Here is a 57671-nt window from a genome sequence, read left to right as displayed (position 1 = left end):
CTCCGCGGTCAACCAGGACGGCCGCAGCAACGGGCTCACCGCCCCGCACGGCGGCGCCCAGCAGGACGTCCTGCGCGACGCCCTGCACGACGCGGGGCTGGCGCCCGCCGACGTCGACTACGTCGAGGCGCACGGCACCGGCACCCCGCTCGGCGACCCGATCGAGGCCGCCGCGCTCGCCGCCGTCCTCGGCGAGGGCCGGCCGGCGAGCGAGCCGCTGCTGCTCGGCTCGGTGAAGACCAACATCGGTCACGCCGAGGCCGCGGCCGGCATCGCCGGGGTGCTCAAGGTCGTGCTGATGCTGCGCCACGAGCACATCCCCGCCCACCTGCACCTGCGCGAGCGCAACCCGCGGATCCCGGCCGACGCGCCGCTGAGCGTGCCGACCGCCGGGCAGCCGTGGCGGCCGCGGCGCGGCACCCTCACCGCCGGGGTCAGCTCCTTCGGCTTCGGCGGCACCAACGCCCACGTCATCGTCCAGGCCCCGCCGGCGGCACCGCCCGCCGCGAAACCCGCCCGGGCGGGCGGCAACGTCCGCTCCACCCACCTGGTCACCGTCAGCGCCAAGACACCGGCGGCGCTCGCCGCGCTCGCCGGGCGGTACGCGGCCCGGCTGGAGCAGCGGCCCGCGCCGACGCTCGCCGACCTCACCGCCGCCGTGCACACCGGCCGGTCGCACCTGCGGCACCGGGCCGCGTTCGCCGCCCGTACCCGCGAAGACGCCGTCGAACAGCTGGACCGGGTCGCCTCGGGCGCCGCGCACCGGGGACTGCACACCGGCATGCGCCCGCCCGACGGCCCCGGCGGCGTCGCGTTCCTGTTCAGCGGGCAGGGCTCGCAGTACGCCGACATGGGCCGGCAGCTGTACGTGACGAACGCCGGCTTCCGCGCCACCCTGCTGCACTGCGACGAGATCCTGCACGACCTGATCGGCCGCGGCCTGCAGACGGTGCTGTTCCCGCAGCCGGACGAGCGGCACCTGCTCGACGAGACCCGCTACACCCAGCCCGCCCTGTTCTGCCTGCAGTACGCCCTCGCCCGGCTGTGGGCCGGCTGGGGCGTGCACCCCGACCACCTGCTCGGCCACAGCGTCGGCCAGCTCGCCGCCGCCTGCGTCGCCGGGGTCTTCGACCTGGAGGACGGGCTGCGGCTCGTCGCCGCCCGCGGCCGGCTCGTGCAGGAGCACAGCGCGCCCGGCGCGATGCTGGCCGCGTTCACCGGCGAGGACACCGTCCGTGCGGCGCTCGCCGCGGTGGCCGACCCCAGCCTGGCGATCGCGGCCGTCAACGCCGACACCAACGTCACCGTCGCCGGCGCCCCGGACGCCGTCGCCGCCGTGGCCGAGCGGCTGACCGCGGACGGGGTGACCGTGCGGCCGGTGAAGTCGGGCCTGGCGTTCCACTCGCCGATGATGGAGCCGGCCCGGGCCAGGTTCGCCGACGTCGCCGCCGCCGTGACGTACCGGGCGCCGCGGGTGCCGCTGGTCAGTGACCTCGACGGCCGGCACTTCGACGCCGGGCACCGGCCGGACGCGGCGTACTGGAGCAGGCATCTCACCTCGACGATCCGTTACGCCGACGGCGTGCGCCGCCTCGCCGAGGCCGGCTGCGCCACGTACGTCGAGATCGGCCCGGGCCAGGTCCTGCTCGGCGCCGGCCGCCGGGTGGTGTCCGGCGCGCGGTGGCTGCCGTCCCTGCGCACCGGCGCCGAGGACGGCGACGTGCTGACCGACGCGCTCGCCCAGCTGTACGCCGCCGGGCACGACCTCGACTGGGCGGGGCTCCACGAGGGGTTCCGCCGCCGGCGGGTCGACCTGCCCACCTACCCGTTCCAGCGCAGACGGTTCTGGCTGCCCACGGCGCACCCGCCGAAGCCCGCACCGGCAACGATCCCCGTCCAGAGAGGGGCTGAGGAGCACGTGGCACAACCGACGTCAGCAGGAGCGGAGGACCGCGTCCTGGCGGAGCTGGGTCAGGTGGTGACGACGCTGCTGGAGTCGGACGCGCCGATCGACCCGGACATGTCGTTCCTGGAGCTCGGCGCGGACTCCATGACGCTGTTCCACACGATCCAGAGCGTCCAGCGCACCTTCGAGGTGGTCATCCCGATCGGGATGCTGTTCGAGCAGGTCAACACGCTGCGCCGGCTGGCCGGCTACATCATGCGCACCGCCCCGGCCGCCGTGCTGGCCCTGCGCGAACCGGCCCCGCAGCCCTCGCAGCCCGCGGTGAGCGCGGCGCCGGCGCCGCTGCCCGTGCCGCCGCCGGTGCCGCCGCTCGCACCCGGCGGTGGCGGCGCCGTCGACCGGTTCCTGGACGTCCACGCGCAGGTGATGGACCAGGCGTACGAGCTGCTGCGCCGCCGCCAGCCGGAAGCGCCCCGGCCTGCCGCCGCCGCACCCGCGCCCGCTCCCGCCCCGGCACTCGCACCCGCACCCGCCCCGGCGCCCGAGGTCACCGGGCCGGCGCCGCGGACGGCGATCCCGGCCGCGCCGCAGGGGACGTTCGTCGCGTTCGGCCCCCGCACCGGCGGGCGGTCCCGCACGCTCACCGACGCGCAGCGGGCCTTCGTCGCCGAGCTGTCCCGCGCCTACGTCGCCCGCACCGCCGGGTCCCGGGCCCAGGCGGCCGCCGAGCGGCTCGGCCACGCCGACGTGCGGCACGCGCCGCAGCCGTACCTCAACCTCAAGGAGACCCGCTACCCGATCGTGGTGACCCGCTCGCGGGGCGCCCGGGTGTGGGACGTCGACGGCAACGAGTACATCGACCTCACCATGGGCTTCGGGGTGAACCTGTTCGGTCACAACGAGCCGTTCATCACCGAGGCGATCAGCGCCCAGCTCGCCGACGGCATGCAGCTCGGCCCGCACTCGCCGCTGGTGCCGGAGACGACCGACCTCATCAGGCAGCTGACCGGCAAGCAGCGGGTGGTGTACTGCAACACCGGCTCCGAGGCGGTGATGGTCGCGGTGCGGCTGGCCCGGGCGGTCACCGGGCGGCACCGCATCGCGTTGTTCGCCGGCGCGTACCACGGCACCGCCGACCCGATCCTGGCCCGGCAGGACATCGAGGGCGCCTCCGGGGAGTCGGTGCCGATGGCGCCGGGCATCCCGCCGGAGGTGAGCGCCAACGCGCTGGTGCTGCCCTACGGCGACCCCGCGTCGCTGCAGGTGCTGCGGGAGCGGGCGCACGAGCTCGCCGCGGTGATCGTCGAGCCGGTGCAGAGCCGCCGCCCCGACGTCCAGCCGGTCGAGTTCCTGCGCGAGGTCCGCCGGATCACCGCGGACGCCGGCACCCCGTTCGTCTTCGACGAGGTCATCACCGGGTTCCGGATGCACCCGAACGGCGCTCAGGGCGTCTTCGGCATCACCGCCGACATCACCACCTACGGCAAGGTCGCCGGCGGGGGCATGCCGATCGGCATCGTCGCCGGCGACGCGAAGTACCTCGACGCCATCGACGGCGGCGCGTGGGAGTTCGGCGACCAGCCCTACCCGCAGACGGTGCGCACCTTCTACTCCGGCACGTTCTGCAAGCACCCGCTGTCGCTGGCCGCCGCCCGGGCCGTGCTGCGGGAACTGGTCCGCCGCGGGCCGGCGCTGCAGGAGGGGCTCAACGCCCGGACCGAGGCCCTCGGGGCGCGGCTCGACGCGATGTTCGAGGGCGCCGGCGTGCCGATCCGCGTCGCCCGGTTCGGCTCGCTGTTCCGGCTGCGGCTGGTCGAGGAGCCGGCCAACTCGGAGCGCTCCGAGATCTTCCACACCATGCTGGTCCACGACGGCCTGTACATCTGGGAGGGCCGCAACTGCTTCCTGTCGCTGGCGCACACCGACGAGGACGTGGACCGGATCGTGGCGGTCGTCGTCAAGGCGGCCGACGCGATGACCGTCAACGGCCTGTTCCCGGGCGCCCGGCCGATCCTCGCCGCCGCCAACGGCCACCCCGCCGCGGGCGAGCTGTGAACGGCGGCCACCCGCTCCACGTCGTCCCGGGCGTGCGCACGCTCGTCGACCTGCTGCGCGGGCAGGCCGCGGCCAACCCGGACCGGCCCGCCTGCACCGAGCTGGACAGCCACGGGCAGGAGGTGCTGACCCTCACGTACGCGCAGCTGGAGCAGCGGGTCCGCGACACGGCGGCGCTGCTGCAGCAGACCGCGTCGCCGGGGGACCGGGCGATGCTCATGCTGCCCAACGGCATCGACTTCGTGGTGGCGTTCTTCGCCTGCGCGTACGCGGGACTCGTCGCCGTGCCCTCACCGGCACCGGACGCGATCCACGGCGGCAGGCGGACCCTCGGCCGGCTGGACGGGATCGTCAAGGACGCCGACCCCGCCGTGGTGCTCACCACCGCCCAGCACGCCGAGTCGTCGCTGGTCGCCGACCTCGGCAGCGTCGAGCCGATCGTCGTCGCGGACGTCCCGGCGGGCCTCGCCGGGCTGTGGCGCGACCCGGGCGTGCGGCCCGAGGACCCGGCCTTCCTGCAGTACACGTCCGGCTCCACCAGCGCGCCGAAGGGTGTCGTGCTCACCCACGGCAACGTCGTGGCCAACGCCGCCGCCATCGCCGTGCTCGTCGAGGCGCCGCGGTGCGACCCGGCCGAGTTCTGCGTCGTGAGCTGGCTGCCGATCTTCCACGACATGGGCCTGGCCCAGATGATCGGCGGCCTGTACCCCGGCGGCCGGGTCGTCCTGCTGCCCCCGATGGCGCTGCTCATGCGGCCGTTCGTCTGGCTGGACGCGATCAGCCGCTTCCGCGCCTGGGTCTCCTCCGCCCCGAACTTCGCCTACGAGCTGTGCGTCGCCAAGATCACCGAGGAGCAGAAGGCGCGGCTCGACCTCAGCGGGTGGCGGGTCGCGCTCAACGGCGCCGAACCGGTGCGGCACAGCACGCTCACCGCGTTCACGGCGGCGTTCGCCGGCGCCGGGCTCAGTCCGGCGACGTTGCGGCCCTGCTACGGCCTGGCCGAGGCGGTCGTCTACGTCACCGGCGCCCGCGAGCCCGACGACGCCCGGGTCGCCGACCTCGACGCCGCGGCCCTCGCCGAGCGCGGCGAGCTCGTCGCGCCCCGCCCGGGGCACCCGTCCCGGCAGGTCGTCGCCTGCGGCCGGGTCCCGGCCAACCTGGACGTGCGGATCGTCGCCGACGGCGCACCCGCGCCCGACGGCCTGGTCGGGGAGGTCTGGGTCGCCGGCGACAGCGTCTCCGCCGGGTACTGGCGGCAGCCGGAGGCGACCGAGGCCCGCTTCGGCGGCCGGCTCGCGGACCGGCCCGGCGCCGCCTACCTGCGCACCGGTGACCTCGGGTTCCTCCGCGACGGGCAGCTGTACGTGCTCGGCCGCGTCGACGACCTGATCATCGTCGACGGGCGCAACCACTACCCGACGGACATCGAGCGCACCGTCAGCGCCGCCCACCCGGCGATCGGCACGGACTGCGTCGCGGCCGTCCCGTACGGCGACGACGGGCAGCTCGGCATCGTCGCCGAGACCGCCCGCCAGGTCCGGGTCGACCGCGCCGCCGGCGGCGCCGGCGTCCCCTACGACGAGGTGGCCGCCGCGGTCCGCCGGGCGGTCGCCGAGGAGCACCAGCTCCACGTCGGGCCGGTCACCCTGCTGCGCCCCGGCGGCCTGCCCCGCACCACCAGCGGCAAGGTCCAGCGCAGGCGGAGCCGGGAGCTGCTGGCCGACGGCGGGCCCAAGGCGTGGTGACCAGTAGCGTGCTGGTCATGCGCACGCTGTTCGACACGCCTTCCACGTACCCGATCGAGCCCGCCGCCTCGGCCCGTCCGGTGCCGCCGGTGCGGGCCGTGCTGTTCGACTTCGTCAACACGCTCTTCCACATGATCGACGCCGACCGGTGGCTGCGGCAGGTCGCCGCCGACACCGGCCGGGCCGGCGCGCTCGACGACCCGGCGCTGGCCGCGGCGGTCCTCGACGACCTCACCCTCGCCTACCAGCGGCCCGAGGTCCTCGCCGTGCAGGCCGGCCGGGACACCTCCGCCGAGCTGCACCGCGCCGCGATGCTCGCCTGGTTCGCCGCCGTGCCGTTCCTGCGCGGGCACGAGCCGGCCGCGCACGCCAGGCTGCTGCACGCCGACTCGTGGGAGCCGTACCCGGACACCGCCGCCGTGCTGCGCGGCCTGCGGGAGCGCGGCGTGCGGGTCGGCGTGGTCAGCGACATCGCCTGGGACATCCGCGCGCACGTCGCCCACCGCGGCCTCGGCGACCTGGTCGACACGTACGCGCTGTCGTTCGAGATCGGCCGGGAGAAGCCCGACCCGGAGCTGTTCCGCAAGGCGTGCGCCGACCTCGGCGCGGACCCGCGGGAGACCCTCATGGTCGGCGACAACCCGGTCCGCGACGGCGGCGCCTCGGCCGCCGGGCTGCGGTGCTTCATCCTGCCCGCGGAGCACCGCACCGGCGACCGCGGCCTGGCCCAGGTCCTCGACCTGGTGGCGGCCGTCCGGTGACCGCGGCAGGGCCGGGACCGCGCGGGCTGCACGGCCTCGACCGGGTCCTCGTGGTGACCGCGGTCGAGGCGGAACGCGCCGCCGTCCTGCGCGGCCTCGGCCTCGACGACGGCGTCGAGAGCGGTGCCGGCCGGGCCGCGGCCGGTCCGCTTCCGGTCACGGTGGTGGCCGGCGGGGTCGGGCCCGCCGGCGCCGCCGCGGCGACCGCCCGGGCGCTGACCCGCGCCGAGTGCGCCGGCCGGCCGTTCGGCGCGGTGCTCAGCGCCGGGATCGGCGGCGGGTTCGACGGCCGGGCCGGCGTCGCGGACCTGGTCCTGGGGGATTTGAGCGTGGCGGCCGACCTCGGCGCGCAGGACGGCGACGACTTCATCGACCTGGACCGCCTCGGCTTCGGTCCCGCCCGCCACCCCGCCGACCCGCTGCTGCTGGACCGCCTGCGGGCCGCCCTGCCCGCCGCGGTCGTCGGCCCGGTCGTCACCGTCAGCACCGCGACCGGGTCGGCCGCCCGGACCGGGGAGCTGCGCCGGCGGGTACCGGACGCGGCGGCGGAAGGCATGGAGGGCTTCGGCGTGGCGGCCGCCGCCCGCGCCGCGGGCATGCCGTTCGCCGAGCTGCGCGCGATCTCCAACCCCGTCGGCCCCCGTGACCGCGCGGCCTGGCGGATCCCGCAGGCCCTCGACACGCTGCGCGCCGCGTTCGCCGCCCTGGCCCGGCCGGCGGGTCAGCCCGCCGGCCGGGCACCGGTCACCCGGTCGTGGCCGGCCTCGAGTCGGTGAACCCGCGCTCCAGGTGCACGGCGTCCCACGTGGTCCCGCCGGTGTCGGTGACGCCGGAGGCGAGGATCTCGCCGGTGGCCGGGTCGACGACGAGCAGCCTGGCGGGCCTGTCGCCGGGGCTCGGCGACGGGCCGGCGTCCATCGGCGCGGTCACCGCCACGCCGGTGCGGCCGACCGGGTCGGTCAGCGTGCCCGTGCAGGTGACCCCGTTGGTCCGGGCGAGGAACCGCAGCAGGGTCGCCCGCTGCGAGGCGTCCAGGACCCGACTGCCGACCAGGTCGGCGGCGCCGGCCAGCGTTCGTGAGGGGTCGCCCTCCGCTGACTGGCGGAAGATCGCGGTCATCGCGGCGAAGACGTCGACGCGGCCCGCCTCGCCGGCGGGCACGTCCTCGACCCTGGTGCCCACCTTCATGCCCCGGTCGGGGTGGGCGCGGAAGTACGCCTCGGAGGTCTCGTCAGGGAACGTCGGCTGCGGGACCACGACCCGGCGGCGCTGCGAGCCGTCCGCGGCCGTCCAGGTGGACGTCTCGACCTCGTAGGAGGCGGTCGCGAAACGGCCGTCCTGCGTGACGAATATGCTGCCGCTCAGGGACCGCGTCCTCAGGTACTCGTAGGCACCCTTGGCCGTGTCGTACGGCGCGGGCCCCATGCCGTCGGCGATCCGGTCCAGGCAGCCGGCGGGCGCGCTCGACGCGGCGGTGCCCGGCGGAGCGAGCGGCGGCGGGGTGTCGGGGCCGGCAGGTGCCCGGTTGAGCACGACCGCGCCGGTGACCGCGACCACCACCGCGGCGGCGACGCCGATCAGGGCCCGCCGGCGGTGCCGGACCGGCATGGTCACGTCGTAGCCGGTGACGTCCCCCGACGCGCGCCGCAGCAGGGTCTCCACGTCGCCGAGGGGGACCGGCACGTCCCGGGCCGGGTCGGCGGCGGTCAGCAGGTCCAGGGTCGGGTCGTTCATCGGGCACCTCCCAGGCGGGCCGGCGTCGGGGTGTCGGCGAGCAGCTCGGCCAGGCGCCGGCGGGCGCGGTGCAGGCGCACCTTCGCCGCGGTGACGCCGCAGCCGAGCACGAGCGCGGCCTCGCCGAGGGCGAGCTGCTCCCACGCGACGAGCCGAAGGATCTCCTGGTCGTCGTCGGAGAGGCGGGCGAGCGCGGCCCGCACGTCCAGCAGCGCGGTGACCCCGTCGTGCCGGTCGGCGGCGGCCATGTCGGCCGGCTCGCCGCCGACGACGGTCAGCCGCTGCGCCCTGAAGTGGTTGGCGAGCAGGCGCCTGGCCACCCCGTACAGCCACGGCAGCGCCGGCTCCGGCACGTCCCAGCGGCGGCGCCAGGCGACCAGGAACACCTCCTGGGCCAGCTCCTCCGCGGCCGCGGTGCCGTCGAGCCGGCGCAGCCCGTAGCGTACGACGTCGGCGTAGTGCCGGGCGTACACGGCCCGGAACCAGCCGGTGTCACGATCGTCGTCCATACCCCGTTCTATGTCGCCGCGGCGGCGATGGTTACAGCGGCGGCCGGCCGCACCGCCGCACGTGTATCACTTTTTGTATCACTCGCCGGAACGTGCCCGGCGCATCGACGGTGTTAGCGTCGGGCTGCGACACCAACGCCAGCGAGTGTGCGAAGGGTTGGGCCGGCCTTGCCGCTGCGTGAACCGACGTTTCTCATCCTGACCGCGCTCGCGGCCGAGCCGCAGCACGGCTACAGCGTCCTGGAGGACGTGCGACGCATCTCGGAGGGCCGGGTGCGCCTGCAGGCCGGGACCCTCTACGGCATCCTCGAACGGCTCCGCGGCGACGGGCTCATCGAGGTCGACCGGGAGGAGGTCGTCGCGTCGCGGCTGCGCCGCTACTACCGGCTGACCACACCGGGCCTGGACCTGCTCAGCGCGGAGACCGACCGCCTGCACCGCAACGCCGCCGCGGCCGACCGGCGGCTGCGGCAGGCCCGGCTCAAGGCCGAGGCGACCCGGCCGGCCGTCACCGCCCGCTGAGACGAGCCCGCCGCACGACGACCCGCCGAACGAGAGAGCTGCCATGTTTGTCATGTCCGACCGGGTCCAGTTCGACTTCGCCGGAGAGGGGGCCGGGGTCGACGATCTGGCGTGGGGGCAGCAGGAGATCTGGTTGGCCATGACCCGCCAGCGCAGCTGGATCCCGATCGGCGGGCCGAGCCGGCTCGCTCCCGGCACCACGCTCGCCGACGTCGTCGACGACCTGCGGTACACGCTCGGGCGGTACCAGACGATGCGCACCCGGCTGCGGTTCGGCGACGACGGGCGGGTCCGGCAGGAGGTGTTCGCCGCCGGCGAGTTCACCATCGAGCTGTACGACGCGCCCGACGGCGCCGACCCCGGCGAGTTCGCCGACGCCCTGTTCGACTGGTTCCGCACCTGGGACTACGACTACGTCGAGGACTGGCCGGTGCGGGTCGGCGTCGTGCGGCACCGCGGGGCGCTCACCCATCAGGTCACCGTCGCCACCCACCTGGTCACCGACGCGCTCGGCGGCGCGATCATGATGGCCGAGGTCACCCGCCGGGAGCCGGCGCCCGTCGCCGGCACCCAGCCGCTCGAGCAGGTGCGCCGGCAACGCTCCCCGGCCGGGCAACGGCAGAACGAGGCGGCGCTGCGGTACTGGCGGCGGCTGCTGCGCACCGTGCCCGCCCGTACCGTGCCGGCGTCCACCGACCGGTGCGAGCCGCGCTACCGGGAAGGGCTGCTGCGCTCCCCGGCGCTGCACCTGGCGCTGCGCGCGATCGTCGCCCGGGAGCGGGTCGACCCGGCCACGGCGCTGCTCGCGGTGTTCGCCGTCGCCGTCGGGCGGGTCACCGGCGTCGACCCGGTGGTGATCCGGCCGATCGTCGGCAACCGCTTCTGGCCCGGTCTCGCCGACGTCGTGTGCCCCGTCAACCAGGCCGGGCTGTGCGTCGTGGAGGTGGCCGGCGCGGCGTTCCCGGAGGTGCTGGCCAGGGTGCGCCGGGCGGCGCTGGCCACGTACAAGTACGCCCACTTCGACCCGCTGCGGCTGGCCGAGGTCATCGCCGAGGTCGAACGCGAACGCGGCGGGCCGGTGGACCTGTCGGTGCTGTTCAACGACCGCCGCACCGGCGACCGGTCCGACCTGCGGATCGAAGCCGCCGGCCCGGGGGACGGCGTCGCGGCCGCCCCGACGCTGGAGCGGATGAGCGCCGCGCTCGCCCGGACCCGGCTCGACTGGCCGGTGGCCCGCGACGACCCGCACGAGCCGCTGATGGTCAACGTTGAGGACGCGGTGGACGCGGTCCTGGTCCGCATCGTCTTCGACACCCACCACGTGGCGCCGGCCACCGCCGAGGCGTTCGTGCGCGGCATGCAGGCGGTCGCGGTCGCGGCCGCGCTGGCCAGACCGGGCCCCGCCGGGGAACCCGCCGGCCGGTCAGGCGCCGGCCGGGTGCCGGCCCGCAGCGCCGCCGGAGCGCGCGGCGGCGGCTGAGGCCCCGGCGATCCAGCGGGCCACGCCGTCGTCGGTGTCGGCGCCGATCACCCGCGCGGCCGCCGCGCGGACCTCGGGCGCGGCGTTCGCGACCGCCAGCTCCCGCGGCGGCCGCCGGTCGGCGATCAGGGACACGGAGAACGCCGAGGCCGCGTCGAGCTCCGCCCGGGTGGACAGGCGGCGACACCCCGCCGCGGCGGGGTATGGGTAGCACTACCGCAGGACTCGCTCCAGTGTCCTGGCCGGTGCCCGCCGCGGTCGCCTACGTTGACCGCATGACGTCGACGATCGCGCTGCTGAGCGCGGTGACGCGGCGCCGGTTCCTGGTCTCGGCGTGGCCGTGGCGGGGGCTGGCGTACACCGCGGGCACCGCCGTGGCGTCGGCCGTGCTGTGGCTGCTGCTGTGCGTCCCGGCCGCGCCGGTCGCGGCGGCCGTCTGGCTGCTCGGCCGGCTGGACGGCGGTTCGGTCCGCTCGGCCGGCACGACCCTGTGCGCCGCCGCCGCGCTCGCACTGACCGGGGTGGGGCTGCTCGCCGCGGCCGGGCCGAAGCTGGCCCTGGCGGTCGCCCGGATCGAGCGGTGGCGGCTGCGGCTGGCCGGTGACGGCCCGGCACCGTCGCGGCCCGGCGGCAGCCTGTACGGCGACCCTGCGACGTGGCGGGCGGTCGCGTACCTGCCGCTGCTGGCCGTCGTCGCGCCGGTGTGGGCCGGGGCGCTCGGCCTCGTCGCGCTGATCGTGGTGTCCACGCCGCTGTCGGTGCACTACCACCTGTCCGGCATGCACTCCCCGGCGACCGCGGCCGGGCGGGCCGCGCTCGGCGCCGTCCTCGTCCCCGTGCTGCTGTACCTGGCGGCCGCGTGCGGCGGTGCCCACGCCGCGCTGGCCCGGCTGCTGCTGTGCGCCGAACCCGACCCGGCCGCCGCCGAACTGGTCGAGGTCGCCAGGTCCCGGGCGCGCCTGGCCGACGCGTTCGACGCCGAACGCCGCCGCATCGAGCGGGACCTGCACGACGTCGCGCAGCAGCGGCTGGTCAGCCTCACCATGCAGCTCGGCCTCGCCCGGCTCGACCTGCCCGCCGACTCGCCGGCGGCCGCCGCGGTCGCCGCGGCGCACGAGCAGGCCAAGACCCTCATGGTCGAGCTGCGGGACCTGGTGCGCGGGATCAGCCCCCGCACGCTGCGGGAGCTGGGCCTGCGCGCCGCGGTCGAGGAGCTCGCCGCGGCCGGCCCGCTCCCGGTCCGTGTCGAGGCCGACCCGGGCCGGTTCGCCCCGGCCGTGGAGACCGTCGCCTACGCGGCGGTGTCGGAGGCGCTGGCGAACGCGGTGAAGCACGCCGCCGCCACCGAGGCCGTCGTCACCGCCCGCCGCCACGGCGACGCGCTCACCGTCGAGGTCCGCGACGACGGGCGCGGCGGCGCCGACCCGGCCCGCGGCTCCGGGATCACCGGGCTCGCCGACCGGGCCGCGGCGGCCGGCGGCCGGCTGCTCATGTCCAGCCCCGCCGGAGGGCCGACGATCCTGCGGGTGGAGCTGCCGTGCGGGTCGTGATCGCGGAGGACTCCGTGCTGCTGCGGGAAGGGCTCGTCGGGCTGCTGGCCCGGTTCGGCTTCGACGTCGTCGCGGCGGTCGGCGACGCCGGCGAGCTGGTCGCCGCGGTGCGCCGGACCCGGCCGGACCTGGTCGTCACCGACGTGCGGATGCCGCCCGGCCGCACCGACGAGGGGCTGCGCGCCGCGGTGGCGCTGCGGGCCGCCGACCCCGGGCTCGCCGTCGTCGCGCTCAGCCAGTACGTCCAGCACAGCTACGCCGGTGAGCTGCTCGGCTCCGGCGACGGCCGGGGCATCGGGTACCTGCTCAAGGACCGCGTCGCCGACGTCGCGGAGTTCGTCGGGAAGCTGCGCCAGGTCGCCGCCGGCGGCACCGTCGTGGACGCCGAGGTCGTCCGGCAGCTGATGCAGCGCGGCCGGGACCCGCTCGGGCACCTGTCGCCCCGCGAGCGCGAGGTCCTCGCCCTGATCGCCGAGGGCCACTCCAACGCCGCGATCGCCCGCATCCTCACCCTGACCGAGGCCGGCGTCGGCAAGCACATCGGCAGCGTGCTCACCAAGCTCGACCTGCCGGTCAGCGACGACACGAACCGCCGGGTCCTGGCCGTGCTCACGTACCTGCGCGGCCGCCCGCGGTAACCCACCCCGTCCAGCGCCGGCCCGTCCGCGGACCGGCGGCCCCACCCTGCCCACCGAGAGGTCCACCGTGCACACCACGCCACCGCGGGGCCGCGTCCTCGCCGCCCTGACCGCGCTCGCGGTCGTGTCCCTGGCCGCCTTCGTCCTCGCCCCGCCGCTGCTGGTCGGCGGCTCCACCGGTGCGTTCCGGGCCGCGTTCGTCGAGTACTGGGCGACCGGCGAACGGGACCTCACCCCGCGGCTGCACGCGGTGGTCGACTCCTGGGCCCGGTACCACCTGGTCAAGGCCGTCACCGCGGCGCTGCTGCTGGCGTCGCTGACCGCGCTCGGCGCCGCGCTGTGGCGGGCGTACCGGCACACCACCGGCCGCCGGGCCGGCATCGCCGCCGCGGGCGGCGCCGTCACCGTGCTCGGCCTGGCCGCCGTCGCGCTGGTCATGGCGAACGTGCAGGGCGCCGCGTCGCCGTTCGCCTCGCTGCTGCCGATGCTGCTGGACGGACCGGCCGCCGACGCGCCCCTCGCGGCCACCCTCGACCAGGTGCGGCAGCGGCTCACCGGGGACACCGCCGCGCCGGCCGCCGGCGTCATGGTCGACGCGTTCGCCCACTACCACGCGGTGATGGCGGTCGTCGCCGGTACGGTCGCCGCCGCGCTGCTCGCCGTGAGCGTCGCGGCCGGCCGGCGGTTCCTGCGCACCCCGGCGGGGGACCGGGGGATCAGGCGGGCCGTGGCGTCGTTCGCGGCGCTGATGCTGCTGTCGGCCCTGGCGGTGGCCGCCGTCGCGGTGGCCAACACGACCGTCGCCGCCGACCCGGCCCCGGCGCTGGCCGCGTTCTTCGCCGGCGGCTGGTGAGCGGCCGGCGGCTGGTGAGCGGCCGCCGCCCGGCGACCGTCCGGCGACTCGTCGCGGGCCGGAAACCGGCCGGCGCGCTGGTCACGCCGCCGGCCGCACGGCGCTGGCCGGGGGTTGCGGCGACGTGATGTAGTCGACCCTGGATGTACGGAGGCGCATGACGGTCGAGACCCAACAGCCGCGGCGGCGGTGGCCGTTCGTGGCCCGCGACGCGGAGCGGGCCGCGGTGCTGCGCGCCCTGGGCGGCGCGGAGGCCGGCGGCGCCCTCATCATCGGCCCCGCCGGGATCGGCAAGAGCCGCCTCGCCGACGAGGCCGTCACCGCCCGCTCCGGGCACCGGGTGCTGCGCGTGCACGCCTCCGAGGCCGGCCGGGACGTGCCGCTGGGCGCCTTCGCCCGGTGGCTGCCGGCCCGCACCCGGGCCGGCGACGACGCGGGCGGCGCCGTCGCCGCCGTCGTGCGGGCCGTCAGCGCCGCACCGGCGGGCGAGGGCCGGGCGGTCCTGCTCGTCGACGACGTCGACCTGCTCGACCCGCTGTCCGCCCTCGTCATCCACCAGATCGTCGCCGGTGGGCTGCTCGACGTCGTCGCGACGCTGCGCTCCGGCACGCCCGTGCCGGACTTCGTCACCGCGCTGCTGCGCACCGGCCGGCTGACCCGGGTCGACCTGGAGCCGCTCGGCCCGCCGGCGATCGGCGCGTTGCTCGCCGCGGTCCTGGACGGGCCGGTCTCCAGCATCACCGTCGCCTTCATCCAGCGCGTCTCCGCCGGCAACCCGCTCTACGTGCGGGAGCTGCTCGGCGACGCCCTGGACACCGGCGCGCTGACCGTCGTGGACGGGCTGTGGCACCTGCGGCCGGCGCGGACCGCGTCGCAGCGGCTCACCGACCTGCTCGACACCCGGCTGCGCAGCACCACCCCGGAGGAGCGGCGGGCGCTGGAGCTGCTGGCCCTCGCCGGTCAGGTGGGGCTGAGCCGGCTGCACGAGCTGTGCGACCCGGAGGCGGTCGAGTCGCTGGAGCGCCGCGGCCTGATCGTGGTCCGCCGCGACGGGCGTCGCCTGCCGGCCGGGCTGGCCCACCCGCTGTACGGGGAGATCCTGCGGGCCACCCTGCCCGCCTCGGCCCGGCTGCGGCACACCCGGACGCTCGCCGACCTGTACGAGCGCGCCGGCGCCCGGCGCGCCGGCGACCTGCTGCGCTGGGCGGTGTGGCGGCTCACCGGCGGCGGCGGCTTCGACCCGGCGTGGATGACCGAGGCGGCCCGCCGCGCCACGGTCCTGCGCGCCGGCGCCGGGCTGCGCGAGCGGCTCGCCCGGCACGCCTGGGCCGCCACCGGCGACGTCGAGGCGGGCCTGCTGGTGTGCGCCGCCCAGTTCGACGACGGCCGGTTCGCCGACGGGTACCGCACCCTCGACCGGCTCGCCGCCACCGTCGACTCCGACGAGGGGCGCGCCGGGGTCGCCCTGGCCCGCGCCTTCTACCGCGGCTGGGGCGCCGGCCGCCTCGACGAGGCCCTCGACGTCCTCGAGGTCGCCGAGGCCGCCGTCGCCGACCCCGTGTGGCGGGCCGAGCTGGCCATCCAGCGCAGCATGCTGCTGGCCGCGTCCGGCACCCCCGCCGAGGCGCTGCGGCTGCTGGAGCCGCTCGTGGACGGCCGCGACGGCGCCGAGCCGTCGCTGCGCGCCGCCGCGGCCGGCGGCATGGCGTGCATGATGGCGGGCCGGTTCCCCGCGGCGATGCGGCTGTCGCGCCGGGCGTACCGGCTGATCGCCGAGGCCGACCGGGAGCACCGCGACATCGGCGTCCTCACCGGCCTCGCAGGGCTGTGCGTGCGGGTCATCACCGACGCCGGGCACGCCGCGGAGGCCCGCGCGTTCGGTGGCGCGGCGCTGCGGGCCGCCGCCGACACCGGTGACGCGCACGGACTGGCCTGGATCACCGCCGGGCTCGCCTCGCTGGAGCTGCCCGCCGGCGACCTGGAGCGGGCCCGCCGGCACGCGGTCGAGGCCGCCGCGTACTTCCGACGGGTCAACTCGCCGATCGGGCTCGGCTGGGTCCTCGCCATCGGGCTGCTCGTCGCCGTGCACCAGGGCGACGCCGCCCGGGCCGACGTGCTGCGCGCCGAACTGGCCTCGACCCGCCCCGAGCTGCGCCAGATCCGCATGTACCACTACGAGATCGACCGTGCCGTCGCCTGGCACACCGCGTACACCGGCGATCCTGACCACGCGTGCGTGACCCTGGCCGGGCAGGCCCGCCACTGGGCGGCGCGCGGCGCGGTCATGCCCGCGGTCGTGCTCGCCGGCGACCTGGCCCGGCTGGGCCGCGCGGACCTCGCCGCCGCGGTCCTGGCGGAGGTCACGCTGCGGGCCCCGCTGCCGGAGGGGTGGCCGTTGGGCGCGGCGATCGCGGCGTTCGTCACCGGCGCGGCCCAGGGCGACCCGGTGGCGCTGGAGTCGGCGGCGGACACCTTCGGCCGGCTCGGGTTCACCGTGTACGCCGTGGACGCGCTGTCGGCCGCCGCCGTCGCCGCGGGCGGCGCGTCCCGCGAACCGGCCCGGGTCGCCGCGGCCGCCGCCGCGCTCGCCGCGCAGTGCCCGGGGCTGCGCACCCCGCTGCTGTCCCGGGCCGGCACCGGCGACCGGCTCACCCGCCGGGAGCGGGAGGTCGCGCTGCTCGCCGCGCAGGGGCTGAGCAACCGGGACATCGCCGAGCGGCTCACCGTCTCCGGCCGTACCGTGGAGAACCACCTGGCCCGCGTGTACCTCAAGCTCGGCGTGCACGGCCGGGAAGGGCTGGAGACGGGGCTGAGTACCCCACCGGCGGAAAACTGAGCACCCGCCACTCATGACGCGGGCGGGACGACCGGGCACCTTGGAAGCGTTTCCGGCGTGTTACCGGGCGTAGCGCGCCCGGTGACGCGTCGCATGGTCCGTCTCGTAGGTGATGAGGAGGTGGTCGGTGGCCGCGGTCGCCACGTTCGGACAGGTCATCAAGCACCGGCGGCGCGCGCTCGACATGACGCAGCGGGACCTGGCCAACCAGGTCGGCTACTCGGTGGTCACGATCCGCAAGGTCGAGACCGACGAGCGCCGCCCGTCCCGCGAGCTCGCCGAACGCCTCGCCCACTGCCTGCGCATCGACCCGGAGCAGCAGGGCGCGTTCGTCGGCCTGGGCCGCCTCGAGCCGGTCCCCGCGACCCGGTCGAACCTGCCCGCGCCGCTGACCCGCCTGATCGGCCGGCAGGCCGAGGTCGACCTGGTGCGCGACACCGTCATGCGGCGCGGCGTACGGATCGTCACGCTCGTCGGCCCGCCCGGCATCGGCAAGAGCCGGCTCAGCGTGGAGGTCGCCGGCGAGCTGCGCACCGTGTTCCCCGACGGGGTGTGCTTCGTCGCGTTCGCCCCCGTCGGCGACGAGGCCCTGGTCGTGCCGACCCTGGCCACCGCGCTCGGCGTGCGCGAGGTCGCCGGCACGCCACTGGCGGACGTGCTGGTCGAGCACCTACGCGACCGCCGGCTCCTGCTGCTGCTCGACGACTGCGAGCACCTGCTCGGCGCGGCGAGATGCTTCGCGGAGCTGCTCACCGCCTGCCCGGAGCTGCGCATCCTCGCCACCAGCCGGGCGCCGCTGCACATCCGCGGGGAGCGGCTGGTGCCCGTGCCGCCGCTCGCGCTGCCCAGCACCCGGCACGACCCGACCGCCGAGACCGTCCTGCGCTCGGCCGCCGTCGAGCTGTTCGTCGAGCGCGCCGCCGCCGTCGACCCCGCGTTCCGGCTCACCGACGCCAACGCCGGTGACGTCGCCGCCATCTGCGCCGGCGTCGACGGCCTGCCCCTCGCGATCGAGCTGGTCGCCGCCCGGGTCGCGCTGTTGTCCACCGCCGCGATCCTGGCCCGGCTCAACCACCGGCTCACCCTGCTCACCGACGGGCCGCGGGACCTGCCGGAGCGGCAGCAGACGCTGCGGCGCACCATCGACTGGAGCTACGACCTGCTCGAACCCGGCGAGCAGCTGCTCTTCGCCCGCCTGGCCGTGTTCACCGGCGGGTTCTGCCTCAGCGCCGCCGAGGCCGTCATGGACCTCGACGCCGCCACCGTCCTGGACGGCGTCACCGGGCTCGTCGACAAGAACCTGCTGCGGCAGGAGGTCCGCGCCGACGGCGAACGGTACGCCGACTTCTTCGAGATGATCCGCGAGTACGCCCTGGAGCGGCTCGTCGCCTCCGGCGAGCAGGACCGGATCCGGGACCGGCACGCCCGCTACTACCTGGCGCTCGCCGAGCAGGAGACCGACCTGGACCGGCTCGGCGTCGAGCACAACAACCTGCGCGGCGCCCTGGAGTGGCACATCCAGCGCGACGACGCCGACGCCGGGCTGCGGCTGGTGGCCGCGCTGTGGAAGTTCTGGCACATCCGCTCCCACCACACCGAGGCGAGCCGCTGGGTCACCCTCGTCATGCACCTGTCCGGCGAGCACGACCCGGCGGTGCGCGCCCACGTGCTGTGCGGCGCCGGCTGGATCGCCGTGGACCGCAGCGACCACGTGCGGGCCAAGGCGTACTTCGACGAGAGCCTGGCGCTGTTCCGCGAGCTGGGCGACCCGCGCGGCGTCGCCGAGGCGCTGCACGGCGTCGGCACCATGCTGCAGGCGTCCGGCGGCAGCGCCGAAGCCCTCGCCCTGTTCGAGGAGAGCCTGGTGCTGTACCGCGACCTCGACGACACCGAGGGCATCGCCTGGACCCTGGACCACCTCGGCCAGAGCCGCCTCGGGCTGCCCGACGCGGCCGGCGCCGAGGCGCTGTTCGAGGCGAGCCGCGCGCTGTTCCAGCGGCTCGGGCACGCCTGGGGCCGCGCCATCACCCTGGACCACCTGGGCCTGGCCGACCTCGCGCAGGGCAACCACGCCCGGGCCGCGGAACGCTTCGGCGAGGCGCTCGGCCTGTTCGACGAGCTGGCCAACACGTGGGGGATCGCGACCTCGTTCGAGCACCTCGGCCACGCCGCCCTCGCCGCCGGCGACGCCGCCCGGTCCCGGGACTGCTTCCGGCGCAGCCTGCAGCTCACCCAGGCCGAGGCGGACCGGGCCGGCATCGTGCGGTCCCTCGCCGGCCTGGCCAGCCTCGCCGTCGTGCAGCGGCAGTCGCAGCGGGCCGCGCAGCTGTTCGGCGCCCTCGCCCTGCTGGCGGAGGGCGGCGGCACGCTGATGAACCCGGTCGAGCGGGCCATCAGCGACCACCTCGCCGTCGTGCACCGCGACCTCGACCACGAGGCGATGGCCAGGGCCTGGGCGCGGGGCGCCCGGATGACCCTGGCCGAGGCGGTCGCCTACGCCACCGACGGGGCGTGAAGGGGCGGGTGCCGGCCTCCCATACGCCGGCACCCGCCAGTCTTCAGCGGTCTCGCGACCGTGGCCCTACGGGCCCGTGCAGAACCCGACGTCGTTCGTCGTCTGGCCCGGCTGCAGGATCCTGTTCCACGGGTTGGCCGGGTCGGCGTGCACGTTGACCGCGCTCGCGCCCTGCTGGGTCAGCACCATGTTCCAGGTCTGGCTGATGTGCTGCCCGGCCGGGATCGCGAAGGACGTGAACCATTCCTTCGCCGTGCCGGTGTTGTTCGTGACGTACACGTCGGCGCAGTAGCCGCCCTGGCTGATCGGCCGCACCCCGGGCGCCCGCACCACCACGGTCGTCGGCAGCGCCGGCGTCTCACCGCAGAACAGCACCAGGTCCAGGTTCGTCACCGGCGGCAGGTTCACCGCCACCTCCTTGGCCACCGAGTCCACGTACGTCTGCGAGCTGCCGGGCTGGGTGCAGCCGGCCTTCGACACGCGGACCTTGTACCAGCCGGGCGAGACGTCCCAGCGGTAGAAGCCGTACCCGTTGGTGATCGACGGGTTCGCCCGGTTGCGCGGCGACATGACGGTCGTGCTGCCGTTGGGCACCACCGTGTACGTGCCGTTCTGCGTCGCCGAGCGGTACAGCGTCACCGTCGCCCCGCTGACCGGCGCCCCGGCCGTGTTGAACACCCGGCCGCTCGGGTCGATGAAGAGGTTGCCGGTGCTGGTGAACGTCTGCCCGTTGCACGTGATCGCGATGATCACCTGCGCCTCGTCGTGCAGGACGTACCCGGCGTTCGGATTTCGCAGCGGCCCGACGCCGGTCGCGGTGTACGTGCCCGCCCCGGTGTCGGTGAGCGTGCCGCTGAGCGTGAAGCCCTCCGTCGGCGGGGTCGTCGCGTAGTTGCGCCCGACGATCTTCCAGGTGGCGCTGGTCGACGGGGTGCACCCGGTGGCGTTGATGGTGAACACGTCGTCCCAGTGCACCAGCGGCGTGCCGTCCGCGGTCGCCCGGCCGCCGGTGTTGATGCCGCCGCTGACCGCGACCGGGTTGACGCTGAACTTCGTCGTGGCGATCGTCGAGGTCTGCGGCAGGTTCCAGATCTCGAACCCGGCCTGCACCGACGTCAGCCACCACTTCATCTCCAGGCAGGTGGTCTGCTCGAAGGTGATCGGCGAGTTGGGGTCGGTGCCGCAGTAGATGCCCATGTCGTCGAGGCTCGCGGCGTACTTGGTGAAGATGTGGCTGTCGAAGCCGCCGTTGGCCGCCATCGACTGCGGCACCGCGGGGTCACCGACGAGGCCGGTGCCCTTGGTGCGGGCGACGAACGAGATGACGTTCCACCGCACACCGTTGTCGAAGCTGCGCACCCGGCCGCCCCACACGTCGAACGTGGTCGCCGTCGACACGCCGTTGACCATGGTGCGGATGCCCGGGATCGCGACGTTCACCAGCAGCGGGATGCCGGCCGGCTGGATCTTGCCGGCGTGCGCGGCGTAGCTGGTGGGGTTCTGCGCGTCCGCGGCGTTGGCGTTGTTGTACCCCTGGTTGTTGACCCAGATCATGATCTCGGCGCCGTCGTTCTGGCCCGGGTTGTTCAGCAGCGTCGGGTTCGTCGGCAGCGTGCTGCCCTGGGTGGTGCAGTTGGACGGCTGCGGCCGGCAGTTCGAGTCGAGCCAGATGTCGTAGGACGCGTCCCACGCCTCGTTCGACCCGGTCGTGGCCGGGGTGCTGATGTTCCACACCGAGTCCATCCGGGCGACCCCGGCGGCCTGCTTCGGGAACGGCGCACCCTGCGGCGTCGTGGTCGTCGGCGCGCACGCGCCCCAGTGGCAGCCGGCGATGATGCTCGGGTACGCCGCCGGCGCGTGGATCTGGTGGCTGAACTCGTTCGCCGTGCCCGTGGTGTGGTTCACGCCGTCGGCCGGCGGCTGCTGCAGCACGAACGGCGCCGTGCCGCCCGTGGTCGCGTACTGGTCCCGGGCGCCGGTGTTCGGGTTGATCCACGGGTCGCCGACGCCGGCCCAGTCGCAGTTCGGGTCGAAGCTGTCCGCGCCGTTGGTGCACGCCGGGCCGGTGTTGGCGTCGGTGCCGAAGTAGGAGTTGGCGGTGTAGTTCGTCACCGAGAACCCGGACTGCGCCGTGTCGTAGTTCATGGTGAACCCGCCGCTGACCGCCGGGTTCCACAGGTTCGTCGCGACCCGGTAGGTGCCCTCGGGTGAGGTGACGGTGGCGCCGGTGTACCGCGTGCCGCCGCCGTTGTACGTCGCCGTCGGGGTGAACGGCGTGGCGGGTGCGGCGTGCGCGGTCGCGGGCGGCAGGACGGCGGCCACCAGGGCGAGCAGCCCGGTGCCCGCCAGCAGTGCCCGCCGTCGGAGTCTTGCCACGTGCATTCGATGCCTCCTGATTTAGGGGTGCATCGATTAGGTCACCGCGACGACCTGCGCAGATAGGTGACCGCGCGGTACCAACGGCGGTACAGGCGGCGATACAGGCACTGACCGGTCCACGACCCTCGCGGGCCGCGGACCGGCCCGCCGACTACTCCTCGTCCTCCGCCTCGTCGTGCCGCGGCGCCGCGGTCAGCTCGCCCGGCACCGCCTCGGCCTCCTCGAACTCGGCCTCGACCTGCGGCTGGCTCACCCACAGCGCGCGCATCTGCTGCTGCATGAACGCGGTCAGGCGGGAGCGGTACTCGTGGTCGAAGCGCTCCAGCGACTCGATCTGCTGCTGCAGCGCCTGCCGCTTGGCGGTCAGGCCGCCCACGACGTCCTCGTAGATCTGCTCGGCGCGCTGCTTGATGTCGTGCGCGTTGGACCGGGCCTGCTGCACGATCTTCTCGGAGCGGTCCTGCGCCTCGGCGAGTACCTCGCTCGCGGAGCGCTCCGTCTCCGCGGCGAACGCCTCCGCCCCCTGGGCGATGCGGTCCGCCTCCGCCCGCGCCTCGGCGATGATCTTCTCGGCCTCGTCGTGCAGCGCGTCGGCGTGCGCCTGCGCCTTCGACACGATCTGCTGCGCCTCGGCGTGCGCCCCCGCCCGGATCTGCTCCGCCTCGCGCCGCGCCCCGTCGAGGTGCTCCTCGGCCGTGCGCTGCGCCATGGTGAGCACCTGCAGCGCCTGGTGCTGCGCGTTCGCAGCCTGGTGCTGGGCGTTGACGTCGTGGCGCGGGCCGCCCTGCTCCGGAGGCGGGCCGAGCGTCGCCTGACCGTTGGCGAGCCGTTCGTCGTACGGTCGCATCCCGTGTTGTGTCATGGTCCCTGCCCTCCTCAGCGGCGGCTCCGCAGACCGGGCTGAGGTCGTCTCGCAGCCGCCACGACCGGAGCTCCCGCGACACAGCCGGCGCGCAGAATGCTTCGCGGACAGTACCCGAGACGGCGGTGGAAGTCAGCATCGAGGGCTGCCATCCCGTCCAGCATGATCACGCCGTCACCGACGGTCACGGCGCTTTGCCGCCGCATCGGCCGGTTTGGGTTCGTTCGCCGTCTCCGGAGGGCTTGGAACTACGGTTGGGGTTCGACGCACTACCATCGTAGTATCGGGACATGGTCAGCCGCCGGGAAGCCCTGCTGGACGCCGCGATCACCGTGCTCGGCGAGGGGGGCATGCACGCCCTGACGCACCGCGCCGTGGACGCCGCCGCGCGGCTGCCGGCCGGCTCCACGTCCAACCACTTCCGCACCCGCGACGCGCTGCTCAACGCGGTCGTCGAGCGCTTCGCCGCCCGGGAGCGCGCCATCTGGGAGCAGCTGGCGCTGCGGCGGTACCCGACGACACCCGCCGAGCTCGCCGAGACCCTCACCGCCGCCGCCCACGAGGCCACCGGCCCGCACCGGACGCTGACCCTGGCCCGGTACGCCATCCTCGTGGAGTCCGGCATCCACCCGTCGCTGCGCGCGCAGCTGCTCACCACCGGCTCCGGCGTCAACGCCTGGTTCATGAACTGGCTGCGGGTCGCCGGCTCCACCGACCCCGACCGCGACGCCCCACTGATCATGAACCACTGGACCGGCCTCGTCCTGCACGAGCTGGCCATCCCCGACCCGGCGTTCGACCCGTCCGCCCAGATTCTCGCCCTCGTCACGACCGTCATCAGCGCCAGCTCCTCGCAGGTGCCACGATGACCCGTGCGCCGCTCGACCCCGCCACGGGCCGGCGGCCTTCCGATCTGGTCCAGCAGCTGTGGTTGTCGGTGATGGAGGAGGTGTTCCTCTGGAACATCGGCACCCTCATCACCGACTACCGCGGCGGCGCGGCGGTGTCGTACGGGCCGTGGGCGGCCGAGGACTGCCGGTTGGTGCTGCTGCGCTGGTTCGACCGCGGACTGCTCGACTGCGTCGCGACGCGCCGGGCCACCACGGTCGGGACGGGCGAGGTCGTGCACTACGAGTACGAGGCCGACTGGCGGGACCGGGCGACGGTCCACGGCCAGCACCTGATCCTGGCCCGTGACGACGCGGGCGCGCTGCTGCGTGACCCGGGCACCTGGCGCACCGACGGGGTCGGGGCAGGGGTCATGCTGTGCCGCTCCGACGACAGCGACGGGTGGTCGTTCGACGACTGGTTCGCCGCGCTCGCCGGGCTGCCGGACGAGCTGCTGTACGGAAACCCCGCGGCCGGGGAACCGGCGTAACCGTTCCAAATGCAGGAAGTTCGGCCGTCGTGGACGGACGCCGTCAAGGAGGCGGCGGAGGGCCTGCCGGTCCGGTGCCCCGGATGCGGTGCGCAGCGGCATCTCGTTGTCCCGCGCCGGCCCGGCTGAGCGGTCGTCCGCACCGGGCAGCGCAGGGGTGGCCGTCGATGGCACGATCGGCCGATGCGGGTTCTCTTCGACGGCAGGGCGCCGATCGACTACGGCCAGATCTACCTGACCAGCCGGGAGCTGCCGGACATGACCGGGGCGTTCGCCGGGCAGGTGAACGGGTTGTGCGGGGCCGGCGATCCGGGCAGGTTGTTCCTGATGGCGGGCACCCACTACGGGCACGTCGGGTTCCGGGTCGAGCTGCACGACGCCGAGCCGCCGGAGGCGGCGCCGCAGTGGCAGGACGTGGTGGAGGTGTCGTTCGTGCCGCGGGCCGGCGTGGTCAACCTCGTCCCGTGGGGCGACGGGTCCCTCGCCGCGCTGCCGCTGCTCGAAGACGGGCAGGACACCGGGCCGCTGCCCGTGTTCCGGGTGCGGTACTGCGCCGCCGGCATGGACGAAGGGCGCGACCCGTACGGCGGGCACGACCCCGACGAGCTCGAGGACGGCGACTACACGTACCTGGACCAGCGGCCCGACCGGTACCTGCTGTGCTTCTGGCCGGACGCGGGCCCGCGCGGCGACGCGATCCTGCGGCGGACCAGCGCCGCCGCCGCGTACTGGCACGACTGGGCGGCCCGGCTGCCGGCCCCGCCGACCCTGTGGGAGCGGGTCGAGGCGGAGCTGCGCGAGCGGCGGGAGCGGCAGCGGCGGCAGGAGGAGCGGCAGCGGCTGGAGGAGGCGCGGCGGTGGGGCGGGCGGCCGCCGTCGGAGCGGCTGCGCCGGGTCCGGGGCAACGTGTACGGCATCGCGCTGCTGGACCGGGACCTGGTCGACGGGATCGCCGCGCTCGACGACGCCGCGCAGCGGCGGATCGCGGTCTGGGCGGCGCGGCGGGCGTGCACCGTCGCGCGGATCGCGGACCTCGACTGGTTCGCGCCGGCGTGGCGGGCCCTCGAACGCGGCGAGCCGCTGCCCGCCGAGTTCACCGACGTGCCGGCGCTGCTGACCCGGATCCGGGGGAAGCGGACGTACACGGTCTCGGTCAGCGTGCGGCGGCTCGGGTGGGCCAGGACCGACCCGCTGCGGGACGCGCTCGACGGCCCCGTCGAGCCGGTCGCGATGGCGCTGCCGGCGCTCGTGGCGGCCGCGGCGGCGGACCCGCTGCAGGCGGCCCTCGAGGCGGTGTGGGCGGCGGTCAGCACGTACGCCGCCCGGCGCGGGGAGTTCCTCGCCGAGATCCGCCGCGCCTTCCCCACCGTCGACCGGCCGGCCGGTCAGGCGGGCGCCAGCTCGTAACCCGTCACCAGGTCGCAGTCGATGCCGATGACACAGTTCATCGGTTCGTCGACCCAGGGGTGCAGCAGCCGCTCGTACCGTGCCTGCCGGTCGGCGTCGAGGATGAGCCGGGCGGTGCCGGTGACGACCACCGTCCAGCCGGTGTGACCGTCCAGGTCGAAGGTGTCGGCCTCGTACGCGACGACGACCGCACCCGACTGGGTGGCGGTGGACGCCAGGGCGCCGCCGAGGTTGCTGCGGATGACGACGGTGTTGCCGTCGACGAGGTGGTTCACCGGCCGGATCGCCGGCAGGGCGCGCATGCTGAACACGACCCGGCCGACCGGCACGGAGGCCAGCAGCTGCAGGCAGCGGTCGCGGCCCAGGGCCCGCATCGACGTCATCGGTCCACTCGTTTCCGCCGGCGCCGCGGGCGGCCGGCTCGTCGCGCGGGTCACGCCGGGCGCAGCAGGGTGATGCCGCCGTCGTAGCGGCGGTACACGACGGCGCCGCGGGCGGTGCCCGGGTCGGTGAAGAACAGGAACGGCAGCCAGCCCTCGGCGAGGCGTGCCGCGGCCGCCTCCGGGGTGAGCTGCGGGGTCCGGCGCGAGTTCACCGTCGGCACCGGGGTGCCCGGCGTCGGGGCCGGGCGCATGCTGCGCTGCCGGGCGACGCGCAGCCCGGTCGGCCCGGCGCGGTAGACGACCGCGTCCTCGCCGGTGTCGGCGTCGGTGAACAGGCACACGTCGTAGTCCATCGCCGCCAGCATCGACGCGGCCTGGCAGGTTCGGCGGGGGCGCAGCGGGACCGCCTTGCGGCGGGTGATCACGTCCCGGCCCGGGACGGCCAGGGTGCGCCGCTGCGGGTCGGGCCACGGCCACGGCTCCCACACCGTCCGCAGGCGCTGGACCTGGTGGTCCAGCCGGACGGCGGCGGCCGCGACGGCCGCGGCCGGGCTCGGCCCGTCGACCTGGACCCGGGCGGGCGCGCCGGCGACGCGCAGGTTCACCTGCACGACCATCGGCCCGCCGGGGTGGTGGCCGCCGGTCAGGCGCACCCGGGCGCCGCCGGCACAGCCGTGGCGGGCGAGCACGTCCGCGATCGCCGCCCGCGCGCCGTCGCGGTCGTCCTGGCCGATCGGGCCGCGGCTGCGCAGCTCCACCTCGTCGGTGGGTGCGACGTCGAGATCGTGCATGGCTGGGTACACCTCCTGCATCGGTGATCGGGCCAGTGTGGGCGGCGGCGGCCGGCCCCGACAGTGCCGAAGGTCCCTACCCGGGCGGGACCGTGCCCGGGCAGGGACCCGGGCGTCAGCGGTGGCCGCTCTTGTCCCGCTCCAGCTGGCCCTGCAGGCGGTCCTGCAGCAGGTCGACGGCCTCGTACGCGGTGTCGGCGGACACCTCGGCGTGCAGCACCCGGCCGTTGACGTCGATGTCGGCGCGGGCGGTCACGGGGCGGGTCGCGGCCGGGTTGCCGGTCCGGGCCAGGCGCACCCTGGCGTACAGGACCGGCCGGCCGGTGTGCCCGAGCACCGTGGTGATCTTCTCCCGGGCGTACCCCTGCAGCTGTTGCTCCATGCCCGGCTGCAGCTGGACCTGGATGGCGACCTCGTCATGCGTGCGGGACATGATCTCGTCCTTCCCTCGTGAACCCGGGCGGTGCGCCGACCGCCTGCGCTCATTCGATCTCTCCGGCCGGACCCGCTCCAGGGCCCTTCCGTCCGCCGGAGGCGGGACCAAGGTCCCGGATGCGGGCGCCGCCGACCGCGTCGTCGTGGCATCATCGGCCGGGTGACGACGGCAGCGAGATACGTCGATTTCGCCCGGCGCGAGGCGCACAGCGAGTCGCCGGTGTACGCCCGGCTGTGCACCGCGATCGCCGCCGACGAGCAGCTCCTGGCGCTGCTGGAGTCGGTGCCGGAGCCGAGACGGCAGCCGAACCTGCTGCTCGGCGTCGTGCGGCTGCTCGGCGGCCCGGTCGACGACCCGGCCGCGTTCCACGACTTCGCGGTGGCGCACTGGCCGGCCGTCGCGGCGCAGCTGCTGGCCCGCGCCACGCAGACCAACGAGGCCGGCCGGTGCGCGCTGCTGCTGCCGGTCCTCGCCACGCTGCCGCAGCCGCTGGCGCTGCTGGAGGTCGGCGCCTCCGCCGGGCTCGGCCTGTACCCGGACCGCTACCGGTACCGCTACGGCGACCACGAGCTCGGCACCGGCGCCGGACCGGTCCTGGAGTGCGCGCTCACCGGCACCCCGCCACCGGCGCGGCTGCCGCGGGTGGTGTGGCGGGCCGGCCTGGACCTGCACCCGCTCGACGTGACCGACCCGGCCGACGTCGCCTGGCTCGACGCGCTGATCTGGCCGGAGCACCGGCACCGCCGCGACCGGCTGCGCGCCGCGGCCGCCGTCGCCGCCGCCGACCCGCCGGCCCTGCACCGCGGCGACCTCGCCGACGACCTGCCGCGGCTGGCGGCCCAGGCCCCGGCCGGCGCCACGCTGGTGGTGTTCCACGCGTCCGTGCTGTACCAGGTGCCGGCCGAGCGGCGGGCCCGCTTCACCGACCTGGTGCGGGCGCTGCCCGGGCACTGGATCGCCGTCGAGTCCCCGGACGTCATCCGGTACGAGGGGCTGCCGGCACCGCCGGACGGCACGCAGCACAACGTGCTCGCCCTCGACGGCCGGCCGCTGGCCTGGACCCGCCCGCACGGCCAGGCGATGACCTGGTTCGCCTGACACCGCCGCCGGCCGGGCCGACCGCATATCCTGCACGCGTGGCATTGCGGTTCGAGACGCGGGGGTCGGACTCGCCGTGGGTCGACACCGTGTGGACCTGCACCAGCGAGCGGGTCACGCGGATGACGTCGGTCGCGGCGGTGTGCTGGGGGTTGGTGTTCTGGGAGCTCGACGGCGTGCCGTACGCGAGCGTCAGCGGCCCCGAGACGAGGACCGGCACGGCGCCGGTGCCGGAAGGTGCGTCCTTCGTCGGCATCGAGTTCGCCGTCGGCACGTCGCTGCGGGTGGCGCCGGCCGCGGCGCTGGTCGACCGGGGCGTCGCGCTGCCCGACGCGACCCGCCGGACGTTCCGGCTGGACGGGCAGCGGTTCGCCACACCCGGCCCCGACGACGCCGAGGCGCTCGTGGAGCGGCTCGTGCGGGCCGGGACGCTGCTGCGCGACCCCCTCGTCACGCGGGTGCGCGAGGGGCACCGGCCCGACGTGTCGGCGCGCACCGTCGAGCGGCGGTTCCGGGCCGCGACCGGGTTCACCCAGGGCGCGGTCCGGCAGATCGAGCGGGCCCGCGAGGCGTCGGCGTCGCTCGCCGCCGGCGTGCCCGTCGCCGACGTCGTCACCCGGTTCGAGTACTTCGACGAGCCGCACCTGGCGCGGGCCCTGCGCCAGTACGTCGGCCGCACCGCACGCCAGCTGCGCGAGGGCACCGGCGGCCCGATCGCCCTGGACCTGCTTCAGCGGGTCACGTCGTAGACCATCTTGACGATGCCGTTCGGGTACGCCTCCGTCGCGCGCAGCCGCAGCGTCTGCCGGTCCCGGTCGGCCCGGCTGAACAGGCTCTTGCCGGCGCCGAGCAGCACCGGGAAGACCAGCAGGTGGTACCGGTCGATCAGGCCCGCGTCGGACAGGCGGCGGGCCAGCTCCGCGCTGCCGTGGATGAAGATCGCGCCGCCGTCGCCCTGCTTGAGGTCGGCGACGTCGGCGGTCGAGCGCAGGATCGTCGTGTCGCCCCAGCCGTCCACGAGCGCGTCCTCCGGCAGGGTGCCGGACACGACGTACTTCGGCAGGTCCTGGTACGCGGCGTGGTCGTCGGACTCCCGCCACACCGGCGCGAACACCTCGTAGCTGCGCCGGCCGAACATCAGCGCCGAGGTCTCCCGCAGCTCCTCACCCTTCAGGGCGAACGCCTCGGGCGAGAACTCGATGTCCTTGAACACCCAGCCGCCGCTGCGGTGCTCCTCACCCGGGCCGCCGCCCGGCGAGTCGACGACGCCGTCCAGCGAGACGAACGCGGTGTAGACCAGTTCACGCATCTGCTGTGCTCCTCAGGGACCGGGTGACCGAACCGGGCGCGACGCCCGCCGCCGATGCTAGGAAGCGGCACCGGCGGCGTCTTGTACGGAAACGACACCGCCGGTGGGATCATCGGACGATGACGGCATGGCGGGACGTGCGCGCGGCGGAGCCGGAGTTCGCCGATCGCGTGCGGCGGCTGTTCGACGCGCACCGGCACAAGACCATCGCGACCCTGCGGGCCGACGGCGCACCACGCATCAGCGGCATCGAGGTGGTCTTCGCCGACGGCGAGCTCACCTTCGGCTCGATGGCGCACGCCCGCAAGGGCGCCGACCTGCGCCGGGACCCGAGGTTCGCGCTGCACAGCGCCACCGTCGACCCGGTCGACGGCGCCGAGGCGCAGTGGCCGGGGGAGGCGAAGATCTCCGGCCGGGCGGTGCTCGCCGCACCCGGCCCCGACGACACCTCGGGCAGCGACCGCTTCCAGGCCGACATCGCCGAGGTCGTGCACACCCACCTCAACGCCGAGGCGACCCTGCTCGTCGTCGAGTGGTGGACGCCCGGGCAGGGGCTGCGCCGCGTCGAGCGGGAGTGACCGGTGGACGTCTACGACACGATCGGCGCCACGTACGCCACGACCCGCCGGCCCGACCCGCGCATCGGCGCCCGCGTCGCCGCCGCGCTCGGCGACGCCAGTTCGGTGGTCAACGTGGGTGCCGGTGCCGGCTCGTACGAGCCGCCGCAGACCGTGCTGGCCGTCGAGCCCAGCGCCGTCATGATCCGCCAGCGCCCGGCCCGCGCCGCGCCGGTCGTGCAGGCCCGCGCCGAGGCGCTGCCCCTGGCCACCGGCGCCGCCGACGCCGTCATGGCCCTGCTCACCGTGCACCACTGGGCCGACCTGGCGGCCGGCGTCGCCGAGCTGCGCCGGGTCGCCCGCCGCCGGGTCGTCGTGCTCACCTGGGACGCGCCGGTCTTCCGGTCGTTCTGGCTGGTGCGCGAGTACCTGCCGCAGGCGGTCGCGTTCGACGAGACCCGCGCCGTGCCGGTCGAGCGGCTCGCCGCCCTGCTCGGGGGTGCCCGGGTCGAGCCGGTGCCGGTGCCCCACGACTGCGTCGACGGCTTCGCCGCCGCGTACTGGCGCCGCCCGGCGGCCTACCTCGACCCGGCCGTGCGCGCCGGCATCTCGATGCTCGCCCAGACCGGCGAGGACGCGCTGCGGCCCGGCCTGCACCGCCTCGCCGAGGACCTGCGCGCCGGCCGCTGGCAGGAGGAGCACCCGGACCTGCTCGACCGGGAGGAGTTCGACGCCGGGTACCGGCTCGTCGTCGCCGACCTGTGAACGGTCAGCGCCGCCGGACCGCGTAGGTCAGGTGGGTCACCCGCCCCGTCGGCTCGGCCCGGACCTGCTCCAGGGCCACCCGGGCCGCGCATCACGAAGTCCCAGATCCCGTCGACGCGGAGCTCGAACGACCGCGTCGTGGTGGTGAACCCCGCCGGCCCCCACCAGCGTGACAGGTGCCGCACCTCGGTGAACGCCTCGAACACCAGCTCCGCGGGGCGTCGATGATCCGGGAGACCACGATCTCCCGGTCGGCTGTCGCGCTCATCAGCTACTCCTCCTGCCGTTGCTGCTGCAGCTCCTGTACGAACGCGTCCAGCCGCTCGAAGCTCTCGCTCCAGAACCGCTCGAACCCGCCGGTCCACTCGTGCACCGGTCGCAGCCCGCGGGCGTCGAGCCCGTAGAGGCGCTGCTTGCCGGCCTTGCGGTCGCGCACCAGCCCGACCTCCCGCAGCACCCGCAGGTGCTTGGACGCCCCGGGCTGGGTCATCCCGAGTGCCGCGGCCAACTCGGTCACCGGCCGCTCACCGGACCGCAGCAGCACCAGGATCTCCCGGCGCTGCGGCTCGGCGATCGCGTTGAAGACGTCCGACGTCGTCGCTGCTCGTGCCATGACCGCCATCGTATACCCATATCGGTATGCGTCAGCCGTGATTGCCGTGGTCGGCCGGCGTGCGGTATGAATCCCCTCGGCGTACACCGGGTTGAGCGTCGTTCGGTGAGGTCTGACCTGCGGGAAGGGGACGCGGTGATCGGCGCGGGAACGGTGCTGGCCGGGCGGTACGAGATCGGGCGGCACATCGCCAGCGGCGGCATGGGCGACGTGTGGCAGGGCGTCGACACGGTGCTCGGCCGCACGGTGGCGGTGAAGCTGCTGCGGGCACCCACCGACGAGCCCACGTTCGCGGACCGGTTCCGGGCCGAGGCGCGCACCATGGCCACGATCAGCCATCCCGGTGTCGTCGACGTGTACGACTTCGGCGACGACCCCACGGCCGGCATGTACCTGGTGATGAAGTACATCGACGGCGAGTCCCTCGCCCGGACCCTGGACCGCGAGGAGCGGCTGACCGCGCCGGCGACGATGCGACTGGTCGCCGAGGCGGCCGAGGCGCTGCACGCGGCGCACGAGAAGGGCGTGACGCACCGCGACATCAAGCCGGCGAACCTGCTGCGACGCCCCGACGGCAGCACGGTGCTCACCGACTTCGGCATCGCCCGGTCGGCCGCGACGACCCACCAGACCACCGCCGGGCTGCTGCTGGGCACCGCCTCGTACCTCGCGCCGGAGCGGGCCGGCGGCGAGCCGGCGACCGCCCGGTCCGACATCTACTCCCTGGGCGTCGTCGCGTACCGTTGCCTGGCCGGGCGGCTGCCGTTCGTGGGGGAGAGCATGCTGCAGATCGCGCTGCGGCACGCCCACGACGAGCTGCCGCCGCTGCCGCAGGACGTGCCGCCCGCCGTCCGGGCGGTGGTCGAGCGGGCTCTGGCGAAGGACCCGGCGCAGCGCTGGCCGTCGGCCGCCGAGTTCGCCGCCGCGGCGCGGCAGGCGGCGCAGGAGCCGACCCGCCGCGACAGCGCACCGCCGGTCCCGGCCGCCCCGCGCGGCCGCCGGCGCGTCGCGATCGCCGCCGCCGCCGCGGTGGTGGCGGTCGCGGTCGCCGCCGTGGCGCTGCTCGTCCCCGGCGACGGCAGGGACCCGGACACCCGCGACACGGCCGCGACCGCGGCGGCCACCGCCTCCGCCGGCGCCGCGGGCCTCGCCGCCGGGCCCGTCTCGGGGCCCGCCGCCACGAGCGCCCCGGCGGTGCCCGGCACGTCCGGCCCGGCGGCGGCGGGCACCGGCAGCGCCAGCCCGGCGCGGGCCGGGGCCCTCGCGGTACCGGCGAACCTGACCGCGACCCCGGTCAGCGCCACGACGATCCGCCTGCGGTGGGCGGACACCTCCACCGGCGAGACCGGCTTCAGCGTCCTCAACGGCGCCACCTCCCGCGACACCGCCGCCAACGCGACGTCGCTGGACTGGGACGGCCTGGCGCCGGACACCCGCATGTGCTTCAAGGTGCGCGCGTTCAACGCCGCCGGCGTGTCGGCGTACTTCCCGACCGCCCAGCAGGACTGGGTCTGCGCCGTCACGCTCGGCGGCACCGGCCCGGCCGCGCCGACCGGCCTCACCGCGACGCCGTCGGGCCCGACCGCGATCCGCCTGCAGTGGACGGACGGCTCCACCGACGAGAGCGGCTTCACCGTCATCAACGGCGAGACGTCCAGGAACACGGGCGCCAACGCGACGTCGTACACGTGGGACGGCCTGCCCCCCGGCACGTACATGTGCTTCAAGGTCCGCGCCTTCAAGGCCTCCGGCGTGTCGGCCTACAGCCCGCCCGGGCAGCAGGACTGGGCCTGCACCACGACCCCGGCGTCGTGAGGCCCACGATGGAGGCGCTGCTGTCGGTCCTGTACGTGGTGCTGCTGGTGACCGCCGGGATGGCCGGCGCGTCACGGGCGCCCGGCTCGCGGCGGCCGCCGGTCGTGACCGCGGTCGCGTTCGTGCTGACCGCGGTGCCGTCGCTGCTGCAGCTCACCGTGGCACCGGGGCTGCTGCAGGCGCTGCGCCGGGACCGGGCGGCGATCCTGGACGGGCAGGTCTGGCGGCTCGCGACGTCGTTCGGGGTGCAGGACAGCGGGTGGGCCGGTCTGGTGTTCAACCTGGTCGCGCTGGCGTTCCTCGGCACCGTCGCCGAACGCCTCTGGGGCCAGTCCCGCTGGGTGCTCGTGGCGCTCGCCGCGCAGGCGGCCGGGTCGCTGTGGGGGCTGCTCGTGCAGCCGGTCGGCGCGGGCACGTCACTGGTGAACTTCGGGCTCGCCGGCTCCCTCGCCGCCGCCGCCGTGCTGTCCGGGGCCGGCCGCCGCACCCGCCTGCCGGGCGCCGTGAGCCTGGCGGTGGCGCTCGTGCTGCTGGCCCTGACCGACATCCACGGCGGGGCGGCCCTGACCGGCGCGCTCACCGCCGCCGTCCTGCTGCGCCGGGCGGCCCGCCGCGGCGGGGTGTGAAGATTTCGCGGAGGGCGTGGCGCGGCACGACGACGGACCCCTAGGTTGACGGTGTGCGGCGGGGAGCGCGGGCGGCGGCGTGGGCCATGACGGTCCTGCTCGGTGCCGCGTGCTTCGGCGATCCCTCGCCGGGCTCGCGCTTCTCGGAGCAGCGCTACGTCGACCTCACCGCCGACACCGTCGTCGGGGTCTGGGTCGGCCACGTCAGCGGCGCCACCTACACGTTCGCCGCCGACGGCACGTTCGAGGCGGCCGGCGTACCGACGGCGACCTTCGACGACACGCCGTTCCGCATCGGAGGGCCGGTCGGGCCGTACCGCTGCCGGGGCTCCTGGCGCATCGCGGAGGACCGCCATCTGCTGGTGCTCGACGTGACCTCGATCCGCGACGAGCGTGACAGGCAGCCGTTCGCGCCGCCGCGCGCCGTCACGTTCAACGCGACGCGGTGGGTCAGCGACCCTCCGGACGTCCCGCCCCAGCCGCTCACGCTGGGGCTCGGCGCGGACTGGATGACCGAGCGGTGAGGCGGCGCACCGTGCTGGCCGTGCCGGCACTGCTGCTGGCCGCGGGCTGCGGGCTCGGCGAGGCCCTGGCCGACTATCCGACCGTGCCGGTCGAGGTCAGCGCCGCTGACCTGGTCGGGGTGTGGGCCGGCCACGAGAGCTCGGCCCGCTACGACCTGCGCGCCGACGGCACCTTCACGGCGACCGGCGTGCCGGTCGTCCAGCTGGGCCCCCTCGACGAGCGCACCGGCCGGGTCGGGCCGTTCCACGGCCACGGCCGGTGGCGGCTCGGCACCACGCCGCAGTCCCCGCCGGCGACCGCCCGCGAGGCCGTGCTCGACTTCGACGAGCTGCTCGACGCCGACGACTCGCGGGTCGAGCGGCTCGGCGTCGTCCACCTCAACGCCGCCACACCGACCGAGTCACCCGATCACGTGCTGATCCTGACGACCACGCACGACTGGTTCCAGCGGCTGCCCTGAAGGGATGCGGCGTATGTCGCGACGGTCACCGTCGACGCCGACCCGTCCGTCCCCCAGGACGCGGTGGTCACGCACCACCGTGGCCTGCTCGAAGACGGCGGATGGCACGTCGCGGCCGACCGCCGGTCCCCGCTGCTCCGCGCCGACCGCCGGTTCGGCGGCCAGCAGGTCCTGTTCGCCCTGCACGAATCGACCGGGTCGGCGCAGTACCAGCTCGAGATGGTCTTCCTGCCCGACCGGCAGGACCTCGGCTGCGGCCAGGCCGGACGTCGTGGCGCCGGCACCACGGGGCCCCGTGGTGCCGGCGCGCCGGTCACGGCTTCGGCGGTACGTGGCAGACGGCCGCCGTGGACACGTTGTCGGCCGCGTCGACCGCGATGATCCGTGCGTCACCGCGGAGCCGGACCTTGTAGTTCACGTCGCCGGTGCCGGGCTTGACCTCCGGCTCGGCGCCCGGCGCCTGGGTGAGCTTGATCGTCGTGCCGCTCGGGTACGGGCCGAAGTTCACCGCCGGGTCGCCGGTGTCGCGGATGTACAGCTGCACGTCCGGGTCGACGAGATCCTTCCCGCCGAGCACGTAGAAGCCGTCGGGGTTGTTCGACTTCGGCGGGTTGCCGGCGGGGTTGCCGGCCGGCTCGCAGGTCGCCGTCGGGGCGGTCGTGTCCACGACCCGCATCGTCGCGGTGTCCTGCCCGACGTTGCCGCCGCTGTCCTCGGCGGTGCAGGTGACCTTCGTGTCGCCGATCGGGAAGACGCTGCCCGGCGGCGGCGCGCAGACCGGCACCAGCTCGCCGTCGAGGTCGTCGGTGGCCTCGGCCGGGTAGTCGATGACCGCGCCGTCCGGGCCGGTCGCCTCCACGGTCTTGTCCTCGACGGTCACCACCGGCGGCTCGTCCTCGAGCACGTGCACCGTGATGTGCTGCACGAAGTCCGGGCCGCCCGGCGCGCCGCCGAGCATGAACCGCACCTCGCACTCCAGCGTGGCACCGTCGGCGGCGTCGCCGGCGACCTCGACGGTCTCGACGAACTCGGCGGTGTCGCCGCTGGGCACCGTGACCTCCTGCGCGTCGAAGGAGACGCTCAGCGCCGGGTCGCACGCCAGCACGTCGGGCGTGACCGTCACGTCGAGCTGCTGCAGCCCGGACAGGATCGCCGCCGACACCTGCTCCGGCGACGGGTTGAGCAGCTGCCCGCTGGTCGCGGTCACCAGGTGCGTGGCCTGGTCCAGCGCGTCGAGACCGGAGGCGAGCTCGGTCTGCACGTCGACCCCGACGACGCGGGCGCCGATGTCCTGCAGCGCGTTCTCGGCCTCGTCGTAGCTGTGCCCGTTGCTCGGGTCGTGGCTCGGCGCGTCGCCGATCAGTACCACGACGGGGCTGCCGTCGTCGCGGTAGTCGAAGCCGGCCACCTCGACCAGCGCGTTGATCCAGCCCTCGTCCTCGTCGTCACCCCCGCCGGTGCTCAGCCCTTCGACGGCGGCGGTGACCTTGCCGGTGTCGCCGGTCAGGGTCTGGTGCACCTTGAACAGCTCGGGCCCGTCGGTCTCGTCGCGGTAGGAGGCCACCGCGAAGTGCGCCTCCGTCTGCGCGTCGTGGACCGCCCCGACGATGTCGACGATCTTGCTCTTCACGTTGTCGATCGCGTCGATCATGCTGTCGGTGGTGTCGACCAGCAGCACCACGTCGGGCTTCGGCAGGATCGTCGGCGTCTGTACCACCTTGTCGACGTCGAACGACTCGCCCGGCGCGACCGTGCGCTCGACGGCCTTGGGCTCGACCCCCGGCTTCGGCTCGGCGCCCGCGGGCACCCCCGCCGCCAGGACCACGACCACGGCCGTCGCGAACGCGGCGCATCGATCGGGTAAGCGGCGCCGAGCCGCACGATTGCGGACAACCATGGCAGTACTCCTTCGGTGACCAGGCCGCACTGGGCGCGGCGACTGACGGGGACACTACGCTGCGCGCACATACAGCTACGGAGAGTTCGTGAACGCGGTACGGTCGCAAACTCGACAACCGCCATCGCGCTGGCGATGACGGCCGGCTGGGTGTTGATCGCCCCGGGGGACGCCCGCGGCGCCGTCATCGACCCGGCGCTGGCCGGCGACTCGGCGTGCTGCGGCCTCGTCGGCGCCGAGCCCAACATGGTCTGCGTCACCTGCGGCGCGCCGGTGGCCGTCCGGATCGACGACTGTGGCCTGCGGCAGGCGATCTGGCTGGACCCGCGGACCACCGGCGTGACCGAGGACGGCCCCGGCCCGCACCCGACGCTCGACTGGATGGACCTGATCGACCAGCGGCCCGGCATCCCGCCGTCCGAACCGGACGGCGACTGGCACCCGATGTGGGCGGCCGCCGCGGCCTCGGCGCTGGCACACCTGCTGGCCGCCGCCGGCGGCGACCCGGTCCTGATCCCGGATCACCGGGTCGCTGAGATCTTCCGGCCCACGCTCGACCGTCTCGTCGGCCCGGCCGGCCCGGAGCCGGCCCGCACCCTGGTCCTGGCCGGACCCGGCCTCCCGGCGGCCGCCGGCGACTTCGCGCTGGTCCCGGAGCACCCGCAGACCGGCGAACGCTGGCCGGTGCCCGCGCCGGTGCGGCCGGTCCCGCTGGCCTGGGACGCTTGGCGGTACCTCGCGTTCCACCGGGCCCCGAAGCCGGTCGGGCGGTCGGTCCCGATCCCGCCGGAGGCCCTGCCGGCACTGCTGCCGGGTTACCGGTTCGAGCCGGACGCCCGGATCTTCCTCAAGGTCCTGGCCGGGCTGCCCGAGGTCACGCAGCCGCGAGTGCGCGCCATCCACGAACGCGGCCGGCCCTACGGGTACAGCTTCCTCATCTTCTGACCGCGCGGCTCGCCGCCTCAGCCGCGCCGCAGATCGGTCACGCTCACGTCGACGCCGCTCGGCAGCCCCGGTGGTGCGGCCGGATCGAAAGGCTCGAGTCGCAGACTCCCCGCTGTTGGTCACGAACATGGGCACGGGGCATTGCCGTAAAGACTCCTCTACGGGATCGGTGCGTCGTCCACGCGGCGGAGGTGGGGGCGCGAGGCCATCGTCGGCCTTTTGCGGCGGGAGCCGCCGGCGTCCGGCGCCGGGGATCGTCCGTCGCGAGGCGTCTCAGGTAAGGCCGGCCACCGCCTGCCACGACGACCGGTCGGCGGGAAGGCCGAGTCGCGAGAATGTTGCGTTCCAGGGATCGGGAGGGCCCGAGGACGGCTCTGCCCGGCTGCCGGGCTCGCGGAAGGACGCGTGGCGGGCGATCATCTCAGCGAGTCGGCGCTGGGCAGGTGTGGCCGCCGCCGGTGACGGCAGGCCGGTCGGGAAGAAGACACGCAGGTACGGCTCGGCCAGGGCGCCACGCGCCGGGCGTCGTTCGCCGACATTGAGATATGTCGGGGCGGACGGTACCGCTGCGACGGCCGCCGGAAGGAGACGGTCGACATCGCGAACAGTCGCGCACAGCCGTTCGGCGAGCGCGGTTTGCGGGTACGGCAGCGCGGGGAGACCCATGCCGTCGAAGCCTCGCATGCCGATGACGTCCGGATCCTTGGAGGCCTCCGTCAGCAGTACGGTGTTCGCCGCGGGGTCGTCAGCGAGTGCCGGCGCAAGCGCGGCGCACACCCGCACGCCTGGATGCGGGTCGCGCAGCCACTCCCGCGGTGCGCCGCCGAGTTCACCGGCGCCCAGCAGCATCGAGGCACGATGGTGCGCGTCCGCCGCGGCGCACTCCGCCAGAAGGTGCGCCAGCAGCCGAGGCCGGTGCGCCACCAGATCGGGGTGGCCGCTCAGCGTCGCGGCCGTCAAGGACGCACAACCCCGCAGCGCCGGCTCACGGACGGTCAGCAGTGGCTCGACCGCCGCGTACACCTCCGGCAGCAGGTCGAAACAGTCCACGCGCGCCGCGGCCAGCAGCACCTGACCCGCCGCGTCGGCGTCCGTCCAGTCCAGAACGAAGCGCCGCTCGCGCAGGTACCCGGTCAGCCACTCACGCACGTCAGGCTCGTCACGCCGCGACGCTGTCGCGCGGTCGACACCACCGAGCGCCTCACGAGCGACCTCGCGCAGGAACCAGATCGCCGCGATGCGCAGGGTCGGGTCCTCACCGCCGAACCGGGGCTCCGGGATCGTCCGGACGAGATACCGCACCGCCTCGACGGTGGCCGGAGTCAGGTTCCCGCCGCAATAGAGCGCAGACCACAGAAATGAGTACGGCGCACGCCAGAACGGCTCGTCAGGACCCTGGGGACGGTCGTCACCCCGGCGAAGAGCGTCGAGAAGGACCAGGTCCTCGCCGGCCGGGCCGTAGGCGTGGAAGGACACGACTCGCCGTCACCCGCCCGAGCGCCACAGCGACCTGATCATGCGGGCAAGGTAGCAGGACAACGCGCACGTACGGCGGCGTGCGCGGTCCCGCCTGAAGCGCGGAACGGGGTTGCGAACGTGCGCGGGTGGCGGTATTCGTACGCGGAGTCGATCGAGAGCGTCTGCAGCCGGTGGCCGGAGGCGACACACGACTACTGGCGCAGCCAGAAGGACAGCAAGGGCGTCGTGATCTGTCTCAAGCAGCGATAGGCCGCTGCGCGGCGCAGCTCTCGCCGAGGTCGAGGTGGTTGAGGATCCGCAGCTCGTGGCGCGGTTCGCCAACGATGACCTGACCGAGGTGGACGTCGATGCTCCTGGCATGCCGCCCGGCTTGGACGACCTGCGGGGACAGCGCGACGCCCAGCGGTGCCGGCCAGGGTTCGGTGTCCTCGCCGGACAAGGGACCGTGTATCTGCAGTGCCCGCCGGAAGCGGGCGACGGCACGTAAGGCCGCCACGCCCGCGCCGACACCCATGCCGTCCGCGCCGGGGGCTCGGCGGCTGCGTGACGGTCGCGGTCGCGCTCCTGGCCGTGCACCTGCCGGCGGCACCGGACACCGGCACCGGATACGCGATGCCGGTCCTGCTGCCGACCGTCGCTGGCCGCCGCCACTTCGGCCGAAGTCGTCGTCGCCGAGCGTGAACCCGTTGCCGGAGTCGCGCCGGCTGGCGCGCCGTGATCAGCGCGGATGGGTGTTCAGGCGACGAGCAGGCGGAGGCCGAGCTCCGCCGCGTCGAGGGCGAGGAGTTCGCGGTTGCGCTCGGCCCACCGGCCGGAGGACAGGTCGTCGCGGAGCCGGTTGACCGCCCGCCGCTCGGCCTCCGGTCCGACCCTGGTCCATACCGACACCGCGCGGCGTACCTCGTCTTCCAGGTACGCCTCGGGCCGGCGCCAGTAGGCCTCGAAGAATCCGTCGGCGCAGTCCCACGGGATGAGCACCGGCTCGATGCGGGCCCCGATCGCACGGGCCAGCTCGTCCACCGGGGGCCGACCGGCGACCAGGTCGGCGACCTCAGGCAGGTAGTCGCGGGTGAGCCAGAACCGGTGACGCCAGGCGGTGTCACCGGCGTCGTGGGTGAACACCACGACGCGGCGGGCCACGCGCCGCATCTCGCGGAGGCCGGCGATCGGGTCGTGCCAGTGATGCACGGTGCTGAAGGCGATCGCGGCGTCGAAGGACTGGTCCTCGAACGGGAGGCTCTCCGCACTGGCGGCCACGCACGGCGCCGCGCCCGCGCGACGCTGGGCCCGCATCACCGCCGACGGTTCCACCGCCGTGACATCGCGGTCGGGGGGTTCGTAGGAGCCGGTGCCGGCCCCGACATTCAGTACCGTCCGTGCGTCGCCGAGCGCGTCCCAGATCCTCGCGGCGATCCGCGGCTCGGTGCGCCGCGTCGCTGGGTAAGCGGAACCGATGGCTTCGTACAACTGCGCGCCGAACATCTTCAGCTGCTCCTCTGGCGTCGTCCTGATCCCCATTGCCCGCGCCTGCAGTTCCCGGTCTATGGCCGTCACCATGGCGGCAACGCGGTCGCCCTGTTCCAGCAGCAGCCCGCGCAGCCGGTGCAGGTGTGCGACCGCGTCGACGGTCGGGTCGTCAGTCAGATCCGCGATCTCGCGCAGTCCGAAGCCCAGCCGCCGGTAGGCGAGCACCTCCCGCAGTCGCTCCACGTCAGCCGCCGAGTAGGCCCGGTACCCGGCCGCGGTCCGTGCGGACGGTCGGACGAGGCCGATCTCGTCATAGTGGTGCAGCGTACGGACGCTCACGCCGGCCAGCTCGGCCACGCGTCCCACGGTCAGGTGCTCTTCCACGCCACCGACTATGTGCCATGACGCCACGTGAGGGGCAATGGCATGACCGGATTGTGCGGGAGTGGCCGCGATGCCGTCATGTGGTGGCCTGGTGGTGAATCGAGGTGGGACGGGAGCTGCCGGCACGGCCGCGAACGCGCCGGACGGTGGAAGCCGCCCGGCGCGTTCGCCGGAGAGGTCAGGTCAGGACGGTGAACCCCTGCCAGCCGGTGCCGATGCGGACGGGCGCCTTGACGACCTGGTCGGTCGCGATGACGCCGGTGCCCGCGTAGACGCTCAGGACGCCGTCGGCCGGGCGGGTGACGATGTCGTCGACCCCGTCGTGGTTGAGGTCGCCGACCGTGATGGCCGTGAAGGCATGCCAGCCGGTGCCGATGCGGACCGGTGCCTTCACCACCTGATCGGCTGCGATGGCGCCGGTGCCGGCGTACACGGTCAGCGTGCCGTCCGCTGCCCGGGCGATGATGTCGTCGACCCCGTTGTGGTCCAGGTCGCCGGCGCTCAGCGCCGTGAACGCCCCCCATCCGACACCGATGCGGACGGGCGCCTTCACCACCTGGTCGGCTGCGATGGTGCCGGTGCCGGGGTACACGGTCAGCGTGCCGTCCGCGGTCCGGGCGATGATGTCGTCGACCCCGTTGTGGTCCAGGTCGCCGGTAGTGATCGCGGTGAACGCCTGCCAGCCGATGCCGATGCGGACGGGCGCCTTCACCACCTGGTCGGTCGCGATGGTGCCGGTGCCGGGGTACACGGTCAGCGTGCCGTCCGCGGTCCGGGCGATGATGTCGTCGACCCCGTTGTGGTCCAGGTCGCCGGTCGTGATCGCGGTGAACGCCTGCCAGCCGATGCCGACCCGCACCGGCGGCTGCACCACCTGGTCGGTCGCCATGGTGCCGGTGCCCGGGTACACCGACAGCGTCCCGTCCGCCGCCCGGGCGAGGATGTCAGCGACACCATCGCGGTTGAAGTCCCCCGACACGCCGGCGAGACTCTCGGACTCGGCGACGTAGTCGTACTTGATGGCATCGTAGGTCTGCAGGTCCGGCCAGTCGTTGAAGCCCAGGTTGCCCTTGTTCGACGGGGTGTACGGGTTCCGCACCGTCTCGCCGATCTCGTTGAACGAGTACACGTATGCGCCCTCGCCGTGGTTGGCCGGGTTCTTCCAGCGGGCGAACAGCTCGATGTGCCCACTCCTGACCATGGCGTCGCCGGGCTGCATGGCGTTGATGCCGCCGGGAACGGCGGTCCATGGGTGCCGGTCGTCGTGGGGCTCCTGGAACTGGTCGGTGATCGGGCTGTTGCGGGTGTCCCCCCACAGACCCAGATCCCGCAGGTGCCAGGCCATCGAAACCAGGCCGGAGCAGTCGCGCCGGTAGACGCTGTCGACGCCGTCGCTGGCCCACGGGCCGGGCTGCGAGTAGGTGATGGGTCCCGGCGCGTCGACCCAGTACTGGGCGCGGGCCAGGATCTCCGACCGGGTGATCGGGCCGCCGATGACGGAGGCCGCCTCGGCGGGGGCGGGCGGGTCGACGAGGGCGATGCCGGCGCCCGCGAGGGTGGCGGCCAACACGAGGCCGAGGGAACGGTGACGCATGGTGGTGTCCTTTCCGGAAGCGGAGGGTCAGGTGAGAGCGGTGAAGGTGTGCCAGCCCGTCCCGATGCGGACGGGAGCCTTGACGACCTGGTCGGTCGTGATGACGCCGGTGCCGGTGTAGACGCTCAGCACGCCGTCGGGCGCGCGGGCGATGAGGTCGTCGACGGCGTCGTGGTCGAGGTCGCCGACGGTCAGGGCGGTGAAGGTCTGCCAGCCGGTGCCGACGCGGACCGGCGCTCTGACGACCTGATCGGTGGTGATGACGCCCGTGCCGGCGTAGACGCTCAGGACGCCGTCGGCCGCTCGGGCGAGGATGTCGTCCACCCCGTCACGGTTGAAATCGCCGCTGGTCAGTGCGGTGTACGCGGCCCAGCCCGTGCCGACGCGGACCGGCGCCTTCACCACCCGGTCCGTGGCCATCGTGCCCGTGCCGGCGTAGACGCTCAGCACGCCGTCGGCCGCTCGGGCGAGGATGTCGTCCACGCCGTCGTGGTCCAGGTCGCCGACCGTGATGGCCGTGAAGGTCTGCCAGCCGGTGCCGATGCGGACCGGCGCTCTGACGATCTGGTCGGTCGCGATGGTGCCGGTGCCCGGGTAGACGGTGAGCGTGCCGTCCACGGTCCGCGTGATGATGTCGTCCACCCCGTCGCGGTCCAGGTCACCGGTGGTCATCGCGGTGAACGCCTGCCAGCCGATGCCGACCCGGACCGCGGCGCCGAGCACCCGATCGGTGGCGACCGTGCCCGTGCCCGGGTACACCGTCAACGTCCCGTCCGCCGCCCGGGCCAGGACGTCGGCGACACCGTCGCGGTTGAAGTCCCCCGACACGCCGGCCGTCGCCGCGGACGTCGTCGAGCCCGCGAGGGCCGCCAGGTCGGCGAGCGAGCCGTTGAACACGTTGGAGTCCGTGGTACTGCCGCGCCCGCACTCGGGGATGTCGTACTGCCAGAACGTCCAGCGGGTGCCCCAGCCCGGCGTCGACGGGGGTGAGGACTGGCAGCTGGAGATGTCCAGCGGGTACGCGGCGAACGCGGTGCTGCTGCCAGTGCACGGGTTCCACCAGTTGACGTTCGTGTAGATCATCGGCGCCCGGCCGATCCGGGACTGGACCCGGCCGAGGAAGTCGCCGATCCAGCCGGTCATCTGCGCGGTGCTCAGCCCGTAGCACGGCGACGGTGCCACCGGCCCGTTGCCCGTCTCGTACGGCCACTCCAGGTCCAGGAACGGCGGCAGCGTCCGGCCGTCGGTCGTCCACTGCATGCTGTCGACGAAGTGGTCGGCCTGCCCGACGGGGTTGCCGAGGTCAGGCCGGCCGAACGCGTAGGCGCCGGCATACAGCCCGGCCGCCTTCGCGCCGTTGTAGTCCTGCCCGTAGTACGGGTTCGTGTAGGCGGTCCCTTCGGTCGCTTTGACGAAGGCGAAGTCGTCGCCCGCGACACGCAGCGCGGCCCAGTCGACGGTCTTGCCGCCGCTGTGGTCGTGACTGGACACGTCGCGACCGTTGACGGTGTACCCGCCGGGCAGCGCCAGGGCCGCCCGCTGCGCGGCGGCGCCGGCCGGGCCGCGCGCCGCGGAGGCACGGCCGTTGGGGACGTCAGGGGCCGGCTCCGCCGCCGCGGCGGCCGGCGGCACGACCAGCGTGCCCAGCATCACCGCGGCGATCGCCGCCCATCTGAACAGGGACATCACAGGCTCCTTTGCGGGTGGGGAATCACATGCGAGGACTTGGGGCGCGGGACTCAGGCGAACGAGGCGCACGCGGCGGTCAGCTCGGGGCGGCCGTCGCCGCACTCGGTGTCGAGGCCGCGGGCGATGGTCTTCCAGCCGTCGCCGGCCCGCTGCAGGAAGAACTGGTCGCCCTGGACGAGCTGCCCCGGCACCGGGTTGGGTGCCGCGTAGATCCGGGCGAAGCCGTGCGCGCAGTTGTAGATCCGCACGTCCTCGAACCCGGACGGCGGCCGCTCCGGCTCGGCGCGCACGTGAGCCAGCAGGACGGCGGGCGTGCACGCCTGGTCCGAGGGGTCGGGCCGGGGCAGCTCCGTCGGCGGCAGCTGAGCGGGCGGCGGCGGCGACACGTTGCCGGCGCCGACAACCGGATCGGCGCCGGCGGTCGTTGTCGCGTTCGCCGCTGGCGTACCGGTGGCCGCACCGACCGTCGGCGCGTCCACGCCCGGCCCCGCGAGCGCCGGCGCGATGCCGGCCGGTGACCCGCCCCGGCGGCCCGGTGGCCCGGGGTCACCGGCGCAGGCGGCCAGCTGCACCAGTACGGCGGCCGCGATGGCGACGCCGAACACCGATCGGGTCTGGAGGTTGTTCATGGCGCTCCCTCAGGAAACGGACGAGGTTGACTGGCATCGACCTTGACGGCTCGGCCAGTCGTCCGGCTGGAGCCGGACCACCCATGCCCGAACCCGTAGTACGGGCCGCGGCGGTACACCCGGCCGCTTGCGGGGCGTCACCCGTACCGAACCCGGACTACGATGCGATCGATACATCGACAGCAATGGGGGCGGGTCGGTTTGTCGGAAGAGCAGGTCGACGGTGGCTTCGCGCAGCTGCTGCGGGAGTTGCGGCGCCGGGTCGGCCTGACCCAGCGGGAGTTGGCGGCCCGGGCGGGCATGAGCGCCGCCGCCGTCCGCGACCTGGAGCAGCGGCGGACCGTGCAGCCGCACGCGTCGTCGCTGCGGCGCCTCGCGGCCGCGCTGGAGCTTGACGCCGGCGGCGAGGAGGCGCTGCGCGCCGCGGCCGCGCGGCACCGGCCGGCCGGCGAGCCTCCGCCGGATGACCTCGACGCGCCCGTCACCATCGGTGTGCTGGGGCCGTTGCAGCTGCGGCGCGGCGCGGCGCCGCTCGCCCTCGGCGCGCACCTGCAGCGGGTGCTGCTGGCCAGGCTGGCGCTCAGCCCCAACGCGTCGGTGCCCCGCGCGGAGCTGCTCGAGACCCTGTGGGACGACCAGGAGCCGCCCTCGGCGCTCAACCTGCTGCAGACCTACGTGACCCGGCTGCGCCGCCTGCTGGGCGCCGTGTCCGCGCACTCGGCGGCAGACGTCGCGCTGCTGCTCACGCCCGCCGGGTATCAGCTGCGGCTGGCGCCGGGGCAGCTGGATCTGCTGCGGTTCCGGCGGCAGGTGGAGGCTGCCCGGGCGGTGGGCGCCGCCGAGCCGGAGACCGCGATGGACAACCTCGAGGCGGCGCTGGACCTGTGGCGGGGCGAGGTGCTCGCCGACGTCGAGCAGCTGCGTCAGCACCCACTGGCGATCGCCGCCGGCGCCGAGCGGGTCGCCGCCGCGCTGCTGCACGCCGACCTGGGTGAGCGGCTCGGCCGGCACGAGCGGACCCTGCCGTGGCTGCGCCGGCTCGGCGTGGTCCACCCGCTGCACGAGCCGCTGCAGGGCAGGCTCATGCTGGCCCTGGCCGCCACCGGTCAGCAGGCCGCCGCCCTCGGCGTGTACGACCGGGTGCGCGGGCGGCTCGTCGAGGAGCTCGGCATCGACCCGGGTCCGGAGCTCGACGACTTCCGCGGGCGCGTCCTGCGGCAGCAATGGACGCGCACCGCGACGCTGGAGCTGCCCGCGAAGCTCCAGCCGGCGGTCGGCGTCGCGTCGCAGGTACCGGCCCAGGTACCGGCCCAGGTGCCCGCCCCGGTGGCCGACTTCACCGGCAGGGAGGAGCAGCTCGACCTGCTCTGCCGGCTGCTCGACCGGGACCCGGCCGCGCCGCCACCGCCGGCCGTCACGGTGTGCGCCGTGGCGGGCGTCGGTGGCGTCGGCAAGACCGCGATCGCGGTGCGGGCCGCGCATCGTCTCCGGGCCGCGTTCCCCGACGGGCAGCTGTATCTCGACCTGCACGGCGCCGGCCCTCGACCGGTGTCACCGGTGGAGGCGCTCACCCACTTCCTGCGGGCGCTGGACGTGCCACCCGCCGCGATCCCGGCCGATCAGGCCGGCTGCGAGGCGTTGTACCGCAGCACGGTCGGCGCCCGGCGGCTGCTGATCGTCGCGGACAACGCCCGTGACGCGCGGCAGGTGCGGCCGCTGCTGCCCGGGTCCGGTGGCTGTGGCGTCATCGTCACCAGCCGCCGCCGGATGATCGACCTGGAGGGCGCACACCTCGTCGACCTCGACATGATGCGCGACGGCGAGGCGCTCGACCTCTTCGCCACCGTCGTCGGGCCGGCCAGGGCCCTCGCCGAGAAGCAGGCGTCGTCATCGGTGGTCCGTGCCTGCGGCGGGCTGCCGCTCGCGATCAGGATCGCCGGCGCCCGGCTCGCCAGCCGTCCGAAGTGGACCGTCGCGCTGCTCGCCCGCCGCCTCGACGACCAGCGCCGCCGCCTCGACGAGCTGCGGGTCGGTGACCTGCAGGTCCGGGCCAGTTTCCGGCTCAGCTACCAGGACATGGCGCCGCGGGCCGCCCGGGCGTTCCGCCTCCTCGCCCTGGCGCCGGTCGCCGACATCGCCGTCGACACGGCGGCGGCGATGCTCGGCCAGGACGCCAGGGACCTCGAGGACGACCTGGACTTCCTCGTCGACGCCAGCCTCATGGATGCCGCCGGACCGGGCAGGTTCCGCTTCCACGACCTGCTGCGCCTGTACGCCGCCGACCTCGCCAAGACCGAGGACCCCGCCGACGTCCGCGAGACGGCGCTGCGGCGGCTGCTGGACTTCTACCTGCAGCGGGTGACCAACGCCGGGCGCCTGCAGCACCCCAACATGGTGCGGTTGGCGCTGCCGGAAGTCACGGCGACGCCGTTCACCGACTGCGACGAGGCCCTCGAATGGCTCGGCGAGGAGATCGACGCGATCGTCGCCGTCATCGGCCATGCGGCCGACGAGGGCCCGCCGGACATCGCCTGGAAACTCGCCGACCAGCTCCGCGGCTACTTCTTCGCAGGCCGGCGGCTGGCCCAGTGGGTGGCGTCCGGCGTGGCAGGGTTGCGGGCCGCGGTCCGCGCCGGCGACGAGCACGCCCAGGCCGCCATGCACCAGACGCTCGGCCAGGCGTACTGGTCCTTCGGCGACTTCACCCGCTCGCTCGCCGAATACGAGCGGGGTCTCGGCATGGCCCGCCGCGCCGGTGCCGTCGACATGGAGGCATATCTGCTGCACAACATCGGCCTCGTGCAGCTCGCCGTCGGGCGCCGTCAGGAGGCGCATGCGGCGTACATGCAGTCGCTGGAGGTGTGCAAGTCGGCGGGCCTGCCGTACGTGCAGGCGGTCACCCTCAACGACCTCGGCATGCTGTGCTGGGAGGAGGGCCGGCTGCCCGACGCCGCCCGCTACCTCACCGAGGCACTGGAGCTCAACGTGCGCGGAGCCAACATCGGCGGGCAGGGCATCAACACCACCAACCTCGGCACCGTCATGCGCGAGCAGGGCCAGCTGCCGCAAGCCCGGGCGTACCTGGCCGAGAGCATCGAGCTGAGCCGGCAGGCCGGCTCGCACTACGGCATGATGGGCGCACTGGACGAACTCGCGCAGGTCTGCGTCGAGGAGCACAATCTGGCCGATGCCATCCGGCTGGCCGAGGAGGCGCTGCGGGCGGCCCGCGGCATGGACCACCGGCCCTACCAGGCGACGATCCTCGCCACGCTCGGCTGCGCACTGCTCGCCGCCGGCAGGACCCGCGACGCCACCGCGCCGCTGCACGAGTCCTACACGCTCGCGTGCGCGGTCGGTGCGCCGTACTCGCAGGCCAGGGCCCTGATCGGGCTGGCGCTCGCGGCCGCACGGCAAGGTGAGCACGCGGCGGCGTCCACCTACGCGGCCGACGCGCTCGCGCTCGCCCGCGGCGGCGGCTACCGGATGCTGGAGGCCGACGCCCTGGTGACGCTCGTCCTCGTCGACGTCGACCGCGCCGCCGTGCCGGCCGTCGCCACCGGATCCGGCCGGCCGGCGGCACGGCTCGAAACCTCGCGCGACCTGCTCGGCACGGCACTGCGGATCTGCGTCACCGGCGGCGCGCAGGCCCGGGCCGACCGCATCACCCGCCTGATGGCCGAGTACACCGGCCAGCCCCGCCAGTGACGCCGCCTCCCGTGCGGGGGCCGAAGACGCCGTCGACGGTGCCCGGGGGTGAACCCGGTCATCGGAGGTCCCGAACCACGACCCCAGGGTAGGCCACGCCACCCGCCCCACTACGACGTTCCCGGCTCCACCGGTCCCGTCACCCGCGGAACCGTCCTCAGCCGCCCGCCCTGCCTACCCCGCGCAGCCGTCGAAACCGCGCTGCACGTCGCGCGGCGGCGGATTACCTCGTGTCCCGCGGGGAAGCAGCAGTCGACCGGTGCTGCCGGCCTGATTCGTCGACCCGCAAGATGGCGAGAGAACAATGCAGATGCGAGCCGCTCGGATGTACGGGTACCGGGAACCCCTTCGGATCGAAGAGGTTCCTGTGCCCGATGTCGCACCCGACGAGATCCTGGTGAAGGTCGCCGCGGCGGGTATGTGCCGAAGCGACTACCAGCTCGTCGACGGCTACTTCAAGGGTCCGTTCCCGGTGACGTTTCCCTACATCCCCGGGCATGAGATCGCGGGGCGCGTGGCCGGGTTGGGCGGTGCGGTGCCGCCGACGGCGGCCCTTTCCGAGGGCGACATGGTCGTGGTCTACCCCAGCTGGGGTGACGGTACCTGCCGGCAGTGTCGCGAAGGCAACGAGCAGTTGTGCAGCGGCGACGGACGTTGGGTGGGCTTCGGCCCGCCGGGAGGCTTCGCCGAGTATCTTGCCGTGCAGTACCGGCACGCGATCCCGGTGTCAGGGCCGGGCGTGGAGACGCCGGAGATTCTCGCGCCGCTGACCGACGCTGGTGTGACCCCCTACCGCGGGTTGAAGAAGCTGCGCGACGCCGGCAAGCTCGGGCCGGGGCGCACGGTCGCCGTCAACGGTATCGGCGGCCTGGGCGCTTATGCGGTCCAGTACGGCCGGCTGTTCGCCGGCGGGTCCACGGTGATCGCATTCGGCCGCACCGACAGCAAGCTGGCCGTCGCGATGGAGAACGGCGCGCACCACGGGATCAACACCAGGGACAAGTCCGTCGAGGCCATCCAGGACGAGCTTGCCGAGCTCACCGGCCGGCGCACGATCGATGCGATCCTGGACTGCGCGGGCGCCACGGCATCGGTCTCGTTGGGGTTCGACCTGCTGGGCGTCGAAGGTGCCGTGGTGTCCGTCGGGATGATGAGCGACCGCGTTGAACACCGCCTGTTCCCCTTCGTCGGGACGGAGCTGTCCTATCTCGGTTCCTTCTGGTCGAACTTCAACGACCTCGTCGAGGTCCTGGCGCTCGCCGACGCCGGAAAGATCAAACACAACGTCACCAAGGTCAGGCTCGAGGACGTCAACGAGAACCTGGAGACCCTGGGCCGCGGCGGTGTCGTCGGCCGCCAGGTCATCGTCTTCGACTGAGCACCGCCGTCTGCACGCGTGGGTGACCGGGTCCGACACCGCCCGGCGGCCGGGGTGGGCGCCGGGCGGTGGGGCGAGCGGGACGGTCAGGGCTGGCGGCGCAGCACCGGCCAGGACGCGGGGCCGATCTTGCCGTCGACGACGAGGCCCGCGTTCACGCCCTGCTGGAACGCCTTCGCGGCGGCCTGCGACCGGGGTCCGAAGACGCCGTCGATGGTGCCGGGGCCGGGGGTGAACCCGTAGCGCTGCAACAGGCACTGGGCCTCGATGCCCGCGGTGGAGACGCCGCTCGCCGTGGGCTGGACGGTGTTGCCGGAGTAGTAGCCGGCGTACCAGTACCCGGTCGCGGCGTCCCATGCGAAGTGGCACGCGTACGCCGCCGACGCCGAGCTGTTGGGCAGCACGGCGACGCCGACGGCGAGTGCTGCGAAGGTGGAGGCAAGGGCGATGCTTCGGCGCACAGTGAGCTTGCGCATGGTCGGTCGACTCCTTCAGTCGCTGGCCAACACGTGATCATCTGCCCTGCCTCGATCCTGGTCGATCACCCCCGAAGCTGTCAAACCGTCCGTCGAGCGGCACCCGCACGCGGACGTCGTACAGTGGCGGCAATCGCAGGACGGTGCGCAGGCTGGGCAAGCGCCCCCGGTCGGTGGCGGCACCGACCATCCGCCAGTGGTGGCCGGCGACTACTACCGAGAGCGGGAAGCCGCCGCGTCGGTCAACTGCAGCGGATCGCGGCTGCGAAGGCGGGCGGCCACGGCCGGCCACCAGGCCGTCCGAGCCGCTTGTCGCGGCGTGCTACACAAGGGCGTGGTTGCCGGGTCGGCCGCCGTCGAGCGGAGAGTCGCGGGGGTACGCGGATGAGAGCCGTCGTGTACGACCGTTACGGGCCACCGGACGTACTGCGGATCGACAGCGTTGCCGTGCCGGCACCCGCGGCCGGGCAGGTGCGGGTCAGGATCGCGGCGACGTCGGTCAATCTCAGCGACTGGGAGACCTTGCGCGGCACGCCGCTGTACTCGCGCATCGGTGGGCTGCGTGCGCCGGCCCGCCGGACGCTCGGCTCGGACATCGCCGGTTGGGTCGATGCGGTCGGTTCGGGGGTGACCCGGTTCCGCCCCGGTGACGAGGTGTACGGCGACAACCTCGCGCTCAAGGGCGGGTTCGCCGAGTACGCGATCGCTCCCGAGTCGGTGCTGGCGGTGAAGCCCTCGGGACTGACCTTCGTCGAGGCGTCGACCATTCCGCAGGCCGGCGTGATCGCCTGGCAAGGCACCCACGGCACTCGAGCCGGTCAGAGGGTTCTGGTCAACGGTGCCGGCGGAGGTTCCGGCGCGTTCGCGATGCAGCTCGCCAAGCGACTCGGTGCACACGTGACCGGCGTCGACAACGCCGGCAAGCTCGACTTCATGCGATCGCTCGGGGCGGACGAGGTGATCGACTACCGCAGCGAGGACTTCACCCGCCGCGGCCCGTACGACCTCATCCTCGACCTGGTGGCCCACCGGTCGGTGTTCGCCTACCGCCGGGCGTTGGCCCCCGGCGGCCGCTACCGGTGCGTCGGCGGATCGGTGTCCGCGCTGCTGCGCGTCCTGACCGTCGGCTCGCTGGCCGGTCTGCTCACGCGCCGGCGGCTGAGCGTGCTTGCCGTCAAGGAAGGGCCGGCACACTTCGCACCGGTGGCCGAACGATGCGTGGCCGGCGACCTCAGGATTCACATCGACCGGACCTTCACGCTCGACGAGGTGCCTGAGGCACTGGCCCGGGTCGGTGAGGGACACGCGCTGGGCAAGGTCGTCGTCAGCGTGAGCTGACCTTCATCACCCGATCAGGCGCGCGCGATCAGGGCAGCGGCGCAGGAGGTCGGCTGCGATGATGTGATCATGGATGCTTCGGTACGGGCGCTGCTCAGCCGCCCCGGTGACGGCGAACTGATCGAGGCGGCCGGGGTCGAGCACCTGTTCCGGCTCACGGCGGCGCAGACCGGCGGGCGGTTCGGGTTCGAGGAGTTCACCCTGGCGCCAGGGATCGTGGGTGCCCGGCCGCACGTGCACCATGCGCACGACGAGTTCTTCTACGTCCTGGACGGCGAGCTCACCGTCCACGACGGCGACGGCGAGACGACCGCAGGACCGGGCGGCCTGCTGGCCGCGTTGCGCGGCGCCCCGCACGGCTTCCGCAACGCCGGCGACCGGCCCGTGCGCGGGTTGTGCCTCTACACGCCCGCCGGCTACGAGGACTACTTCCGCCAGGTCCACGCCGCGGTGGCCGCCGGAGCCGTCGTCGACGACGACATGCTCAACGAGTTCCGGAACCGCTTCAACACGACCCCGTACGTCCGGTGACCGGCACGATGTACGCCCGCACCGGCGGCGGTGGGGGTACCCGTGGCCGCGGGAGACCAGCCGGAGCCGGCGTGTCACGTCGATGCTGACGGCGCGCCGCAGGTCGGGCAGCGACCCGCGGCGGTGTGGACCGGCCGGCCGCGCGACGACAGCCGACCCCGGGCCGCGATGGCCAGCGGCATCGACACCAGGCCGAGCGTCAGTACCAGCATCGCCGCGGTCACCATGTGTGACCACACCGGGATGATGGACCTGCCGGCGCTGCTGTCGTCGAGCATCGCGCTGAGCGGATGCAGTGCAAGCATTCCGATCGGTGTGAGCAGGATCAGCAGTGCCCAGGCGCCGCGGTGGTCGTGCCGGGCGGCCAGGCCGAACGCGAGCAGCGCCCCGCCGATCAGCAGTGTCACCGCGGCGGCAGGCAGTGCCGTCGGGGCGGCCTCGTAGTAGAAGTCGCCGGAGAAGACGAAGCGCGGCGCGGTGCTGGCAGCGACCGGAACGCTCACTGCCGCGGCGGCGAGCGGCATCAGCCGGACCCGCCGGGGTTGCCGGCCGGCCGCGCCGAGCGCAACGACACCGAGCACGAGCTGGGGCAGCAGCACGAACAACGGCGGCCGGTGCACGCCGGGCAACATCGCAGCCGGCACGACGCCAGCGGTCACCAACACGGCGAGGCCGATCGCCCACCGGAACCACCGGCCGGGCGCGACAACGTGCACGACGACGGCCAGCAACCAGGCCGCCCACACCGGGACGCCGAGCGACGACAAGAAGGGCCCGCGGTGCGGAAACCACGGCGCCCACGGCACCACCGCCTCGAAGATCGCCCACCCGGTCGCGAACGCGGCGAGCGTGGCCAGCGCGAGCACGCCGGCGAGCCGGAACCCGGCACCGAGGTCCTGTGCGACGCGCAGGTGCTGGCGCAACCCACCGACCGCGAGGTCCGCGACGTCGGCGGCCGAGGGCCTCGTGCGGTCGGGCGCGGCCAGGGACAGGTAGGTGTCCACCAGCTCCGAGCCGCGCTCCCGCCGATAGCCGGCCGGATAGAACAGTGCCGTCCAGCGCGCATAGCGGCGCTCCAGCTCGGTCATGGTCGGGCCTCCCTGGTCGTCCTGCCCTTCCGGGCGGTCATGCCGGCGTTCCGCCGCGCTCACGCGATCCCTCCGCTGAGGCGGGGCGCGGGCCGGATGGCGGGCAACCGGGCGGTCGCGGCATCGACGTTGCGGCGCATGCGCTCGGTCTCGGCGGCGAGCACCTCGCCGCCGGACTCGGTGAGCTGGTAGTAGCGGCGCAACCGGCCTTCGACGATCTCCTCGTGATCGACGCGTACCAGGCCGGCGTCGACCAGCCGGTCGAGGGCCCCGTACAGCGTGCCGGGCCGCAGCGAGACGCGTCCGCCGGACAAGCGGTCCACCTCGGCGATCAAGCCGTACCCATGCAGAGGCTCACCCGCGAGGGCGGTGAGGATCAGGAACGTGGGTTCGCGCAGCGGGGTCTCCACGCGGGTCAATATATCGGGTGCGAAGGTATGACGAAAGCCGCAGGTTCAGCCCGGTCGGTCGCGTCGCGGCGGGGGCCTACAGCGAGAACCGGCCGCGGCGCCACTGCCAGTGGCGGCCCGCCCGCAGGTGGTCGATGACGGCGCGCTGCAGCACCGTGCCGCGGGGCAGCTGGTCCAGTGGCGTGGTCAGGCTGCGGAACGCGAAGCGCAGCACCTCCACGTCGGCGTCCAGGCCCTCCGGCTCCTCGTACGGGTCCAGCTCGAACCGCCGCTGGAAGCGCACGATGTTGGAGTCCTCCGGCAGGTACTCCAGCAGCTGCGGGTCGAGCAGCCACGAGCCGCAGGCGAAGGCGGTGTAGTGCTCGTCGGGGAAGTGGCGCGGGAAGAAGGCGCGGGCCTCGTCGAGCGACGCCGTGACCGCCGCCGGGGTCAGCGGGCCCGCCTCGGGGATGTGCAGGTCGATGGCGGTGTCGCCGCGCTGGTGCTGCAGGCGGCCCAGCTGGTACAGGCCGCCGCGAAAGTGCAACGTGAGCCAGCTCTGCATGACCGGCCAGCCCTCGCGCCGCATCCGCCGGTCGACGGCCAGGTTGCGGCCGAGGTCGGCCAGGGTCGCCCAGGTGACGGACGCGTCGATGCCGTGGTCGCGGTGGTACGCGGTGACGACGTCGACCAGGGCCAGGTACGCGTACACGTACAGGTGCCGCCAGGCGGGTCCCCGCTCGCGCGGCAGCTCGGGGCCGGGCACCAGCCACGCGTGCCCGCCGAGGTCGGCGCGGACCAGCGCGATGGTGCGGTCGAGCAGCCAGCGCAGCTCGGGCGTCCACAGCGGTGAGCCGGGGTCCGGCCAACCCTCCATGATCTCGGCGGCGTCGTCGGGGCGCACCGCGAGCCGCTCCAGGATGGCCGGGGCGTCGGCCTTGGCGGGCAGCGGGGCCGAGGGCCGGTCGGCGGCGAGCCGGTCCACGCGCTCGACGTCCTCGACGCCCACCCCGAGCCGTGCGGCGATGTCGTGCAGATCCACGCCGATGACCTTACCGACCGGCGTCGAGACGGACGGGTGTCGCCGTGGCCGTCGGCGTCCAGCCGGCAGGCGGTCAGGGCGCGACCGGACCACGGGACGATGAGCCGCCTCCGTTCATCAGGGATTCATCCTGCGCGGCCGGCCGCGACACGCCGGAGACCGGGCCGCAGGACCCCGCTGAGCTGGCCAAACCCGCCGCGGGTGAAATTCTCCGACGTACCGGCCGAAAACTTGAACTATTCCAGACTCGTGGCATATGTTGATCGCGTGACGTTGGACTTCGAGACGCAGCTGCGTGCGGTCTCGTTGCGCGTGACACGGCCTCGACTGGCGGTGCTCGGCGCGCTGCGCGATCACCCGCACGTCGACACCGACACGGTGATCGCGCTGGTCCGCGCGGATCATCCGACGGTCTCCCACCAGGCGGTCTACGATGTGCTGCGGGCGCTCACCGACGCCGGGCTGGTGCGGCGTATCGAGCCCGCCGGTGCGACCGCCCGGTATGAGTCCCGGGTCGGGGACAACCATCACCATGTCGTGTGCCGGTCCTGCGGCGTGATCGCCGACGTCGAGTGCGCCGCCGGCCACGCCCCCTGTCTGACCGCCTCGGACGACCACGGCTTCGTGGTCGACGAGGCGGAAGTCGTGTATTGGGGCACCTGCCCCGACTGTGCGACCGAATCCACCTCGCACTGATCCGCCAGTTCGGAAGGAAACTGATGAGCGACACCCAGGACAATGGCCCCGTCAGCGCACAGGGCGTGGATGAGAAGGCCGCGGCCGGCTGCCCGGTCGCGCACGACTCGGTGACCGCGCACGGCAGCGAGAGCGAGAACCCGGCGATCGACTCGCCGACCCCGAAGACCGGCGGCCGCCCGCGCGGCAACCGGGACTGGTGGCCCAACCAGCTCGACCTGTCGGTCCTGCACGCGCACTCCTCCAAGGGCAACCCCCTCGGTGCGGACTTCAGCTACGCCAAGGAGTTCCAGAAGCTCGACGTCGAGGCGCTCAAGCGGGACATCACCGAGGTCCTCACGACCTCGCAGGACTGGTGGCCGGCCGACTTCGGCCACTACGGCGGCCTGATGATCCGGATGAGCTGGCACGCGGCGGGCACCTACCGCATCCACGACGGCCGCGGCGGCGCCGGCGACGGCGGGCAGCGCTTCGCCCCGCTCAACAGCTGGCCTGACAACGCCAACCTCGACAAGGCCCGCCGCCTGCTGTGGCCGGTGAAGCAGAAGTACGGCCAGAGGATCTCCTGGGCCGACCTGCTGGTGCTCGCCGGCAACGTGGCGCTGGAGTCGATGGGCTTCAAGACCTTCGGCTTCGGCTTCGGCCGCGCGGACGTGTGGGAGCCCGAGGAGATCTTCTGGGGCCCCGAGGACACCTGGCTCGGCGACGAGCGCTATGTCGGCGCCGCCGAGATGGCGCCCGAGGTCGGCGCGACCGAGATGGGCCTCATCTACGTCAACCCCGAGGGCCCCCGCGGCAGCGCCGACCCGCTCGCCGCGGCGTACTTCATCCGGGAGACCTTCGGCCGGATGGCGATGAACGACGAGGAGACCGTCGCCCTCATCGCCGGCGGCCACACCTTCGGCAAGACCCACGGCGCGGGCGTCGCCGACAACCACGTCGGCCCGGAGCCGGAGGGTGCCCCGCTGGAGGCGCAGGGTCTCGGCTGGCTCAGCAGCCACGGCAGTGGCAAGGGCGCCGACACGATCACCAGCGGCCTCGAGGTGACGTGGACCGACCAGCCGACGCAGTGGAGCAACCGCTTCTTCGAGATCCTCTTCGGCTACGAGTGGGAGCTGACGACCAGCCCCGGCGGCGCGAAGCAGTGGGTCGCCAAGGACGCCGAGGCGATCATCCCCGACGCGCACGACCCGTCGAAGAAGCACAAGCCGACGATGCTCACGACCGACCTGTCGCTGCGGATGGATCCGACGTACGAGAAGATCTCCCGCCGGTTCCTGGAGAACCCCGACGAGTTCGCGCTCGCGTTCGCCAAGGCCTGGTACAAGCTGCTGCACCGCGACATGGGCCCGGTCAGCCGCTTCCTCGGCCCGTGGGTGCCCGAGGCCCAGCTGTGGCAGGACCCGGTGCCGGCCGTCGAGCACGACCTCGTCGGTGAGGCCGACGTCGCCGCGCTCAAGGCGAAGGTCCTGGAGTCCGGCCTGACGACCGCGCAGCTGGTGTCCACCGCGTGGGCGTCCGCGGCGAGCTTCCGCTCGACCGACAAGCGCGGCGGCGCCAACGGTGCCCGCCTGCGCCTGGAGCCCCAGCGCAGCTGGGCGGTCAACGCCGGCACCGCCGAGGTCATCGACCGGCTCGAGGCCATCCGCGGCGAGTTCAACGCGGCCGGCGGCGCGCAGATCTCGATCGCCGACCTCATCGTCCTGGCCGGCTCGGCCGCGGTCGAGAAGGCGGCCCGCGACGCGGGCGTCGAGGTGACCGTGCCGTTCCACCCGGGCCGCACCGACGCCTCGCAGGAGCAGACCGACGTCGAGTCGTTCCGGGTCCTCGAGCCGCGCGCCGACGGCTTCCGCAACTACCTGCGCCCCGGCGAGAAGACCCAGCCCGAGGTCCTGCTCGTCGACCGCGCGTACATGCTGGACCTGACCGCGCCGGAGATGACCGTCCTCGTCGGCGGCCTGCGCGCGCTGGGCAACAACGTCGGCGGCACCCAGCACGGTGTGCTCACCGACCGCCCCGGCGTGCTCACCAACGACTTCTTCGCCAACCTGCTCTCCCCGGGCACGCGGTGGAAGGCGTCGGAGTCCGAGGAGCACGTGTACGAGATCCGTGACCTGGCCACGGACAAGGTGCGGTGGACCGCCACCGCGGTCGACCTCATCTTCGGCTCCAACTCCCAGCTGCGCGCCCTCGCCGAGGTCTACGCCAGCGAGGACGCCCGCGAGAAGTTCGTGACGGACTTCGTCGCGGCGTGGACGAAGGTCATGGACCTGGACCGGTTCGACCTGGTCTGACCCCAGCGGCACCGCGGCGGGCCGCGCCCCTCGGGTCAGTGTCTGCCGAGGAGGCGGGAGGCGAGGACGGCGGCCTGGGTGCGGCGTTCGAGGCCGAGTTTGGCCAGGAGGCTGGAGACGTAGTTCTTGACGGTCTTCTCGG

At 74.4% G+C, this 57671-nt stretch carries 51 protein-coding genes and 1 pseudogene (1 of these 52 running past the window's edge); 29 read left to right on the top strand and 23 right to left on the bottom strand.

Going from position 1 to position 57671, the window contains the following annotated elements; genetic code table 11:
• The 4 genes in view from OP18_RS51315 to OP18_RS21590 are tightly spaced (at most 32 nt apart) and all read left to right on the top strand, a layout consistent with a single transcriptional unit that may run on beyond the window.
• On the top strand, positions 1-3961 hold the 3' portion of the coding sequence (locus tag OP18_RS51315) for a type I polyketide synthase (protein ID WP_162189821.1). It extends 1046 nt beyond the left edge of the window; 3961 of the gene's 5007 nt are visible here — the last part of the coding sequence; its start codon lies beyond the left edge, outside the window; its stop codon occupies positions 3959-3961.
• A gap of 32 nt (positions 3962-3993) precedes the next feature.
• Entirely contained in the window at positions 3994-5706 is a 1713-nt protein-coding gene (locus tag OP18_RS21600; RefSeq protein ID WP_162189820.1) for a fatty acyl-AMP ligase, read from the top strand.
• A gap of 17 nt (positions 5707-5723) precedes the next feature.
• Positions 5724-6467: an HAD family hydrolase gene (locus OP18_RS21595; protein WP_052387101.1), complete on the top strand. Its 744-nt coding sequence runs from the start codon at positions 5724-5726 to the stop codon at positions 6465-6467.
• The gene (locus tag OP18_RS21590; protein ID WP_063745555.1) at positions 6464-7243 is read left to right on the top strand and encodes a futalosine hydrolase; all 780 of its coding nucleotides are present in this window, start codon (positions 6464-6466) and stop codon (positions 7241-7243) included. The genes OP18_RS21595 and OP18_RS21590 overlap by 4 nt, the downstream gene beginning before the upstream one ends.
• On the opposite strand, the gene OP18_RS52825 is transcribed toward OP18_RS21590, so the two are convergent.
• Complete coding sequence (locus OP18_RS52825; protein ID WP_052387085.1) at positions 7212-8201, bottom strand: hypothetical protein; 990 nt, start codon at positions 8199-8201, stop codon at positions 7212-7214. The genes OP18_RS21590 and OP18_RS52825 overlap by 32 nt on opposite strands.
• Complete coding sequence (locus OP18_RS21580) at positions 8198-8710, bottom strand: RNA polymerase sigma factor (protein WP_033360800.1); 513 nt, start codon at positions 8708-8710, stop codon at positions 8198-8200. The genes OP18_RS52825 and OP18_RS21580 overlap by 4 nt, the downstream gene beginning before the upstream one ends.
• 168 nt (positions 8711-8878) lie before the next feature.
• Between OP18_RS21580 and OP18_RS21575 the strand changes: the two genes are divergently transcribed.
• Both OP18_RS21575 and OP18_RS52820 read left to right on the top strand, forming a co-directional pair.
• Entirely contained in the window at positions 8879-9232 is a 354-nt protein-coding gene (locus tag OP18_RS21575) for a PadR family transcriptional regulator (protein WP_033360799.1), read from the top strand.
• A gap of 52 nt (positions 9233-9284) precedes the next feature.
• Positions 9285-10712, top strand: coding sequence for a condensation domain-containing protein (locus OP18_RS52820; RefSeq protein ID WP_052387084.1), 1428 nt, complete (start codon positions 9285-9287; stop codon positions 10710-10712).
• Here the strand turns inward: OP18_RS52820 and OP18_RS21565 are convergent.
• A complete protein-coding gene (locus OP18_RS21565) occupies positions 10656-10847 on the bottom strand; it encodes a hypothetical protein (RefSeq protein WP_033360798.1) in 192 nt (63 codons plus the stop codon). The genes OP18_RS52820 and OP18_RS21565 overlap by 57 nt on opposite strands.
• 140 nt (positions 10848-10987) lie before the next feature.
• On the opposite strand from OP18_RS21565, the gene OP18_RS21560 reads away from it, so the two are divergent.
• The 5 genes from OP18_RS21560 to OP18_RS52815 all read left to right on the top strand — a co-directional run bounded on the left by OP18_RS21560 (position 10988) and on the right by OP18_RS52815 (position 19104).
• Positions 10988-12262, top strand: coding sequence for a sensor histidine kinase (locus OP18_RS21560; protein WP_033360830.1), 1275 nt, complete (start codon positions 10988-10990; stop codon positions 12260-12262).
• Positions 12250-12900, top strand: coding sequence for a response regulator transcription factor (locus OP18_RS21555; RefSeq protein ID WP_033360797.1), 651 nt, complete (start codon positions 12250-12252; stop codon positions 12898-12900). The genes OP18_RS21560 and OP18_RS21555 overlap by 13 nt, the downstream gene beginning before the upstream one ends.
• Before the next feature lie 67 nt (positions 12901-12967).
• Entirely contained in the window at positions 12968-13753 is a 786-nt protein-coding gene (locus tag OP18_RS21550) for a hypothetical protein (RefSeq protein WP_033360796.1), read from the top strand.
• A gap of 157 nt (positions 13754-13910) precedes the next feature.
• Complete coding sequence (locus tag OP18_RS21545; protein WP_033360795.1) at positions 13911-16589, top strand: helix-turn-helix transcriptional regulator; 2679 nt, start codon at positions 13911-13913, stop codon at positions 16587-16589.
• Positions 16590-16716: 127 nt separating this feature from the next.
• Positions 16717-19104, top strand: a complete 2388-nt coding sequence (locus tag OP18_RS52815) for an ATP-binding protein (RefSeq protein ID WP_052387083.1) — start codon at positions 16717-16719, stop codon at positions 19102-19104.
• Positions 19105-19170: 66 nt separating this feature from the next.
• Here the strand turns inward: OP18_RS52815 and OP18_RS21535 are convergent, their stop codons facing one another.
• Both OP18_RS21535 and OP18_RS21530 read right to left on the bottom strand, forming a co-directional pair.
• Positions 19171-21480 (bottom strand): cellulose binding domain-containing protein, encoded by a 2310-nt coding sequence (locus OP18_RS21535; RefSeq protein ID WP_162189819.1) that lies wholly within the window; start codon positions 21478-21480, stop codon positions 19171-19173.
• A gap of 154 nt (positions 21481-21634) precedes the next feature.
• On the bottom strand, positions 21635-22330 hold the full coding sequence (locus OP18_RS21530) for a DivIVA domain-containing protein (protein ID WP_052387082.1): 696 nt from the start codon (positions 22328-22330) through the stop codon (positions 21635-21637).
• A 305-nt stretch (positions 22331-22635) separates the two neighbouring features.
• On the opposite strand from OP18_RS21530, the gene OP18_RS21525 reads away from it, so the two are divergent.
• The 3 genes from OP18_RS21525 to OP18_RS21515 all read left to right on the top strand — a co-directional run bounded on the left by OP18_RS21525 (position 22636) and on the right by OP18_RS21515 (position 25130).
• On the top strand, positions 22636-23214 hold the full coding sequence (locus OP18_RS21525) for a TetR/AcrR family transcriptional regulator (protein ID WP_033360793.1): 579 nt from the start codon (positions 22636-22638) through the stop codon (positions 23212-23214).
• Positions 23211-23723: a hypothetical protein gene (locus OP18_RS21520; RefSeq protein ID WP_033360792.1), complete on the top strand. Its 513-nt coding sequence runs from the start codon at positions 23211-23213 to the stop codon at positions 23721-23723. The genes OP18_RS21525 and OP18_RS21520 overlap by 4 nt, the downstream gene beginning before the upstream one ends.
• A 183-nt stretch (positions 23724-23906) precedes the next feature.
• Positions 23907-25130: a hypothetical protein gene (locus tag OP18_RS21515; protein ID WP_033360791.1), complete on the top strand. Its 1224-nt coding sequence runs from the start codon at positions 23907-23909 to the stop codon at positions 25128-25130.
• Here the strand turns inward: OP18_RS21515 and OP18_RS21510 are convergent.
• The 3 genes from OP18_RS21510 to OP18_RS21500 all read right to left on the bottom strand — a co-directional run bounded on the left by OP18_RS21510 (position 25109) and on the right by OP18_RS21500 (position 26737).
• Positions 25109-25513: a pyridoxamine 5'-phosphate oxidase family protein gene (locus OP18_RS21510; protein ID WP_052387081.1), complete on the bottom strand. Its 405-nt coding sequence runs from the start codon at positions 25511-25513 to the stop codon at positions 25109-25111. The genes OP18_RS21515 and OP18_RS21510 overlap by 22 nt on opposite strands.
• A gap of 50 nt (positions 25514-25563) precedes the next feature.
• On the bottom strand, positions 25564-26304 hold the full coding sequence (locus OP18_RS21505; RefSeq protein WP_033360827.1) for a sigma 54 modulation/S30EA ribosomal C-terminal domain-containing protein: 741 nt from the start codon (positions 26302-26304) through the stop codon (positions 25564-25566).
• Positions 26305-26419: 115 nt separating this feature from the next.
• Positions 26420-26737, bottom strand: coding sequence for an HPF/RaiA family ribosome-associated protein (locus tag OP18_RS21500; RefSeq protein ID WP_052387079.1), 318 nt, complete (start codon positions 26735-26737; stop codon positions 26420-26422).
• Between the two features lie 162 nt (positions 26738-26899).
• On the opposite strand from OP18_RS21500, the gene OP18_RS21495 reads away from it, so the two are divergent.
• Together OP18_RS21495 and OP18_RS21490 are read left to right on the top strand one after the other, a co-directional pair.
• Positions 26900-27838 carry a DUF2332 domain-containing protein gene (locus tag OP18_RS21495; RefSeq protein WP_033360789.1) on the top strand — a complete coding sequence of 313 codons (939 nt, stop codon included), beginning with the start codon at positions 26900-26902 and terminating at the stop codon, positions 27836-27838.
• A gap of 38 nt (positions 27839-27876) precedes the next feature.
• Positions 27877-28587: a helix-turn-helix domain-containing protein gene (locus tag OP18_RS21490; protein WP_033360788.1), complete on the top strand. Its 711-nt coding sequence runs from the start codon at positions 27877-27879 to the stop codon at positions 28585-28587.
• Here OP18_RS21490 and OP18_RS21485 read toward each other — a convergent pair.
• The gene (locus OP18_RS21485; protein WP_033360787.1) at positions 28569-29147 is read right to left on the bottom strand and encodes a dihydrofolate reductase family protein; all 579 of its coding nucleotides are present in this window, start codon (positions 29145-29147) and stop codon (positions 28569-28571) included. The genes OP18_RS21490 and OP18_RS21485 overlap by 19 nt on opposite strands.
• Before the next feature lie 119 nt (positions 29148-29266).
• Between OP18_RS21485 and OP18_RS21480 the strand changes: the two genes are divergently transcribed.
• The gene (locus tag OP18_RS21480; protein WP_033360786.1) at positions 29267-29725 is read left to right on the top strand and encodes a pyridoxamine 5'-phosphate oxidase family protein; all 459 of its coding nucleotides are present in this window, start codon (positions 29267-29269) and stop codon (positions 29723-29725) included.
• A 3-nt stretch (positions 29726-29728) separates the two neighbouring features.
• On the top strand, positions 29729-30469 hold the full coding sequence (locus OP18_RS21475) for a class I SAM-dependent methyltransferase (protein WP_033360785.1): 741 nt from the start codon (positions 29729-29731) through the stop codon (positions 30467-30469).
• A gap of 74 nt (positions 30470-30543) precedes the next feature.
• Here the strand turns inward: OP18_RS21475 and OP18_RS55320 are convergent.
• Together OP18_RS55320 and OP18_RS21470 are read right to left on the bottom strand one after the other, a co-directional pair.
• A pseudogene (locus tag OP18_RS55320) lies at positions 30544-30737 on the bottom strand (SRPBCC domain-containing protein); the annotation flags it as partial.
• 3 nt (positions 30738-30740) lie between these two features.
• On the bottom strand, positions 30741-31082 hold the full coding sequence (locus OP18_RS21470; protein WP_033360825.1) for an ArsR/SmtB family transcription factor: 342 nt from the start codon (positions 31080-31082) through the stop codon (positions 30741-30743).
• A 105-nt stretch (positions 31083-31187) separates the two neighbouring features.
• Here OP18_RS21470 and OP18_RS60740 point away from each other — a divergent pair, with 105 nt between their 5' ends.
• The 4 genes from OP18_RS60740 to OP18_RS21450 are packed head-to-tail and all read left to right on the top strand — an operon-like array spanning position 31188 to position 34508.
• On the top strand, positions 31188-32897 hold the full coding sequence (locus OP18_RS60740) for a protein kinase domain-containing protein (protein ID WP_245635488.1): 1710 nt from the start codon (positions 31188-31190) through the stop codon (positions 32895-32897).
• A complete protein-coding gene (locus OP18_RS21460; RefSeq protein ID WP_156089685.1) occupies positions 32894-33523 on the top strand; it encodes a rhomboid family intramembrane serine protease in 630 nt (209 codons plus the stop codon). Before OP18_RS60740 ends, OP18_RS21460 begins: the two co-directional genes overlap by 4 nt.
• 53 nt (positions 33524-33576) lie before the next feature.
• Positions 33577-34047 (top strand): hypothetical protein, encoded by a 471-nt coding sequence (locus OP18_RS21455; protein WP_156089684.1) that lies wholly within the window; start codon positions 33577-33579, stop codon positions 34045-34047.
• On the top strand, positions 34044-34508 hold the full coding sequence (locus OP18_RS21450; protein WP_033360782.1) for a hypothetical protein: 465 nt from the start codon (positions 34044-34046) through the stop codon (positions 34506-34508). Before OP18_RS21455 ends, OP18_RS21450 begins: the two co-directional genes overlap by 4 nt.
• A 313-nt stretch (positions 34509-34821) precedes the next feature.
• On the opposite strand, the gene OP18_RS21445 is transcribed toward OP18_RS21450, so the two are convergent.
• On the bottom strand, positions 34822-36339 hold the full coding sequence (locus OP18_RS21445; RefSeq protein ID WP_052387077.1) for an HYR domain-containing protein: 1518 nt from the start codon (positions 36337-36339) through the stop codon (positions 34822-34824).
• A 201-nt stretch (positions 36340-36540) separates the two neighbouring features.
• Between OP18_RS21445 and OP18_RS21440 the strand changes: the two genes are divergently transcribed.
• Positions 36541-37350: a hypothetical protein gene (locus tag OP18_RS21440; protein ID WP_245635487.1), complete on the top strand. Its 810-nt coding sequence runs from the start codon at positions 36541-36543 to the stop codon at positions 37348-37350.
• Between the two features lie 273 nt (positions 37351-37623).
• Here the strand turns inward: OP18_RS21440 and OP18_RS21435 are convergent, their stop codons facing one another.
• The 6 genes from OP18_RS21435 to OP18_RS21410 form a co-directional block, all read right to left on the bottom strand.
• Positions 37624-38826 carry a hypothetical protein gene (locus OP18_RS21435; RefSeq protein WP_033360781.1) on the bottom strand — a complete coding sequence of 401 codons (1203 nt, stop codon included), beginning with the start codon at positions 38824-38826 and terminating at the stop codon, positions 37624-37626.
• Between the two features lie 238 nt (positions 38827-39064).
• Positions 39065-39268 carry a hypothetical protein gene (locus tag OP18_RS21430; protein WP_156089682.1) on the bottom strand — a complete coding sequence of 68 codons (204 nt, stop codon included), beginning with the start codon at positions 39266-39268 and terminating at the stop codon, positions 39065-39067.
• Between the two features lie 296 nt (positions 39269-39564).
• Positions 39565-40680, bottom strand: a complete 1116-nt coding sequence (locus OP18_RS21425) for a MerR family transcriptional regulator (protein ID WP_033360779.1) — start codon at positions 40678-40680, stop codon at positions 39565-39567.
• Between the two features lie 178 nt (positions 40681-40858).
• The gene (locus OP18_RS21420) at positions 40859-42274 is read right to left on the bottom strand and encodes an FG-GAP repeat domain-containing protein (protein ID WP_156089681.1); all 1416 of its coding nucleotides are present in this window, start codon (positions 42272-42274) and stop codon (positions 40859-40861) included.
• Between the two features lie 27 nt (positions 42275-42301).
• Complete coding sequence (locus OP18_RS57380; protein WP_052387076.1) at positions 42302-43960, bottom strand: GH25 family lysozyme; 1659 nt, start codon at positions 43958-43960, stop codon at positions 42302-42304.
• 53 nt (positions 43961-44013) lie between these two features.
• Positions 44014-44592, bottom strand: a complete 579-nt coding sequence (locus tag OP18_RS21410) for a hypothetical protein (RefSeq protein ID WP_033360777.1) — start codon at positions 44590-44592, stop codon at positions 44014-44016.
• A 201-nt stretch (positions 44593-44793) separates the two neighbouring features.
• On the opposite strand from OP18_RS21410, the gene OP18_RS21405 reads away from it, so the two are divergent.
• Both OP18_RS21405 and OP18_RS21400 read left to right on the top strand, forming a co-directional pair.
• On the top strand, positions 44794-48297 hold the full coding sequence (locus tag OP18_RS21405) for a BTAD domain-containing putative transcriptional regulator (RefSeq protein ID WP_052387075.1): 3504 nt from the start codon (positions 44794-44796) through the stop codon (positions 48295-48297).
• Between the two features lie 367 nt (positions 48298-48664).
• Positions 48665-49675: an alcohol dehydrogenase catalytic domain-containing protein gene (locus OP18_RS21400; RefSeq protein ID WP_211273628.1), complete on the top strand. Its 1011-nt coding sequence runs from the start codon at positions 48665-48667 to the stop codon at positions 49673-49675.
• Between the two features lie 86 nt (positions 49676-49761).
• On the opposite strand, the gene OP18_RS21395 is transcribed toward OP18_RS21400, so the two are convergent.
• Positions 49762-50151 (bottom strand): peptidoglycan-binding domain-containing protein, encoded by a 390-nt coding sequence (locus tag OP18_RS21395; protein ID WP_052387074.1) that lies wholly within the window; start codon positions 50149-50151, stop codon positions 49762-49764.
• Positions 50152-50535: 384 nt separating this feature from the next.
• Here OP18_RS21395 and OP18_RS21390 point away from each other — a divergent pair, with 384 nt between their 5' ends.
• Both OP18_RS21390 and OP18_RS21385 read left to right on the top strand, forming a co-directional pair.
• Positions 50536-51489 (top strand): NAD(P)-dependent alcohol dehydrogenase, encoded by a 954-nt coding sequence (locus tag OP18_RS21390; RefSeq protein ID WP_033360776.1) that lies wholly within the window; start codon positions 50536-50538, stop codon positions 51487-51489.
• A 69-nt stretch (positions 51490-51558) separates the two neighbouring features.
• A complete protein-coding gene (locus OP18_RS21385; protein ID WP_052387073.1) occupies positions 51559-52020 on the top strand; it encodes a cupin domain-containing protein in 462 nt (153 codons plus the stop codon).
• 74 nt (positions 52021-52094) lie between these two features.
• Here the strand turns inward: OP18_RS21385 and OP18_RS21380 are convergent, their stop codons facing one another.
• From OP18_RS21380 to OP18_RS21370, 3 genes are all read right to left on the bottom strand, one after another.
• A complete protein-coding gene (locus OP18_RS21380; RefSeq protein ID WP_033360775.1) occupies positions 52095-53108 on the bottom strand; it encodes a hypothetical protein in 1014 nt (337 codons plus the stop codon).
• 59 nt (positions 53109-53167) lie between these two features.
• A complete protein-coding gene (locus OP18_RS21375; protein WP_033360774.1) occupies positions 53168-53518 on the bottom strand; it encodes a PadR family transcriptional regulator in 351 nt (116 codons plus the stop codon).
• Between the two features lie 76 nt (positions 53519-53594).
• On the bottom strand, positions 53595-54539 hold the full coding sequence (locus OP18_RS21370; protein ID WP_033360773.1) for an acyltransferase domain-containing protein: 945 nt from the start codon (positions 54537-54539) through the stop codon (positions 53595-53597).
• Positions 54540-54806: 267 nt separating this feature from the next.
• Between OP18_RS21370 and OP18_RS21365 the strand changes: the two genes are divergently transcribed.
• Positions 54807-55235 (top strand): Fur family transcriptional regulator, encoded by a 429-nt coding sequence (locus OP18_RS21365; RefSeq protein ID WP_033360772.1) that lies wholly within the window; start codon positions 54807-54809, stop codon positions 55233-55235.
• 23 nt (positions 55236-55258) lie between these two features.
• Positions 55259-57529 carry a catalase/peroxidase HPI gene (gene katG / locus OP18_RS21360; protein WP_033360771.1) on the top strand — a complete coding sequence of 757 codons (2271 nt, stop codon included), beginning with the start codon at positions 55259-55261 and terminating at the stop codon, positions 57527-57529.
• Between the two features lie 35 nt (positions 57530-57564).
• Here the strand turns inward: katG and OP18_RS57375 are convergent.
• On the bottom strand, positions 57565-57671 hold a 107-nt coding region (locus OP18_RS57375), incomplete at its 5' end, for a LuxR C-terminal-related transcriptional regulator (RefSeq protein WP_162189818.1).

It is taken from the genome of Dactylosporangium aurantiacum (genome assembly GCF_000716715.1).
In the GTDB taxonomy this organism is placed as follows: domain Bacteria; phylum Actinomycetota; class Actinomycetes; order Mycobacteriales; family Micromonosporaceae; genus Dactylosporangium; species Dactylosporangium aurantiacum.
This window is presented reverse-complemented; position numbering and strand designations above follow the sequence as displayed.

What these genes read in the sequence shown, in the direction of transcription:
- OP18_RS52825 (WP_052387085.1), bottom strand. Translation starts at nt 8,201, where the DNA reads ATGAACGACCCGACCCTGGACCTGCTGACCGCCGCCGACCCGGCCCGG.
- OP18_RS21380 (WP_033360775.1), bottom strand. Translation starts at nt 53,108, where the DNA reads ATGACCGAGCTGGAGCGCCGCTATGCGCGCTGGACGGCACTGTTCTAT.
- OP18_RS21505 (WP_033360827.1), bottom strand. Translation starts at nt 26,304, where the DNA reads ATGCACGATCTCGACGTCGCACCCACCGACGAGGTGGAGCTGCGCAGC.
- OP18_RS21470 (WP_033360825.1), bottom strand. Translation starts at nt 31,082, where the DNA reads ATGGCACGAGCAGCGACGACGTCGGACGTCTTCAACGCGATCGCCGAG.
- OP18_RS21510 (WP_052387081.1), bottom strand. Translation starts at nt 25,513, where the DNA reads ATGACGTCGATGCGGGCCCTGGGCCGCGACCGCTGCCTGCAGCTGCTG.
- OP18_RS57380 (WP_052387076.1), bottom strand. Translation starts at nt 43,960, where the DNA reads ATGTCCCTGTTCAGATGGGCGGCGATCGCCGCGGTGATGCTGGGCACG.
- OP18_RS21480 (WP_033360786.1), top strand. Translation starts at nt 29,267, where the DNA reads ATGACGGCATGGCGGGACGTGCGCGCGGCGGAGCCGGAGTTCGCCGAT.
- OP18_RS21520 (WP_033360792.1), top strand. Translation starts at nt 23,211, where the DNA reads ATGACCCGTGCGCCGCTCGACCCCGCCACGGGCCGGCGGCCTTCCGAT.
- OP18_RS21500 (WP_052387079.1), bottom strand. Translation starts at nt 26,737, where the DNA reads ATGTCCCGCACGCATGACGAGGTCGCCATCCAGGTCCAGCTGCAGCCG.
- OP18_RS21560 (WP_033360830.1), top strand. Translation starts at nt 10,988, where the DNA reads ATGACGTCGACGATCGCGCTGCTGAGCGCGGTGACGCGGCGCCGGTTC.
- OP18_RS21545 (WP_033360795.1), top strand. Translation starts at nt 13,911, where the DNA reads ATGACGGTCGAGACCCAACAGCCGCGGCGGCGGTGGCCGTTCGTGGCC.
- katG (WP_033360771.1), top strand. Translation starts at nt 55,259, where the DNA reads ATGAGCGACACCCAGGACAATGGCCCCGTCAGCGCACAGGGCGTGGAT.
- OP18_RS21395 (WP_052387074.1), bottom strand. Translation starts at nt 50,151, where the DNA reads ATGCGCAAGCTCACTGTGCGCCGAAGCATCGCCCTTGCCTCCACCTTC.
- OP18_RS21485 (WP_033360787.1), bottom strand. Translation starts at nt 29,147, where the DNA reads ATGCGTGAACTGGTCTACACCGCGTTCGTCTCGCTGGACGGCGTCGTC.
- OP18_RS21530 (WP_052387082.1), bottom strand. Translation starts at nt 22,330, where the DNA reads ATGCGACCGTACGACGAACGGCTCGCCAACGGTCAGGCGACGCTCGGC.
- OP18_RS21595 (WP_052387101.1), top strand. Translation starts at nt 5,724, where the DNA reads ATGCGCACGCTGTTCGACACGCCTTCCACGTACCCGATCGAGCCCGCC.
- OP18_RS21385 (WP_052387073.1), top strand. Translation starts at nt 51,559, where the DNA reads ATGGATGCTTCGGTACGGGCGCTGCTCAGCCGCCCCGGTGACGGCGAA.
- OP18_RS21390 (WP_033360776.1), top strand. Translation starts at nt 50,536, where the DNA reads ATGAGAGCCGTCGTGTACGACCGTTACGGGCCACCGGACGTACTGCGG.
- OP18_RS21525 (WP_033360793.1), top strand. Translation starts at nt 22,636, where the DNA reads ATGGTCAGCCGCCGGGAAGCCCTGCTGGACGCCGCGATCACCGTGCTC.
- OP18_RS21410 (WP_033360777.1), bottom strand. Translation starts at nt 44,592, where the DNA reads ATGAACAACCTCCAGACCCGATCGGTGTTCGGCGTCGCCATCGCGGCC.
- OP18_RS21420 (WP_156089681.1), bottom strand. Translation starts at nt 42,274, where the DNA reads ATGCGTCACCGTTCCCTCGGCCTCGTGTTGGCCGCCACCCTCGCGGGC.
- OP18_RS21440 (WP_245635487.1), top strand. Translation starts at nt 36,541, where the DNA reads ATGACGGCCGGCTGGGTGTTGATCGCCCCGGGGGACGCCCGCGGCGCC.
- OP18_RS52820 (WP_052387084.1), top strand. Translation starts at nt 9,285, where the DNA reads ATGTCCGACCGGGTCCAGTTCGACTTCGCCGGAGAGGGGGCCGGGGTC.
- OP18_RS21515 (WP_033360791.1), top strand. Translation starts at nt 23,907, where the DNA reads ATGCGGGTTCTCTTCGACGGCAGGGCGCCGATCGACTACGGCCAGATC.
- OP18_RS21580 (WP_033360800.1), bottom strand. Translation starts at nt 8,710, where the DNA reads ATGGACGACGATCGTGACACCGGCTGGTTCCGGGCCGTGTACGCCCGG.